At 76.2% G+C, this 57,671-nt stretch carries 46 protein-coding genes, 2 pseudogenes and 1 riboswitch (2 of these 49 only partly in view); of the genes and pseudogenes, 15 read left to right on the top strand and 33 right to left on the bottom strand.

Annotation, left to right across the window (positions count from 1 at the left end; genetic code table 11):
* Window positions 1-1,160 carry the 3' portion of a Si-specific NAD(P)(+) transhydrogenase gene (gene sthA / locus O7628_RS27280; protein ID WP_074476121.1) on the top strand. It extends 244 nt beyond the left edge of the window, so the window shows 1,160 of its 1,404 coding nt (coding positions 245-1,404); its start codon lies beyond the left edge, outside the window; it ends in the stop codon at window positions 1,158-1,160.
* Window positions 1,161-1,225: 65 nt separating this feature from the next.
* Here the strand turns inward: sthA and O7628_RS27275 are convergent, their stop codons facing one another.
* Entirely contained in the window at window positions 1,226-3,115 is a 1,890-nt protein-coding gene (locus tag O7628_RS27275; protein WP_278134909.1) for a copper resistance CopC family protein, read from the bottom strand.
* Between the two features lie 217 nt (window positions 3,116-3,332).
* Here O7628_RS27275 and O7628_RS27270 point away from each other — a divergent pair, with 217 nt between their 5' ends.
* From O7628_RS27270 to O7628_RS27255, 4 genes are all read left to right on the top strand, one after another.
* A complete protein-coding gene (locus tag O7628_RS27270) occupies window positions 3,333-3,944 on the top strand; it encodes a copper chaperone PCu(A)C (RefSeq protein ID WP_278134907.1) in 612 nt (203 codons plus the stop codon).
* Window positions 3,941-5,167, top strand: coding sequence for a Dyp-type peroxidase (locus tag O7628_RS27265; RefSeq protein WP_178064712.1), 1,227 nt, complete (start codon window positions 3,941-3,943; stop codon window positions 5,165-5,167). The genes O7628_RS27270 and O7628_RS27265 overlap by 4 nt, the downstream gene beginning before the upstream one ends.
* A 26-nt stretch (window positions 5,168-5,193) precedes the next feature.
* Window positions 5,194-5,781, top strand: coding sequence for a copper resistance CopC family protein (locus O7628_RS27260; protein ID WP_278134905.1), 588 nt, complete (start codon window positions 5,194-5,196; stop codon window positions 5,779-5,781).
* A 149-nt stretch (window positions 5,782-5,930) separates the two neighbouring features.
* Window positions 5,931-7,388, top strand: a complete 1,458-nt coding sequence (locus O7628_RS27255) for a PepSY domain-containing protein (RefSeq protein ID WP_278134903.1) — start codon at window positions 5,931-5,933, stop codon at window positions 7,386-7,388.
* Window positions 7,389-7,448: 60 nt separating this feature from the next.
* On the opposite strand, the gene O7628_RS27250 is transcribed toward O7628_RS27255, so the two are convergent.
* From O7628_RS27250 to O7628_RS27240, 3 genes are all read right to left on the bottom strand, one after another.
* Window positions 7,449-9,011 (bottom strand): aminotransferase class I/II-fold pyridoxal phosphate-dependent enzyme, encoded by a 1,563-nt coding sequence (locus O7628_RS27250; RefSeq protein WP_278134902.1) that lies wholly within the window; start codon window positions 9,009-9,011, stop codon window positions 7,449-7,451.
* A 23-nt stretch (window positions 9,012-9,034) separates the two neighbouring features.
* The gene (locus O7628_RS27245) at window positions 9,035-10,357 is read right to left on the bottom strand and encodes an FAD-dependent monooxygenase (RefSeq protein WP_278134900.1); all 1,323 of its coding nucleotides are present in this window, start codon (window positions 10,355-10,357) and stop codon (window positions 9,035-9,037) included.
* Between the two features lie 319 nt (window positions 10,358-10,676).
* Window positions 10,677-12,383 carry a tetratricopeptide repeat protein gene (locus O7628_RS27240; RefSeq protein ID WP_278134898.1) on the bottom strand — a complete coding sequence of 569 codons (1,707 nt, stop codon included), beginning with the start codon at window positions 12,381-12,383 and terminating at the stop codon, window positions 10,677-10,679.
* Window positions 12,384-12,718: 335 nt separating this feature from the next.
* Here O7628_RS27240 and O7628_RS27235 point away from each other — a divergent pair, with 335 nt between their 5' ends.
* A complete protein-coding gene (locus O7628_RS27235; protein ID WP_278134896.1) occupies window positions 12,719-13,294 on the top strand; it encodes a DUF4334 domain-containing protein in 576 nt (191 codons plus the stop codon).
* Window positions 13,295-13,338: 44 nt separating this feature from the next.
* On the opposite strand, the pseudogene O7628_RS27230 reads toward O7628_RS27235, so the two are convergent.
* The 14 genes and pseudogenes from O7628_RS27230 to cobN form a co-directional block, all read right to left on the bottom strand.
* Window positions 13,339-14,285 (bottom strand): annotated as a pseudogene (locus O7628_RS27230) (sirohydrochlorin chelatase); the annotation flags it as partial.
* Entirely contained in the window at window positions 14,282-14,875 is a 594-nt protein-coding gene (locus tag O7628_RS27225; protein ID WP_074476128.1) for a precorrin-8X methylmutase, read from the bottom strand. The gene O7628_RS27225 and the pseudogene O7628_RS27230, both read right to left, overlap by 4 nt.
* Window positions 14,872-16,035 (bottom strand): HoxN/HupN/NixA family nickel/cobalt transporter, encoded by a 1,164-nt coding sequence (locus tag O7628_RS27220; RefSeq protein ID WP_278134893.1) that lies wholly within the window; start codon window positions 16,033-16,035, stop codon window positions 14,872-14,874. The genes O7628_RS27225 and O7628_RS27220 overlap by 4 nt, the downstream gene beginning before the upstream one ends.
* The gene (locus tag O7628_RS27215) at window positions 16,032-16,259 is read right to left on the bottom strand and encodes a 4Fe-4S dicluster domain-containing protein (protein ID WP_278136421.1); all 228 of its coding nucleotides are present in this window, start codon (window positions 16,257-16,259) and stop codon (window positions 16,032-16,034) included. The genes O7628_RS27220 and O7628_RS27215 overlap by 4 nt, the downstream gene beginning before the upstream one ends.
* A gap of 35 nt (window positions 16,260-16,294) precedes the next feature.
* On the bottom strand, window positions 16,295-17,995 hold the full coding sequence (gene cobJ, locus O7628_RS27210) for a precorrin-3B C(17)-methyltransferase (RefSeq protein WP_278134892.1): 1,701 nt from the start codon (window positions 17,993-17,995) through the stop codon (window positions 16,295-16,297).
* Entirely contained in the window at window positions 17,992-18,516 is a 525-nt protein-coding gene (gene cbiT / locus O7628_RS32735) for a precorrin-6Y C5,15-methyltransferase (decarboxylating) subunit CbiT (protein WP_347405247.1), read from the bottom strand. Before cbiT ends, cobJ begins: the two co-directional genes overlap by 4 nt.
* A 282-nt stretch (window positions 18,517-18,798) precedes the next feature.
* Window positions 18,799-19,392: pseudogene (gene cbiE, locus O7628_RS32730) on the bottom strand (precorrin-6y C5,15-methyltransferase (decarboxylating) subunit CbiE); the annotation flags it as partial.
* Between the two features lie 134 nt (window positions 19,393-19,526).
* Complete coding sequence (locus tag O7628_RS27200; protein WP_278134889.1) at window positions 19,527-20,678, bottom strand: cobalt-precorrin-5B (C(1))-methyltransferase; 1,152 nt, start codon at window positions 20,676-20,678, stop codon at window positions 19,527-19,529.
* Window positions 20,675-21,574: a precorrin-4 C(11)-methyltransferase gene (cobM, locus tag O7628_RS27195; protein WP_278134887.1), complete on the bottom strand. Its 900-nt coding sequence runs from the start codon at window positions 21,572-21,574 to the stop codon at window positions 20,675-20,677. Before cobM ends, O7628_RS27200 begins: the two co-directional genes overlap by 4 nt.
* The gene (locus O7628_RS27190) at window positions 21,571-22,407 is read right to left on the bottom strand and encodes a precorrin-2 C(20)-methyltransferase (RefSeq protein WP_347405221.1); all 837 of its coding nucleotides are present in this window, start codon (window positions 22,405-22,407) and stop codon (window positions 21,571-21,573) included. The genes cobM and O7628_RS27190 overlap by 4 nt, the downstream gene beginning before the upstream one ends.
* Window positions 22,408-22,484: 77 nt before the next feature.
* Window positions 22,485-23,894: a cobyrinate a,c-diamide synthase gene (locus tag O7628_RS27185; protein ID WP_278134885.1), complete on the bottom strand. Its 1,410-nt coding sequence runs from the start codon at window positions 23,892-23,894 to the stop codon at window positions 22,485-22,487.
* Entirely contained in the window at window positions 23,888-24,499 is a 612-nt protein-coding gene (gene cobO, locus O7628_RS27180) for a cob(I)yrinic acid a,c-diamide adenosyltransferase (RefSeq protein WP_091277672.1), read from the bottom strand. The genes O7628_RS27185 and cobO overlap by 7 nt, the downstream gene beginning before the upstream one ends.
* Window positions 24,499-26,772, bottom strand: a complete 2,274-nt coding sequence (locus O7628_RS27175; protein ID WP_278136419.1) for a VWA domain-containing protein — start codon at window positions 26,770-26,772, stop codon at window positions 24,499-24,501. The genes cobO and O7628_RS27175 overlap by 1 nt, the downstream gene beginning before the upstream one ends.
* Window positions 26,773-26,801: 29 nt before the next feature.
* Window positions 26,802-30,530, bottom strand: a complete 3,729-nt coding sequence (cobN, locus tag O7628_RS27170) for a cobaltochelatase subunit CobN (RefSeq protein WP_278134882.1) — start codon at window positions 30,528-30,530, stop codon at window positions 26,802-26,804.
* 288 nt (window positions 30,531-30,818) lie between these two features.
* Window positions 30,819-30,948: riboswitch (cobalamin riboswitch) on the bottom strand.
* A gap of 259 nt (window positions 30,949-31,207) precedes the next feature.
* On the opposite strand from cobN, the gene cpt reads away from it, so the two are divergent.
* Window positions 31,208-31,741, top strand: a complete 534-nt coding sequence (gene cpt, locus O7628_RS27165; protein ID WP_278134880.1) for a chloramphenicol phosphotransferase CPT — start codon at window positions 31,208-31,210, stop codon at window positions 31,739-31,741.
* Between the two features lie 34 nt (window positions 31,742-31,775).
* Here the strand turns inward: cpt and O7628_RS27160 are convergent, their stop codons facing one another.
* Window positions 31,776-32,111, bottom strand: a complete 336-nt coding sequence (locus tag O7628_RS27160; protein ID WP_278134877.1) for a hypothetical protein — start codon at window positions 32,109-32,111, stop codon at window positions 31,776-31,778.
* Between the two features lie 111 nt (window positions 32,112-32,222).
* On the opposite strand from O7628_RS27160, the gene O7628_RS27155 reads away from it, so the two are divergent.
* Window positions 32,223-32,981, top strand: a complete 759-nt coding sequence (locus O7628_RS27155) for a hypothetical protein (RefSeq protein ID WP_278134875.1) — start codon at window positions 32,223-32,225, stop codon at window positions 32,979-32,981.
* 387 nt (window positions 32,982-33,368) lie between these two features.
* Here the strand turns inward: O7628_RS27155 and O7628_RS27150 are convergent, their stop codons facing one another.
* From O7628_RS27150 to O7628_RS27130, 5 genes are all read right to left on the bottom strand, one after another.
* Window positions 33,369-34,619 carry an MFS transporter gene (locus tag O7628_RS27150; protein ID WP_278134874.1) on the bottom strand — a complete coding sequence of 417 codons (1,251 nt, stop codon included), beginning with the start codon at window positions 34,617-34,619 and terminating at the stop codon, window positions 33,369-33,371.
* Window positions 34,620-34,747: 128 nt separating this feature from the next.
* Window positions 34,748-35,896, bottom strand: a complete 1,149-nt coding sequence (locus O7628_RS27145; RefSeq protein WP_278134871.1) for an FUSC family protein — start codon at window positions 35,894-35,896, stop codon at window positions 34,748-34,750.
* Between the two features lie 148 nt (window positions 35,897-36,044).
* Entirely contained in the window at window positions 36,045-36,842 is a 798-nt protein-coding gene (locus O7628_RS27140; RefSeq protein ID WP_278136418.1) for a sugar phosphate isomerase/epimerase family protein, read from the bottom strand.
* An 89-nt stretch (window positions 36,843-36,931) separates the two neighbouring features.
* Window positions 36,932-38,083 (bottom strand): dihydrodipicolinate synthase family protein, encoded by a 1,152-nt coding sequence (locus O7628_RS27135; protein WP_278134870.1) that lies wholly within the window; start codon window positions 38,081-38,083, stop codon window positions 36,932-36,934.
* On the bottom strand, window positions 38,080-39,231 hold the full coding sequence (locus O7628_RS27130) for a Gfo/Idh/MocA family oxidoreductase (RefSeq protein WP_278134868.1): 1,152 nt from the start codon (window positions 39,229-39,231) through the stop codon (window positions 38,080-38,082). The genes O7628_RS27135 and O7628_RS27130 overlap by 4 nt, the downstream gene beginning before the upstream one ends.
* A gap of 191 nt (window positions 39,232-39,422) precedes the next feature.
* Here O7628_RS27130 and O7628_RS27125 point away from each other — a divergent pair, with 191 nt between their 5' ends.
* On the top strand, window positions 39,423-40,439 hold the full coding sequence (locus tag O7628_RS27125; RefSeq protein WP_278134867.1) for a LacI family DNA-binding transcriptional regulator: 1,017 nt from the start codon (window positions 39,423-39,425) through the stop codon (window positions 40,437-40,439).
* A 60-nt stretch (window positions 40,440-40,499) separates the two neighbouring features.
* On the opposite strand, the gene O7628_RS27120 is transcribed toward O7628_RS27125, so the two are convergent.
* The 8 genes from O7628_RS27120 to O7628_RS27085 form a co-directional block, all read right to left on the bottom strand.
* A complete protein-coding gene (locus tag O7628_RS27120; RefSeq protein WP_278134866.1) occupies window positions 40,500-41,114 on the bottom strand; it encodes a bifunctional 4-hydroxy-2-oxoglutarate aldolase/2-dehydro-3-deoxy-phosphogluconate aldolase in 615 nt (204 codons plus the stop codon).
* Window positions 41,111-42,304 (bottom strand): sugar kinase, encoded by a 1,194-nt coding sequence (locus O7628_RS27115; RefSeq protein WP_278134863.1) that lies wholly within the window; start codon window positions 42,302-42,304, stop codon window positions 41,111-41,113. The genes O7628_RS27120 and O7628_RS27115 overlap by 4 nt, the downstream gene beginning before the upstream one ends.
* Complete coding sequence (locus tag O7628_RS27110; RefSeq protein WP_278134861.1) at window positions 42,301-43,206, bottom strand: PmoA family protein; 906 nt, start codon at window positions 43,204-43,206, stop codon at window positions 42,301-42,303. Before O7628_RS27110 ends, O7628_RS27115 begins: the two co-directional genes overlap by 4 nt.
* Window positions 43,203-43,820 carry a hypothetical protein gene (locus tag O7628_RS27105; protein WP_278134859.1) on the bottom strand — a complete coding sequence of 206 codons (618 nt, stop codon included), beginning with the start codon at window positions 43,818-43,820 and terminating at the stop codon, window positions 43,203-43,205. Before O7628_RS27105 ends, O7628_RS27110 begins: the two co-directional genes overlap by 4 nt.
* Window positions 43,817-44,578 carry a carbohydrate ABC transporter permease gene (locus O7628_RS27100; protein WP_246384678.1) on the bottom strand — a complete coding sequence of 254 codons (762 nt, stop codon included), beginning with the start codon at window positions 44,576-44,578 and terminating at the stop codon, window positions 43,817-43,819. Before O7628_RS27100 ends, O7628_RS27105 begins: the two co-directional genes overlap by 4 nt.
* 122 nt (window positions 44,579-44,700) lie before the next feature.
* Entirely contained in the window at window positions 44,701-45,678 is a 978-nt protein-coding gene (locus O7628_RS27095; RefSeq protein WP_278134857.1) for a sugar ABC transporter permease, read from the bottom strand.
* 32 nt (window positions 45,679-45,710) lie between these two features.
* Window positions 45,711-47,045, bottom strand: a complete 1,335-nt coding sequence (locus O7628_RS27090; protein ID WP_278134855.1) for an extracellular solute-binding protein — start codon at window positions 47,043-47,045, stop codon at window positions 45,711-45,713.
* Between the two features lie 19 nt (window positions 47,046-47,064).
* Window positions 47,065-48,189 (bottom strand): LacI family DNA-binding transcriptional regulator, encoded by a 1,125-nt coding sequence (locus tag O7628_RS27085; RefSeq protein WP_178064685.1) that lies wholly within the window; start codon window positions 48,187-48,189, stop codon window positions 47,065-47,067.
* 237 nt (window positions 48,190-48,426) lie between these two features.
* Here O7628_RS27085 and O7628_RS27080 point away from each other — a divergent pair, with 237 nt between their 5' ends.
* From O7628_RS27080 to O7628_RS27055, 6 genes are all read left to right on the top strand, one after another.
* Complete coding sequence (locus O7628_RS27080; protein WP_278134853.1) at window positions 48,427-49,755, top strand: Gfo/Idh/MocA family oxidoreductase; 1,329 nt, start codon at window positions 48,427-48,429, stop codon at window positions 49,753-49,755.
* Between the two features lie 116 nt (window positions 49,756-49,871).
* On the top strand, window positions 49,872-51,302 hold the full coding sequence (gene uxaC / locus O7628_RS27075) for a glucuronate isomerase (RefSeq protein WP_278134851.1): 1,431 nt from the start codon (window positions 49,872-49,874) through the stop codon (window positions 51,300-51,302).
* Window positions 51,299-52,603, top strand: coding sequence for an enolase C-terminal domain-like protein (locus O7628_RS27070; RefSeq protein ID WP_278134849.1), 1,305 nt, complete (start codon window positions 51,299-51,301; stop codon window positions 52,601-52,603). The genes uxaC and O7628_RS27070 overlap by 4 nt, the downstream gene beginning before the upstream one ends.
* On the top strand, window positions 52,594-54,084 hold the full coding sequence (locus O7628_RS27065) for a mannitol dehydrogenase family protein (RefSeq protein ID WP_278134848.1): 1,491 nt from the start codon (window positions 52,594-52,596) through the stop codon (window positions 54,082-54,084). The genes O7628_RS27070 and O7628_RS27065 overlap by 10 nt, the downstream gene beginning before the upstream one ends.
* A 13-nt stretch (window positions 54,085-54,097) precedes the next feature.
* Window positions 54,098-55,318 (top strand): Gfo/Idh/MocA family oxidoreductase, encoded by a 1,221-nt coding sequence (locus O7628_RS27060; protein WP_278134847.1) that lies wholly within the window; start codon window positions 54,098-54,100, stop codon window positions 55,316-55,318.
* A gap of 228 nt (window positions 55,319-55,546) precedes the next feature.
* A complete protein-coding gene (locus O7628_RS27055) occupies window positions 55,547-56,899 on the top strand; it encodes a pectate lyase (RefSeq protein ID WP_278134844.1) in 1,353 nt (450 codons plus the stop codon).
* A 165-nt stretch (window positions 56,900-57,064) separates the two neighbouring features.
* On the opposite strand, the gene O7628_RS27050 is transcribed toward O7628_RS27055, so the two are convergent.
* A protein-coding gene (locus O7628_RS27050) for a DedA family protein (RefSeq protein WP_278134842.1) crosses the window boundary here: on the bottom strand, window positions 57,065-57,671 show its 3' portion. Its footprint extends 23 nt past the window's final position; 607 of the gene's 630 nt are visible here — the last part of the coding sequence; its start codon lies off the right edge, out of view; it ends in the stop codon at window positions 57,065-57,067.

Here is a 57,671-nt window from a genome sequence, read left to right as displayed (position 1 = left end):
GCGACCTGGCCGCTCGCACCCAGCACGTGATCAGCCGGCAGACCGACGTCATCCGCAACCAGCTGGCCCGCAACCGGGTGACGCTGATCACCGGCACCGGGCGGTTCGCCGACGCGCACACGATCTGGGTCGACGGCGAGTCGGGGCAGGAGTCGCGGGTCACCTTCGACAAGGCGATCATCGCCGCCGGCACCCGGCCGGCCCGTCCGGACAGCGTCGAGTTCGACGAGCGGACGATCGTGGACTCCGACGGGGTCATCAACCTGGAGTCCATCCCCCGCAGCATGGTCGTGGTCGGCGCGGGCGTGATCGGCATGGAGTACGCCTCCATGTTCGCCGCGCTCGGCACGAAGGTGACCGTGGTGGAGCGGCGCGACCGGATGCTCGACTTCTGCGACGAGGAGGTCGTCGAGTCGCTCAAGTACCATCTGCGCGACCTGTCGGTCACGTTCCGCTTCGGTGAGGAGGTGGCGGCGGTGGAGAAGCACGAGAGCGCGGCGCTGTGCGTCCTCAAGAGCGGGAAGAAGATCGTCGCGGACACCGTCATGTACTCGGCTGGCCGTCAGGGCCAGACCGACAGCCTGGCGCTGGAGGCTGCCGGGTTGCAGGCCGACCGGCGCGGCCGGATCACGGTCGACGCGGACTACCGCACGGCGGTGGAGAACATCTACGCCGTGGGCGACGTGATCGGGTTCCCGGCGCTGGCGTCCACCTCCATGGAGCAGGGCCGCATCGCCGCCCAGCACGCCTGCGGGGAGCCCGTCCGCGCACTCAACGAGTTGCAGCCGATCGGCATCTACACCATCCCGGAGATCAGCTTCGTCGGGAAGACCGAGGAGCAGCTGACGGAGAGCTCCACGCCGTTCGAGGTGGGCATCGCGCGCTACCGCGAGCTGGCCCGCGGGCAGATCGTCGGCGACTCGTACGGCATGCTGAAGCTGCTGGTGTCACCGGCCGACGGCCGGCTGCTCGGCGTGCACGTGTTCGGCACCGGTGCCACCGAGATCGTGCACATCGGGCAGACCGTCATGGGCTGCGGCGGCACGGTCGACTACCTCATCGACGCGGTGTTCAACTACCCGACCCTCGCCGAGGCGTACAAGGTGGCGGCGCTGGACGCGTCCAACAAGATCCGCAACATCGTCCGGATCGAGGGTTAGCCCGACCCCGACCCCGACGCGTCGGGCCGGCCCGCACCGATCCCGGTGCGGGTCGGCCCCGGGTCTCAGCCCAGGTCGAGGGTGAACTCGGCGGTGTGGACCTTGCCGTCGACCTGGAAGTCGAAGAACGCCCGGTAGCGGCTGGGGCCCGGCGCGGTCAGCCAGAACCGGGGCGCCCCGTCGACCAGTTCCTGATCCGGGTGGACGTGCACGTATCCCAGGTCGCCCTCGCGGACGACCACCAGGTGCCCGTACGCGCCCAGGTAGCGTTCCAGCGTCGGCGCGGGGCCGCCCGCGCGACCCACCCGGAACGACAGCGGCACCGTCGCCCCGACCGTCGGGGCGCCCACCATCTCCACCTCGAACGGCCCGGTCGTCGCCCGCGGCGCGGCGGCCGGCAGGGGGGCCGGGGTGTGCGCGCCGGGGACCTGGTGGTCGACGCCGAGGACCAGCGGCCGTGCGGTGCCGTCGGCGGCGGTCGTGGCGAAGTCGGCGTAGACGCGGTAGCCCCCGGCCCGCTCGAGCGCCAGCGGCACGCTCCAGGTGCCGTCGGCGGCCATGGTGGGGTGCAGGTGCTGGTAGCCGCCCAGGTCCCGGCCCACCACGACCAGGTGCAGCGGCTTGTCGTGCACGACCGCGAAGCGCGTCTCCGGCTGCCCGTCGACGCCCACGATCCGGAACCGGTAGTTGGCGTTCACGCCGGCCGGCTGGGACCGCGTCACCGGCTTCAGCGTGTAGCCGCCGGCGCTGACCGTCGTCCCGGTCACCTGCGCCTGCGCCGGGTCGCCGTCGCCGGGATGCGTGTGCGCCCCGGCGCCCGGCGCGTGCTGGTGCCCGTCCCCGGCCGCGACGGGGCGGCCGGTGGCCGGCGATCCGCCCACGGCCGCCGTGGCGGCCCGCCCGTCGCCGGCGCCGACGCGGCCGAGCCCGAAGCCGGCCACCAGTGCGACCAGCAGTCCCCCGACGAGCAGGGCGAGGCCCCGGTCGCCGAGGCGGGGCCCGTTGGCCGGCGGGTCCTCGGACGCCTCGCCCGGGGCGACCGGGCCGCGTCGGGGGCCGCCGCCGCGGGCCGCCGGGCGTGGGGTCGGGCCGGCGGGCTTCCGGCGTCCCGCCGCCCGCGCGGCCGGGCGGCGGGGCGCCCGGCCGGCGGGGCGCGGGCGGGCCCACGGCCAGCGGGGCGTCGGGCCCGGGCCGCCGGCCCGCGCGGCGCGCCACCGCCAGGCGACGACGCCGGCCGCCGCCACGACCACCACGACCACCACGGCGACGACGCCGGGCCAACCGGACCCGCCGGTGTCCTCGGCCTCGACGGGGGCCGCTGCGACGGAGGCCGCGCCCGGGGCGGCGGGCGACGCGGCCGGCGTGGCCGGTCCGTTCGAGGACTGGGGCGCGCCGTGCCCGGACGTCGCGTGCTGCTCGGCGGCGGCGACGAGCGCCGGGTCCGGTCCCGTGGTCGGCGCACGCCAGCCCTGTGGGGCGGCCGTGACCCGACCGGTGTAGCGGAAGCTCATCGTGCCCCGCACCGGCTCGCCGTCGGAGGCCACCGACAGGTAGCTCACCGTGTACTGGCCCGCCGCCGGCAGGTGCGCCAGCTTCACCACCGCCGGGAAGCCGGTGGCGTACTCGCGCGGCTCGAACTTGCCGTCGACGAGCAGGTACTCGCGTACCGGCTTGTCCAGGGGAGCGGGCGACCCGTGCGTCCAGCCGTTGTCGACCCGGCCGCCGTTCGGCGCGGTGACCGCGAAGTACGCGTTGTCGGCGACCCGCTCGGTGAAGTAGAGCTGCACGGTCGCCAGTGGCTCGCCGACCGTGGCGCCGACCGCCGGCGTGGACATGGCCAGGGTGCCGTGCGCGGCGGCGGGCGGGGCGGCTCCGAGGACGGCGACCGCCGCGGCGAGGACGACGGCGAGCAGGCCCGAGACGAAGCGGCCGGGGACCGGAGGGGGACGACGCATCGGATCATCCTCGCCGCACCCGGACTTCCGTCAAGCCCATCCGAACTTTTTCCGCAGATGGCAAAAGTTTCTCTCACCCCGGGCACCGGTCCGCTGGGCGGTCGCCGGCGCGCCCGCCCGCCCGGATCCCCGAGTGGCGTGGGTCACGTTCGGCGGCGGAACTTTACCCCCCGTGACGCCGACCATCCACCTGGAATCGATCATCGAAGGGGAAACGATGCCCAATCTCCGCGCACCCCGCCGGTCCCGGCACACGAAAGTCCTGCTCACCACCCTTGTCGCGGCGGCAGCCGTAGCCGGCTGCGGCTCGCCGGACAGCACGTCCACGGCCGCGCCGGACCAGACGCCGTCACCGTCGGTGTCGGTGAGCGCCGCCGCCGGGGTGCTGACCGTGCGCGACCCGTGGGTGAAGGCCGCCGACCAGGGCATGACCGCGGCGTTCGGCACCCTGGTCAACGACGGCGACACGGACGTGACCATCACCGGCGCGGCCACCGACGTGTCCCCGATGGAGCTGCACGAGATGACCATGAAGGACGGCACGATGGTCATGCAGGCCAAGCAGGGCGGCATCGTGGTCAGGGCAAAGAGCAGCCACGCGCTGGAGCCCGGCGGCGAGCACCTGATGCTGATGAACCTCCGGCAGCCGGTGCGGCCCGGCGACGAACTCGCCGTCACGCTCACCTTCGCCGACGGCCGGACGCAGACGTTCACCGCCGTCGCCAAGCCGTTCACCGGCGCGCAGGAGAGCTACGCGCCCGGCCACGGCGCGACCCCGATGCCGGGCACGAGCGGCACGCCGCGGGCGGCCACGAGCCCCGCGTCATGACCGACGCCACCACCGGCCGCCCGGTGCGCAGGCGCGCCCTGCTCACCGGCGGGGCCCTCGCCGCCGGGGGCACGCTCGCCGGGGCCGCCGTCGCCCTCGCCCGCCCCGGCGACACCGACGTGCGCCCCGAGGGGACCGTCCCGGTGGCCGACATCGGCGGCGCGGTGGTGCCGTTCCACGGCGCGCGCCAGGCAGGGGTGGACACCGAGCCGCAGGCGCACGCGGCGTTCGTCGCGCTGACCCTCGCCCCGGCCACCGACCGGGCCGCCCTGGGCCGGCTGCTGCGGCTGCTCACCGACGACGCCGCCCGGCTCACCCGGGGCCGGCCGGCCCTCGCCGACACCGAACCCGAGCTCGGCCTGCTGCCCGCGCGGCTGACCGTCACGTTCGGCTTCGGGCCGGGCCTCTACCGGGCCGCCGGCCTCGACGACCGCCGGCCGGCGTCGGTGGCGGCGCTGCCGGCCTTCCGCGTCGACCGCCTCCAGCCCCGCTGGTCCGGCGGGGACCTGCTGCTGCAGATCTGCGCCGACGACCCGGTCACGGTGGCCCACGCCCAGCGGGTCCTGGTCAAGGACAGCCGGCCGTTCGCGACGGTGGCCTGGGTGCAGCAGGGGTTCCGCCGGGCGGCGGGCGCGGAACCGGGGCGTACCCAGCGCAACCTGTTCGGCCAGCTCGACGGCACCGCCAACCCCCGCCCCGGCGGGCCGCTGGAGACCGCCGTGTGGGTGCCCGACGGGCCGGCGTGGCTGCGGGACAGCAGCACCCTGGTCGTGCGGCGGATCAGCATGAACCTGGAGACCTGGGACCTGCTCGGCCGCGCCGACCGGGAACTGGCCGTCGGCCGCCGGCTCGACACCGGCGCGCCGCTCACCGGCACGGCCGAACACGACGAGCCCGACTTCGCCGCCGTCGACGCCGCCGGGCTCACCGTCATCCCCGACTTCTCCCACCTGACCCGCGCCCGGGTCACCGACGACCGGCTGCGCATCCTGCGCCGCCCGTACAACTACGACGGCGTGCCGGCCGCCGACGGCACCGCCGACAGCGGGCTGATCTTCGCCTCGTACCAGGCGGACGTCACGACACAGTTCCTGCCCATCCAGCGTCGCCTCGCCGAGCGGGACCTGCTCAACGAGTGGACCACCCCGATCGGCTCCGCCGTGTTCGCCGTGCCGCCCGGCTGCCCGGACGGCGGCTGGATCGGCCAGCAGCTGCTCGCCTGACCGGCGTCACCAGGAGAGGGACCAGCATGCGCAGAACCGTCCGCCACCCCCGCCGCGCGGCGGCCGCCGCCGCGCTGGCCGCCCTCGCGGTCCTGGCCGCGCCGGCCGCGCCGGCCGCCGCCCACAACAGCCTCGCCGCGGCCACCCCCGCCGCGGACACCCGGCTGGCCGAGCCGCCGTCCGAGATCACGGTGCGGTTCCTCCAGAAGCTGGACCCGGGCCTCACCACCGTCGTGCTCAGCGACGCCACCCGCCGGGTGGTGCCCACGGGCGCGCCCGTCGTCGCCGGCACGCGGGCGACCGTCGCCGTCGCCGGGACGCTGCCCGACGGCACCTACACGGTGGCCTACCGGGTCGTCTCCACCGACGGGCACCCCGTGCAGGGCTCCTACCGCTTCACCGTCGCCACCGCACCGGCCCCGGCGAGCGCCCCGCACACCGCGCCACCCACCGCCGCGCCGACCAGCGGGGCCGCCGGCGCGGCGGGACGCGCCGGCCCGGGCGGCGGGCCCGACCCGCTCATCGTGGCGGCCGCCGTCGCCCTGGCCGGCATCGCCCTGGCCGCCGTCGCGCTCGGCGGCGCGCGGGTGCTGCGCCGGCGGCGCGCCCGGTAGCCCACGGCGATCGCGCCACGGCCCGGGAACTTCCCCGGCCCCGCGCCCGACCACCTCACCGGTGGGCCCTGCGGCACCGACGGGACCCACCCCTGTCGTACGGGGGCAGTCCCACCGGGAACGATCCCGGCTATTCCGATCGGAAGCGTATGTCCATCACCGAACTGCACGGCGGGTCGACGCCGGAGCCGCTCACCCCGGCCGACGGGCCCGCGCCGGTGGCGCGCCGGACCCCGGCGTGGGCGGCCTTCCTGGTCCGCCTGCACTTCTACGCCGGTATCCTCGTGGCCCCGTTCCTGTTCGTCGCCGCCCTGACCGGCCTGGCCTACACCGTCACCCCGCAACTCGACCGGGTCGTCTACGGCGACCTGCTGACCGCCGCGCCGGGCGGCCCGCCGAAGTCCCTCGCCGAGCAGGTCGCCGCCGCCCGCGCCGCCCACCCCGAGGGGACCGTCGCCGCCGTGCTGCCGGGCACGGACGGGGCCACCACCCGGGTGGTGTTCGCCCAGCCCGACCTCGGCGACCGGGAGCACACCGTCTACGTCGACCCGCACACCGCCCGGGTCGAGGGGCAGCTCACCACCTGGTTCGACGCCACGCCCGTCACCACCTGGCTGGACGACCTGCACCGCAACCTGCACCTCGGCGACCTCGGCCGGCACTACTCCGAGATCGCCGCGAGCTGGCTGTGGCTGCTCGCCGTCGGCGGCGTCGTCCTGTGGTGGCGGCGGCGCGGCGCCGCCCGTACCCGCGTCCGGCACCTGCTCGTGCCCGACCTGTCCGCCCGCCGGGGGGTGCGGCGCACCCGCGCCTGGCACGCCACCACCGGGGTCTGGCTCGCCGTCGGCCTGCTCTTCCTCTCCGCGACCGGCCTGACCTGGTCGCGGTACGCCGGTGGGCACTTCGGCAGCGCGCTCGACGCGCTGCGCGCCGGCACCCCCGAGATCTCCACCAGCCTCACCGGCGCGCCGCCGCCCGCCGCCGGGGAGCACCAGCACGGCGGCGTCACCGCCGGGCCGGCGGACCCCGCGACGTTCGACCGGGTGCTGGCCGCCGCCACCGACGCCGGGTTGGCCGGCCCGATGCGGATCTCCCCCGCCGAGGAGCCGGGCGACGCGTGGACGGTCGCCCAGACCGACAACACCTGGCCCGTGGCCCGGGACCGGATCGCCGTCGACCCGGTCTCCGGCACGGTGACCGACCGCAGCGACTTCGCCGACTGGCCGCTGCTGGCCCAGCTCAGCGCCCTCGGCGTCCAGGCCCACATGGGCCTGCTGTTCGGCCCGGTCAACCAGGTCCTGCTCGCCGCGCTCGCCCTCGGCCTGCTCTGCGTCGTCGTCTGGGGTTACCGGATGTGGTGGCAGCGCCGCCCCACCCGCGCCGACCGGCGCGCCGCCGTCGGCGTCCCGCCCGCGCGGGGCGGGCTGCGCGGCCTGCCGTGGTGGGCGCTGCTGCCGGGCCTCGCGCTGACCGCGGCCGTCGGGTGGGCGCTGCCCTGGTTCGGCGGCCCCCTGCTCGCGTTCGTCGTCGTCGACGTCGTCCTCGGCGCGCTGGCCCGACGCCGCCGCCGGGCCGCTCCGGTCTCGCCCGCCCCCGCCGGCGGCTGACCGGCCCGTGCGGGGCGGCGGGCCGGTGTCGGCCCGCCGCCCACCGCCGCCCACCGGCGGCTACCGGGCGGCGCTGCCGAACGCGCTGGACAGGTACGCCCGCGAGTCGGCGATGGCCCCCTCGATGATGCGGGCCGCCTCCCGGGCCTCCTCGGGCCGGTGGCCGGCCTGCACCTGGAGCCGGAACCGCGACGAACCGGTCGGGGTGACCGGGAACTCCACCATGAACGCGAGCACCCCCCGGTCGAACAGCAGCCGGTTGGCCGTCCGGGCGAGCTTCTCGTTGCCGATCAGCAGCGGCACGATCGGCGACGGCTCCCCCATGCAGGTCAGCCCCCGGCCGGTCAGCTCGTCGCGCAGCGCGTGGATGGCGGTGAACAGCCGGGCGCGCAGCTCGTCGCCCTCGGGGGACCGGATGATGCGGGCGGCCTCCCGGACCACGGCGGTCTGCACCGGTGACAGCGCGTTGGAGAAGAAGTGGCTGCCGCTGAACATCTTCACGTACTGCTTCAGGGCCGGCGAGCGCGACGCCACGAAGCCGCCGTTGGAGCAGAACGTCTTCGAGAACGCCCCCATGACGATGTCGACCTCGCCGATCAGGCCCTGCATGCCCAGCACGCCCGTGCCGCCCGGCCCCATCGCGCCGAGGTCGTGCGCGACGTCGACCAGCAGGGTCGCGTCGTGCTCCCGGCAGACCCGTTGCAGGGTCACCAGGTCGGGCCAGTCGGCATCGACGGAGAAGAGGCCGTCGGTGACGACGAGGATGCCGTTGCGGGTGTCGTGCGACCGGATGTCGACCAGGTGCTGACGCACGGCCTCGACGTTGAGGTGCTCGTAGCGGACCACGTTGCGGGTCGCCGCCCGCGCGCCCTGCTGGAGGCAGGAGTGCGCGAGCCGGTCGATGACCACGTGGTCGGACTGGCGGACCAGGCCGACGATCGCGCCGAAGCCCGCGGACCAGCCGGTCGAGAAGAGCGTGACGTGCTCCAGCCCCGTCAGCTCGCCGAGGGCGGCCTCCAGCTCGTCGGAGATGCGGGTGTTGCCCAGCACCATCGGCGAGCCGGCGCTGTGCGGGCCGTAGTCGCGCATCGCGCGGACCGCCGCCTCGCGGATCGCCGGGTGGGTGTTGAACGACAGGTAGTCCTGCGAGTTGAAGTTGATGCCCCGGGTCCGTTTGCCCAGGTCGTTGGTGATCTCGGCGATGCTGTCCGGGGCCGCCTCCAGGACCCGGGAGTACTGCCAGGTCTCCGTGCGGCGGCGGGCCTGCACCCAGCCGTAGAAGTCCTCGGTGCGGGCGAGCAGGTCGCGGCCGGCGGGGCGGTAGAAGTCGTAGGCGTTCTTGTCCAGCGCGTACTCCTCGTCGGGGTCGACGGGGTTGCGCAGGTGCGCCGGCTCCCACATCTCGGTCAGGTCCGCCACGACCCGGGCCAGCTCGCCGTCGGCCCCGGAGGCGTCGAGGGCCGCCAGGTCGTCCCAGGGGATGTGGGTGGCCCAGTTGCGGGTCATCTCGGAGACCTCGGCCGCCTCGCGGGCCATGGTCGCCACGTCGCCGCGCCGGGCGGCGTCGAGGATGGCCTCGATCAGCTCGCCGTCGTCGCGCTGCTGAAGGTCGGTGCTGGTCACGGTGTCGGCTCCCTGGTGCGGCATCAGGCGAAGAGGTTCTGCTGGTACATGCGCGACGTGGCGGCGAAGTCCTCGAAGACCGGGTACCCGGCGGAGGACTCCTTGGCGGCGTCGTTGAGCAGGAAGAGGTTGGACGCCTGGAAGAACTCCGAGACCGGCGCGATGTCGGCGTGCGTGGCGATGAACCGGTCGGTCTCCTCCTGGTTGCCGCGCAACGCGACGAACAGCTGCAGCTCGTCGTGCCGGTACGGCCGCATCTCGCTCAGCGTGCACACGTAGTCGTAGTAGGCGGCGGAGTTCTGGCTGCGGCGGCGGCCCTCGTACGCGGCCATCGCCTCGTCGAGCGACGACTCGCCGGCCAGCCACCGGTGCAGGGCGGCGCTGGCCAGCTCCGCGTCGCGGAACGCGTGGGTCATGCCGATGGCGGTGCACTGGTCCTTGGCCGACTCGGCGTCGCCGACGAGCACCCAGCCGGGCCCGTGCAGCTGCCGGAGGAAGCCCGACTGGTCCAGCGTGCCGTAGATGCGCTCCTCCCGGGTGCCCCAGGTGCGGACCAGCTCGCCCAGCTCGGGGCTGACGAAGTCCAGCGCCCGCTGGACGTTGCCGGGCACGTCGGCGCGGAACTCCCGGGACCACTCGCTGGGCCCCCAGACGAGGACCATGTTCTGCCCGAAGTTGGTCGGCACCACCGCGCAGCCGAGCCGGCCGCGCCGGTGGATCTGCCCCCGGCCGGGGTCGAAGCCGGACCAGTAGCTCCAGTAGGCGAACGTGCAGCGGGGCCGCTCGTCGAAGCGGGGCAGGCCGAGGGTGCGCGCGACGAACGAGTTGCGGCCGTCGGCGCCGACGACGATGCGGGCCCGCTCCTCGAACTCCCCGCCGTCGCTGGCGCGCCCCCGCACGCCGACGACCCGGCCGTCGGAGATGATCAGCTCCCGGACGGTGCTGTGCGTGCGGACCTCGGCGCCGGCCTTGGCCGCCGCCTCCACGAGGATCTGGTCCAGCACCCGGCGGCGCACCGAGGCGTAGCTCTGCACGACGCCCGAGTCGTCGCCGTGCAGGTCCCGGAAGTGCTCACGCAGCAGCGACACGGGCACCGAGCCGCTCAGCGGGATGCCGTCGTTGACGATGTCGACGACCGTGTGCGTGGGGGTCACGGCGGTGACCTGGTCCAGCAGGCCCCACCGGTTGAGGTAGGACATCCCGTGCGGCCACAGGAAGTGCGTCGAGATGACGTCGCTGGGGAAGGACGAGCGGTCCACCACCAGCACCCGGTGGCCCTGCCGGGCGAGTAGCAGGGCGGTGGCGGCGCCCGCGCAGCGCCCACCGACGACTATCGCGTCGTACATGATTCGTAGTCCTTCGAACGAGGTCCGGCTGCCCCGCCGGCCGGGCCTTCGGCGCGTCGGCGGACCGGCCCGGGGCACGGACCGCCCCGCGCTGCCACCGGCGAACGGGAGTGAACCGTCAAAGTACACAGTGGACCGCCCCTGGTCCGGCCCGTCGGGCAGGGGTGTGTCCGTGGCCGGACCGCCGTGACCGCGCTGGTCACCGCGGCACCGGGACGCGGTGCCGCCCACCCCCGGCGGTTGCTGTCCGAAAGCCGACAGTCACCGGGCCGACCTGACGTCGGCGCGGCGCGGCGTCGACGCCCCCTCGACCGGATCCTCAGCCGGCCCCGGCGCGCCGGCAGCGGGCCAGCTCCGCCCGCAGGTCGCGGCGCAACGCGCGGTCCAGGCCGGGCTGGGCGAGCGCGTGGGCGAAGTCGCGGGCGGCCTCGTCCCAGCGGCCGAGCCGCAGCAGCGCCGTGCCCCGGTTGTAGCGGGGCACCGGCGCCGACGCGGCCAGCGCCACCGCCCGGTCCAGGTCCGCCACCGCGGCGGCGACGTCGCCGCGGTCGAACCGGACCGCGGCCCGGTTGGTCCAGGCCTCGACCAGCCCCGGGTCGCCGGCCAGGGCCCGGGTGAACAGCTCGTCGGCCTCGGCGGACCCGCCGCGCTCGGAGCGGACCAGCCCGAGGGTGCACAGCAGCGCGGGCTCCTGCGGGGCCAGGGCCAGCCCCGCCCGCGCGCCCGCCTCGGCCGCGTCGTGCTCCCCGCGCTCCAGGTGCAGGTTGACCAGGGCGATGCGGGCGTCGAGGTGCCCCGGGTCGATGGCGAGCACCCGGTCGAGGTCGGCGCGCGCCCGCCCGGCGCGGCCCCGCTGCTGCTGGAGCACGGCCCGGTTGTAGTACGCCTCGGGCAGGTGCGGCCCGAGGCGGATCGCCGCGTCGTAGTCCCGGATCGCGGCCCGGGCGCGGCCCGCCGCCCGGTGCAGCGCGGCCCGGTCGACGTAGTACTCGCAGTTGTCGGGGTCGTGGGCGATCACCGTGTCGAGCTCGGCCAGGGCCCGGTCGGCGTCCCCCAGGGCCAGGTGCACCTGCGCCCGGTTGTGCCGCAGCCGGGCCAGGTCCTGCGGGCGTTCGCCGGGGGCGAGCACCGCCGCCAGGCGGGTCAGCCCGTCGTCGATCAGCCGCAGCGCGCGCGCGGGCTCGCCCGCCCGGCTGTCCAGCAGCGCCAGGCCCTGCTCGTAGAAGACGGTGGACAGCACCCGCTGGCGCGGGTCGGCCAGGCCGCCGGCCAGGCGCAGCGCCTCGTGCAGCCAGTGCCGCGCCCGCTCCGGGTCCTGGTCGGCCGCCGGCAGGTGCCGGGCGTACAGCATGGCGGTGGCGTACGCGGCCGACATGGTGATCTTCGGGTCGTCGGTGGCGGCCCGGGCCTCGTCGTAGAGGTCGAGCGCCTCGGCGGCGCGGTCGAGGGCCGCCAGGGCGGTGGCCAGGCCGGTGGTGAACGCCCACCAGTGCCGCAGGTCGCCCGTCGCGGTCACGGCGGCGCGCCCGCGCCGGGCGGTGCGGGCGGCGTGGTGGTAGAAGCCGCGGGCAAGCGACTCCCCCACGGCCGCGCGCAGCGCCGCAGGCGTCGGGTCCGCGGCGGCGCGCCGGGCGGCGCCGCCGTCGCGCAGGTCCAGCCGCAACGGGGCCTGCCCGACCCGGCGCGACAGGGCGTCCAGCAGCTCGCGGGTGGTCTCGTCGGCGGCGTCGACGTGATCGAAGCGCACCGTGACCGGGCCCCGGAGGGTGCCCGCCCAGGCGAGCACGAACTCCGTCGCGCCGTAGGCGAGGCAGGCCGTGCGGCGGGCGGGATGGAACCGGATCGGCTCCTCGTCGGCGGCGGCCCGGGCGGCAGGGTCGAGCCCGGGCGCGATGGCGCGCAGCTCGACGGCGTGCCGGGACGCCAGGCGGGGGCGGGCGGCCGCGATCCGGCCGAGGAAGTCGGCGACGCCGGCGTACGGCCCCTGGTCGCGGTGGCAGTCGTAGCCGCCCGGGTCGACGCTCACGACCGGGCCGGTCCCCGCAGGGGCGGGCGCCCGGGGGCGCCCGCCCCGCCGGGTCCTACCAGCACCACTCGATCCAGAGCCGACGGGCGCCGGACAGCAGGCGCAGGGTGCTCGTGCGACGCACGGTCATCTTCCTCATGTGAACCTCCATAGTGATCATTGTGGAACTGACCAGAGCGTAGGCCCGATCGGGGCGAATATGAAGGGCGTTCGTGATCATCGGTGCTCCGTCGGCGGCACGGGACGTCCGCAGCCGGGGCGATCCGGGCGTACCGTCGACGGCACCAGGTCGACCACCGAGAGCAGGTCGACCCCGCGACCGAGGAGATGCGACCATGTCGAGCGCGGCGGACCCCGCTCCCGCAGCCGCCCGGCCCGCCCCGGAGCACCCGGCCGCCCTGCCGGCGCCGGGAGACCTGGCGTCGGCCCTGGCCTGCTTCGACGGCCTCCCGCCGGTCGCCGTCGAGGAGATGCTCGGCGCCTGGCGGGGCAGCGGCTTCGCCACCGGTCACCCGCTCGACGGCCTGCTGGAGCGCTACGGGTGGCACGGCAAGCGGTTCGACGGCCCGGAGGACGTGCACCCGCTGGTCTTCGCCGCCGGCGGGCGGCTGGTCAGCGTCAACCCGGCGCTGGTGCCGACGGGGCTGCTGGTCCGCCCGCCCGGCGCGGTGCGCACCCCCCTGGCCGCGCGGGCGTTCGCGCTGGCCCGGCCGCTGCTGACCACGACCCGCCCGGCGGCGCGGCTGCGGATGACCGAGTACCGGGGGGTGGTGTCGGCGACGATGTGTTACGACCGCCTCCCCATCCACGACGTGTTCCGGCGGGTCGACGAGCGCACGCTGCTCGGCGTCATGGACCTGCGCGGCGCCGACCGGCCGTTCGTGTTCGTGCTGACCCGGTCCACGGCGTAGGCCGGCGGGGTGAGACGGGGACCCCTCTCTACCGAATGCGTTAACAAGGGGCCCTTCCTTACACGTGGGCGTGGCCGTGGTGATGGTGATGGTGGTGGCCGCCGACCGGGTCGTCGGGGTGGTCGTGCGGGGTCTGCGGCCGGCCCACCTTGTCGGCGAAGCCGGGCAGCGCCACCCGGTAGGCGCAGGTGTCGCAGTTCATCCGGATGTCCCCGCGCAACGCCTCGGCGTGCCGTTCGAGGACCAGGTCGGCGAGGGCGTCGCAGTCGCCGATCAGGTCGGCGACCCGCACGTCGAGGTCGGGGTGGGCGGCGGCGAACTCCGCCGACCGGGCCACGATCCGGTCCGGCAGCACCCCGGCGAACAGGAAGTACGGGGCCACGACGATCCGGCGCGCGCCGAGGCGGCGCAGCCGCTCCAGCACCGCCGGCACCGACGGCTCGGCCAGCGAGACGAAGCCCGGTTCGACGCCCGCGTAGCCGCGCCCCTCCCACAGCAGCCGGGCCACCTTGGCGACCTCGGCGTTGGCGTCGGGGTCGGTGGAGCCCCGGCCGATCAGCGCCACCCACGTGCCGGCCCGGTCGGCGCCGGCCAGTGCGGCGTCGATCCGGTCGGCGAGGACGTCGTGCAGCAGCGGGTGCGGGCCCAGCGGGCGGCCGTAGGCGTAGCGGAGGCCGGGGAAGCGTTCCTTCTCCCGGGCCAGCGCGGCCGGGATGTCGCCCTTGCCGTGCCCGGCGGCGGCGAGGACCAGCGGCAGCGCCACGAGCCGGCGGTGCCCCCGGCCGGCGAGCGCGCCGACCGCGTCGGTCAGCGGCGGGCGGGACAGCTCGATGAAGCCGCCCTCGACGTCGTCGACGGCGCGGCGGCGGCGGATCCGGTCGACCAGGGCCGCGAACTGGGCGACTCCGGCGGCGCTGCGGGTGCCGTGGCCGACGATCAGCAGCGGGGTGCGGTCCTGCCCCCGCGCGTCCGTTCCGGGTCGGTTCGTCATGTCTCCTCCAGGTACAGCAGGGCGTTGAGGGCGGCGGCGGCGACCGCCGAGCCGCCCTTCTCGCCGACGTTGGACACGGCGGGCAGGCCGCTGGCGCGCAGCGCCGCCTTGCTCTCGGCGGCGCCGACGAACCCGACCGGCAGGCCCACCACCAGCGCCGGCCGCACGCCGAGGTCGAGCAGCTCGAACAGGGCGGTGGGCGCGCAGCCGACCACCCACACCGCCCCGGGGCCCACCCGGTCGTACGCGACCCGCACCGCCGCCGCCGAGCGGGTGAGGCCCGCCGCGCGGGCCAGGGCGGCGGTGGCCGGCTCGGCGATCGGGCACACCGGCCCGGGGCCGGGGCGGGTGATCCCGGCGGCGACCATCGCCACGTCGGCGACCACCGGCGCGCCGCCGCGCAGGGCGGCCAGCCCGCCGGCCAGGGCCGCCTCGTCGCAGACCAGGTCGGCGACGTAGTCGAGGTCGGCGCTGGCGTGCACCACCCGCTCGGTGACGGCCCGGGTCAGCGGCGGCAGGCCGGTCAGGTCCACCCGGGAGCGCAGGATCGCGTACGACCGCCGCTCGATCGGGTGCACGACGCGGCTCACCGGTCCGCCGTCCCGGGCGCGGCGCGGTCGACCCGGCCGGGCTCCCCCGACGCGACGCGATCGACCCGGTCGGCGGGACCGTCGGCGGCGGGGGCGCCGTAGCGCTCGTCGTAGCGGCGCAGCTTCCACAGCGCGGCGGCGGCGACCCAGGCCAGCGCGAACAGCGCCACGACGGCGTAGCCGAGCTGCTCGAAGTGCTCGGCGAGCGCGGCGTACCCGGCCAGGGCGGACACCCCGAGGTGGTCGACGAGCAGCCCGGCGAGGTAGACGCTGGCCACGAGCGCGCCGACGAGCACGGTCATGCCGGTGGTGGCGAGGTTGTAGTAGAGCCGGCGGGCCGGCTGCCGGTACGCCCACGAGTACGCCCGGCTCATCAGCAGGCTGTCGGCGGTGTCCATGGCGGACATCCCGGCGGCGAACAGCAGCGGCAGGGTGAGCAGGGCCAGCACGGGCAGCCCGCCGGCGGCGGCGGTGCTCGCGGACAGGGCGAGCAGGGTCACCTCGCTGGCCGTCTCCAGGCCCAGGCCGAACAGGAACCCGACGGGTGCCATGTGCCAGGACGAACGCACCAGCGAACGCGCCCGCGACCCCAGCACCCGCTGCACGAGGCCCCGGTTGAGCAGGTGCAGGTCCAGCTCCCGCTCGTCGAGGCCGCCGTGGCGCAGCCGCCGCCACAGCCGGGCCAGCCCGGCCAGCACCACGGCGTTGAGCCCGGCGACGAGGCTCAGGAACAGGGTGGCGGTGACGATCGCGACGGTCGCGCCCACCTCGCGGGCCTGCGCCAGGCCGGGGCCGGCGAGGCTGGTCGAGGCGAGCCCGACGATCAGGGCGAGCAGCAGCACCACGGCGCTGTGGCCGACGGCGAAGAAGAAGCCGACCCCGACGGGACGCCGGCCGCGCAGCAGCATCAGGCGGGTGGTGTCGTCGATGGCGGCGATGTGGTCGGCGTCGAAGGCGTGCCGCACCCCGAGGGCGTACGCGAGGGTGCCGGCCCCGGCCAGCCCGCCGGCCGCCGCGGGCTGGCCGTTCCAGTAGAGGTAGAGGCTCCAGCCGGCGACGTGCAGCACGGCGACGGCGAGCACGATGCCGCCGAGGCGTACCCGCTCGGCGCGGCTCCACCGGCCCGCCGGGGGCGCGGCGCTGACCACGGTCGTACTCATCGGGTTCCTCCACAGGGGTCGGTGCCGGTGACGCGGATGGCGTCGACCGGGCAGATCTCCAGGCACTCCAGGCAGCCGGTGCACGCCTGCGCGCGCACCAGCAGCCCGCCGGGGGTGGGTCGGATCGCGTGGGTGGGGCAGGTCAGCAGGCACGCGCCGCACCCCTGGCAGCCGACGATGGTCACGGGGGCGCGCGCCGGCGGCCCGGCGGCGGGCGCGGGCAGGGGGCGGGGCGGGGGCGCGGCGGCGGGCGGGGCGGTCACGCGCGCCACCGGTAGCCGCGCGGGGTGACCATCCGGCCGGCGACGAGCCGGGTGCGGCTGCTGCCGACCACCACGACGCTGTACATGTCGACCACGGCCGGGTCGAGGGTGGCGAGGGTGGCCAGGTGCACCCGTTCGCCGGGCCGGCTGGCGTTGCGCACCACCCCCACCGGGGTGTCCGGCGGCCGGTGCGCGGCGAACGTCTTCAGGGCGGCGGCGAGCTGCCAGTCCCGGGCGCGGCTGCGCGGGTTGTACAGCAGCGCCACGAAGTCGCCCTCCGCGGCGGCGGCGACGCGCCGCTCGATGACCTCCCACGGGGTGTGCAGGTCGGACAGGCTCAGGTAGGCGTGGTCGTGGCCCAGCGGCGCGCCGAGCAGCGCCGACGCGGCGAGCGCGGCGGTCACCCCGGGGACGCCGACGACGTCGACGCGGTCGTCGGCGTGCTCCAGGGCGGGGCTGGCCATCGCGTACACCCCGGCGTCGCCGGAGCCGACCAGCGCCACGGCGTGCCCGGCGGTGGCCTCGGCGACGGCGGCACGGGCGCGTTCCTCCTCCGCGCCGAGGCCGCTGGCGAGGATCCGGGTGCCGGGGCGCAGCACGTCGCGCACCTGGTCGACGTACTGGTCGAGACCGACGACCACCGCGGCGCGGCGCAGCTCGGCGAGGGCACGGGGGGTGCGCAGGTCGGCCGCCCCGGGGCCGAGGCCGACGATCGCCAGCCGGCCGCGCGGGGCGTGCCGGGCCACCGCGACGGTGGCCATCGCCGAGGCGGTCTTCGGCGCGACGAGCGTCGCGTCGGCGCGCCGGCCGGGCTCGCCGAGCAGCGCGGCGGCCTCCGCGACGCTGGGCGTGCCGACGGCCGCGCGGACCACCTCGCTGGGGTGCGGCACGTCGACGGCCGCCAGGTCCGCCGCCGGATGCGTCACCAGGGGTACGCCGAGCGCGTCGGCGGTCGCCCGGATGCCCGCCTCGTCGGCCTTGATGTCGGCGCTGGCCAGGCAGCGGACGCTGGCCGGGCTGAGGCCGGCGGCGGCGAGGACCCGGTCGAGCAGGTCGCGCACCTGACCGGCGGGCACGCCCCGGCTGCCGCCCACGCCGACGACCAGCGACGGCGGCCGGAGCACGGCGGTGCGCCCGTCGAGCGGCACGACCCGGTCGGTGACGAGCAGCCGGGGCGAATCGGCGGGGGCGTCGGCGCGCACGTGCGGCGGCAGGGCCGGCAGCGGCCAGGCCGCGTCGGCGACGAGCCGCACCGGCTCGCCGTCGAGCAGGGCCCGGGTCACGGCGGCGACCGCTCCCTCGACGGGCCAGCCGAGCGTGTCCAGGCCGGGCAGGTCCGCCGCGTCGGTGGCGGTGGTGACCACCGGCCGGGCGTCGAGCAGCGCGCCGACGTCGGCGGCGAGGGCGTTCGCGCCCCCGGCGTGGCCGCCGAGCAGCGCCACCGCGTGCCGGGCGGCCTCGTCGACGACCACGACGGCCGGGTCGGTGCGCTTGTCGCCCAGCAGCGGGGCGAGGATCCGCACCACCGCCCCGGTGGCCAGGAACGCGACGACGGCGTCGTGCCCGGTGAACGCGGCGCGCAGCGCGTCGGCGGCGGTGTCGGCCTCGACGAGGCGGGCGTGCGGCCAGGCGGCGGCGAGGGTGCGGGCGTGGCGGCGGCCGGCGGCGGTGGCCGCGACGAGTCCGATGCGGGTCATCTGCGCTCCCCGGGGGACGGTGGGTGGTCGGCGGTGAGGACGAACACCGGGTTGGTGGCGGCGAGGCGCACCGACCCGCCGGGCAGGTCGGCGAGGCGGGCGGCGGAGAGCTGCACGCCCTCGACGCGGTAGCCGTGCCCGCGCAGCAGGTCGAGGGCGGGGGCGACCCGGTCCAGGGCGGCGAGGGCGGCCACCACGCGGGCGGGCCGGCGGGCGGCGACGGCGGCGAGCGCGGCCAGTCCGCCGCCGCCGACGAAGACGGCGTCCGGGTCGGGCAGCCCGGCCAGCGCCGCCGGGGCGGGACCGGCGACGACCCGCACCTCGACCCGGTGCGCGGCGGCGTTGCGCCGGACGAGGCCGGCGGCGTCCGGGTCGCGTTCGACGGCGATCACGGCCGCGCCGAGCAGGGCGCACTCGATGCCGACGGAGCCGCTGCCCGCGCCGACGTCCCAGACGAGGCGGCCGAGGCGGGGGCGCAGCCGGGCCACGACGAGGGCCCGCACCTCCGCCTTGGTGATCATCGAGTCACGGTGGGCGTAGGCGTCCTCGGGCAGCGCCCAGCCCCCGGCGGGCGCGGCGGCCGGCTGGTTGTCGGCGCGCGCCCCGGCCGACGCCCCGCCGACGCCCGGACCTGCGCCGACGCCCGGACCTGCGCCGAAGCCCGGACCGGCGGCGGGGCCGGGCTGGTCGGCCGGGTCGGCCGGTGGGTCGGCGGGGCCGGGCGGCACGGGCGGGTCGGCCGGATCTGCCGGTGCCGGGTCGGCGGGGCCGGGCGGCACGGGCGGGTCCGCCAGCGCCGGGTCGGCGAGGCTGAGCAGCACGTGCGGGTCGGCCCAGGCGGTGCCGGCCGCGGCCTGCGGGGTGGTCTCGACGATCCGCTCGGCCGGGGTGCCGAGGCGCTCGGCGACGACGAGGCGGCGCGGCCAGCCGACCAGGCCCGCGCCGATCTCGGCGGCCCCCGCCCCGGGGGCGGTGAGCACGGCGACCGCCGGCAGCGCCCGCGCGGCGTTGAGCGCGGGCCGCAGGTCGCGGCCGTGCGCGCTGACCACGGCCGCGCCGTCCCAGGGCAGGCCGGCGCGGGCGAACGCGGCGGCCACGCTGGACACGGCGGGCAGCACCCGCAGCGGCAGCCCGTCGGCGCGCAGTCGGCGCACGATGCCGAACAGCCCCGGGTCGCCGCTGGCCAGCACCACCGCCGGGATGCCGGCGGCGACGGCGGCGGCGAGCCGCTCCAGCGCGGGGGCGAGGGGGCCGAGGGTGACCGTGGCGCAGCCGGGGGGCAGCGCGACGGCGGCGAGGTGCCGGGCCGCGCCGACGGCCAGCCGCGCCCCGGCGAGGGCGTCGGCGGCGGCGGGGTGCGACGGCGCGCCGCCCGCGTCGACGCCGACAACGGTCACCGGGGTCCCGACGCGGACGACGGGCGCGGGGGGATCGACGCCGACGACGGGCGCGGGGGCGTCGGCGGCGCGGGGCACCCGCCCCGGCGGGACGTCGCCGGGGAGCAGGCGGCCCGCCGGGCCTGCGCCGGGGGTCACGCCGCCCACCGGCCCGCCGACGCGACGAGATGCTCCCCGGCGAAGTCGACCATCGCCACGTCGACGTCGACGGCGTGCCCGGCGAAGCGCAGCAGCACCTGGCGGACCCGGGCGCAGAGCAGATCCCCGGCGGGGCGCAGCAGCCCGGCGTCCGCCCACAGCTCGTACGCGTGCCGGCCGGTGTTCGCCGCCACCACCTCGGCCACCAGGGCCGGGTCCCCGCCGGCGTCGGCGGTGACCGCGCCGAGCAGCGACAGGTCCACCTTGGAGCGGGTGTAGTGGGTCATCAGCACCCCGGCGGCGAGCTTGGCCAGCTTGCCGGCCATCCCGACGAACGCCACCCGGGTCAGGCCGTCGCCGACGGCGGCGGTGACGGCCGCGCCGGTGAAGTCGCCGACCTCGACGAAGCACACCTCGGGCAGGTCGGGCAGCAGGGCGCGGGCGGCCCGTTCGGTGCGCCCGCCGGTGCACAGCACCACCGTCCGCTCCCCCTGGGCGGCCATCACGTGCACGGCCTGCACCACGCTGGCCCGCCAGGACGCCGTCGAGAAGGGCCGGACGATCCCGGTGGTGCCGAGGATGGAGATGCCGCCGAGGATGCCGAGCCGCCGGTTGGTGGTCTTGCGGGCCATCACCTCCCCGCCGGGGACGCTGATGACCACCCGTACCCCGACCTCGGCGAGGTCGACCACCTCGGCGACGGCCTGGCCGATCATGCGGCGCGGGGTCTCGTTGATGGCCGGGCCGCCGACGGCGAGCCCGAGGCCCGGCTTGGTGACCGTGCCGACGCCCGGCCCGCCGGCCAGGTCGAGGCCGGGGGCGTCGCGCCAGCCGACGGTGGCGGTGAGGTGCGCGCCGTGGGTGACGTCCGGGTCGTCCCCGGCGTCCTTGACGACCACGGCCTCCGCGCCCGCGCCGGGCGGGTCGGCGAGGTCGCAGCGGGCCACGGGGAAGGCCACCCGGCGGCCGGCGGGCAGGTCGATCTCCACCTGCCGCTGCGGCACGCCGGTGACCAGCGCGGTCACCGCCGCCTTCGCCGCCGCGGTGGCGCACGCGCCGGTCGTCCAGCCGGTGCGCAGCGCGGTGGGCCGGACCTTCGCGGTACGCGGCAGATCCGGCTCGCGCAGCTCCGGTTCGGGGTACGTCATCCGGCCCGTCCCGGCGCGGCCGGTGTCCCGGGCTCGGCGTCCCCGCCCGCGCCGGTGCCGTCGTCGCGGCGGCGACGCAGCTGCGCGCGGGCGGCCGGCTCGGCCCGGCGGAAGGTGTGGAAGTGCCCGGGGTGATAGAGGTGCGAGCGGGTGCCGGCGGCGGCCAGCGCCGGCCCGACCAGGAACAGGGTGTGTTTCCACAGCCGGTGCCGCTTGACGGTGGCCTCCAGGGTGCCGACGGTGCAGCGCGCCACCAGCTCGTCCGGCCACGTCGCCCGGTACGCCACCACGGCCGGGGTGTCCGCCGGGTAGCCGCCGGCCAGCAGCTCGGCCTGCACCTGCCCGGAACGGGCGGCGGAGAGGAACAGCGCCATGGTGGTGCCGTGCCGGGCGAAGTCACGGACCCGCTCGCCGGGCGGCATCGGCGTCTTGCCGCCTTCGAGGCGGGTGAGGATCACCGACTGGGCCACCTCGGGAACGGTCAACTCCCGGCCGACGAGCGCGGCGACGGCGGTGAACGCGGACACGCCGGGCACCACCTCGACGGCCAGCCCGAGGGCCCGGCACAGGTCGAGCTGCTCCTGCACCGCCCCCCACAGCGCCGGGTCGCCGGAGTGGATCCGCGCCACGGTCAGCCCCCGGGCGGCGGCCCGCTCGTAGACCGGCAGCACCCCCTCCATCGCCAGTTGCGAGGAGTCGACGATCTCGGCGTCGGCGCGGGCGTGGTCGAGCACGTCGGCGTGCACCAGGCTCGCCGCCCAGACCACCACGTCGGCCGCGCCGATCACCCGGGCGGCGCGCAGGGTGAGCAGGTCGGCCGCGCCCGGCCCGGCCCCGACGAACCACACCTTCCCCGTGGTCGCCGGCGCGCCGGCGGTGTCTCCTGCGGTGCTCACAGCTTGCCTCCCCGGGTGTCCCGGCGGGCCGGGACGAGCAGCGTCGACAGGTACGGCAGGTCGCCGTCGTCGGGGTCCGCCGGGCCGATCCGCTCCCCGGGCAGGCCGAGTCCCCGGCCCAGCACCGCCTCGCCGAGGCGGCCCTGCCGGCGCAGCTCGGCCACCAGCTCGGGATGCCGCCGCCAGCCCTTGTACGCGACGACCGTCCCCGGCCCCGCTAGGGCGGCGGCGAACAGCTCCGGCCCGGCGGTGGCGGGCAGCAGGGTCAGCGGCTCGCGCCCCTCGCAGAGCACGGTGCCGCTGCGGGCGGCGAGGTCCTGCATGGCGGTGATCCCGGGCACCGTGGCGACCCGCACCGCCGGGCGCAGCGCGCGCACGCCCTGGGCCAGGTAACCGAAGGTCGAGTAGACGTTCGGGTCGCCGATGGTGGCGAACGCGACCCGCCCCGCCCCGGCGTCGAACGCGTCGGCCACGGCACGGGCGGCCGCGTCCCAGGCGGCCCGGCGGCGGGCGGTGACGCCGCCCCGGTCGTCGAGGGCGAACGGCAGCCGTCGCACCCGGCCACCGTCCACGTACGACCGGACGGTCGCCTCGGCCCGCCCGCCGCCGTCCACCGTCCCCGGGCCGGTCCCGGTCCCGTCGGGACCGGCCGGGGCGTCGGGGCCGGCTGGCGCGTCGGGGCCGGCTGGCACGTCGGGACCGGCCGGGGCGTCGGGGCCGGCTGGTGCGTCGGGGTGCTCCGCCATCACCGGGACGAACACCACGTCGGCCTCGCGCAGCACCCGCACGGCCTTCACGGTCAGCAGCTCCGGGTCGCCCGGCCCGACCCCCACGCCGGTCAGCGTGGGCCCGTCGGGGCGCGCCGCCGGGGCGGGCCACGACGCAGGGACGGGCCGTGGCCCCGGGGCGGTCACCGGCACGCCTGCACGAGGCGACGGGCGGCGTGCGGCTGGCCGGCCCAGTGGACGTGCAGGTAGGAGGCGTGCACCCGGCCGTCGACGAAGCCGTGCGCCGCGCCGTCGAAACGCCACGCCGGGGTGTCGCCGTGGCCGGGGTCGGTGACGGTGCGGTGGAACTCGTGGCCGCGTACCCGCTCGCCGGCCCGGGTCACCGGGGAGTCGGCGGCGGCCACCGCCTCCCGGTAGCCGAGGGTGAGCCGGCCGGTCATCCGGGCGGTCAGGTCCAGCCGCCCGCACATCGGCGCGCCGTCGAGGGAGCGGCCCAGGTAGAGCAGGCCGGCGCACTCGGCGACGACGGGCCCGTCGAAGGCGGCCAGCTCGGCGCGCAGCGCGGCGTTGCCGGCGAGCGCGTCGGCGTGCGCCTCCGGGAAGCCGCCGCCGATCACCACCGCCCGGGTGCCGGCCGGCAGGCCGGGGTCGCGCAGCGGGTCGAACGGGGCCACGGTCGCCCCGGCCGCCGCGAGGAGTTCGGCGGTCTCGGCGTACGAGAAGGTGAACGCCGCCCCGGCGGCGACCGCGACCGTCGGGCCGCCGGTGCGCGCCGGGCCGTCGACGGCGGTGACACCGGCTGCGCCGCCGACGGCGGTGGTGCTGGCCTGACCGCCGACGGCGGCGACCGGGTCCCAGGCGGGGGCGGTCAGCGGCGGGGCGCTGCGGGCCAGGTCGAGCACCGCGTCGAGGTCGACGGTGGCGGCGACCAGGTCGGCGAGGGCGGCCACGACCGCGAGGGACTCCGGGGCCCGCTCGGCGACCGGCACCAGACCGAGGTGCCGCGAGGGGGCGGCGACCTCCACGGACCGGCTGACCGCCCCGAGCACCGGCACGCCCACCTCGGCGAGGGCGTCGCGCAGCAGCGTCTCGTGCCGGGGCGAGCCGACCCGGTTGAGGATCACCCCGCCCACGCGCACCCGCTCGTCGAAGGCGCGCATGCCGAGCACCAGGGCGGCGGCGGAGCGGCCCTGGGCGGTGGTGTCGAGCACCAGCAGCACGGGGGCGTCGACGAGGGTGGCGACGTGGGCCGTGGAGGCGTACCCCCGGCGGCCGACCGCGCCGTCGTGCAGGCCCATCACCCCCTCGATCACGGCGACGTCGGCGGGCGTCGGGACGCTCGCGCCGTGGCGCAGCAGCGGTGCGACGCGCTCCGGCCCGACCAGCCACGGGTCCAGGTTGCGGCCCGGCCGGCCGGCGGCGAGGCCGTGGTAGCCAGGGTCGATGTAGTCGGGGCCCACCTTGTGCGGGCTGACGGTCAGCCCGCGGCGGCGCAGCGCGCCGAGCAGGCCGGTGGCCACGGTCGTCTTGCCGTGCCCGCTGGCCGGGGCGGCGACCACCACCCGGGGCAGCGCCCATCCGGTGCTCACCACTCGATGCCCTTCTGGCCCTTCTGGCCGGCGTCCATCGGGTGCTTGACCTTGGTCAGCTCGGCGACCAGGTCGGCTGCGGCGACCAGGCGCGGGTCGGCGTCGCGGCCGGTGATCACGACGTGCTGGAAGCCGGGCCGGTCGGCCAGCGTCGCCACGACCTCGTCGACGTCGACCCAGCCCCACTTCATCGGGTACGTGAACTCGTCGAGCACGTACAGGCCGTAGCGCTGGGCGGCCAGGTCGCGCTGGATCTGCCGCCAGCCCTCCAGGGCGTCGGCGGCGTGGTCGGCCTCGCCGCCGCGCTGGATCCACGACCAGCCCTCGCCCATCTTGTGCCAGGCGACCGGCGCGCCCTGGCCGGTGCGCTCGTGCGCCTCGCCGAGGGCGCGGAAGGCGTTCTCCTCGCCGACCCGCCACTTGGCGCTCTTGACGAACTGGAACACCCCGATCGGCAGCCCGGCGGTCCAGGCGCGCAGGGCCAGCCCGAACGCGGCGGTCGACTTGCCCTTCATCTGCCCGGTGTGGACGATCAGCAGCGGCCGGTGCCGCCGCTGCCGCGTGGTCAGCCCGTCGGCGGGCACCCGTTCCGGCCTGCCCTGCGGCATCAGCGCACACTCCTGTCCTGCCGGCTCGTCCCGCCGGCTCTCCGCGATCTTGCAGTTACGGCCCCCGCTTGCACCGCCTTCGTCCCTTTCGTCCGGGCCGCAAGTGCAAGATCGTTGTGCGTGAGGGCCGTGAGGGGGTGGTGCCGGGCGTTGAGGTGGGTGGCCAGGCGGCGGGCCAGGTGCAGGCGGACCGGGCCGGACTCGCAGTCGACGACCACGCACGGGGCGCCGGTGGCGGCGAGCAGCGCCGCCGCGCGGTCGGCCCGCTCCAGCGGGCGGGGCCCGGCGGTGGCCCGGCCGTCGGTGAGCACCAGCACCAGGGGACGCCGCCTCGGGTCGCGCAGCCGCTCCACCCGCAGCAGCTCGGCGGCGGCGGCGAGGCCCTCCGCGAGCGGGGTGCGCCCGCCGGTGGGCAGGTCGGCGAGGCGGGCGGACGCGGCCAGCACCGACGACGTCGCCGGCAGCAGGGTCTGCGCCCCCGCCCCCCGGAACGCCACCACGGCCACCTTGTCCCGGCGCTGGTAGGCGTCGGTGAGCAGGGCCAGCACGGCGCCCTTCACGGTCGACATCCGCTCCCGCGCGCCCATCGAGCCGCTGGCGTCGACGACGAACAGCACGAGGTTGCCCTCGCGCCCCTCGCGGACCGCTTCCCGCAGGTCGGCCGGGCGCAGCCGCAGCGGCCCGCCGACCCTGCCCCGGGCCGCCCGACGCCCGGCGGCGGCGCGGATCGTCGCCGGCAGGTGCAGCGGGCCGGGCCGGCCGGCGCGCGGGGTCCGCGCCCCGGTGGTGCGGCCCCGGCCGGTGCGGGCCCGCGACCGCCGGCCGGGCACCCCGTCGCCGACGCCGGGCGCGGTGAGCAGCCGGGCCGTCAACCCCGTCCGGGGTACGGCCACCCGCTGCCGCCCGCCGCCGTCCCCGGGTCGGTCGACCGGCTGGTCGGCGGGCGGGTTTCCGCACTGGGCTGTGGGCTGGTCCCCGGGCTGTCCGGGAGCCCTGGTGTCGGCGGTCGACCCGGCTGTGCCGTCGCCGGAGCCGTCGCCGTCGTGCCAGCCGCTCGCCGAGCCGCCAGCCGCCGTCCCGTTCCCGGGGCCGTCGCCTCCCGCCGGGCCACCGCCGTCCCGGCCACTCCCGTCGGGACCGCCACCGCCCCCGGGACCGCCGCCGCCATCCGGGCCGCCCCCGGGACCACCACCGTCCGGGCCGTCGCCGTCGCCGTCGGGGGCGGGCGGGTCGTCGTCGGGGTGGTCGTCGGCGGCCCGCCGCAGCGCCTCGTCGAGACGGTCCTCGTCCAGCCCCGGGACGTCGAACGGGTCACGGCGGCGGCGGTGCGGCAGGGCGAGCCGGGCGGCGACCCGCACGTCCTCGGCGGTCACCACCGTCCGGTCCTGCCAGGCGGCGTGCGCCATCGCGGCGCGGGCGGTGACGATGTCGGCGCGCATCCCGTCCACGTCGAACGCGGCGCACACCTCGGCGATCTGGCGCAGCGCGGCGTCGGGCAGCCGCACCCGGCCGAGCCGGTCCCGGGCGGCGGCGACCCGCCGGGCCACCTGGGCGTCGGCGTCGGCCCAGCGGGCGGCGAACCCGGCCGGGTCGGCGTCGGCGGCCAGCCGGCGGCGCACCACCTCCACCCGCACGGCCGGATCGCGGCTGGCGGCCACCTCCACGGTCAGCCCGAACCGGTCCAGCAGCTGCGGGCGCAGCTCCCCCTCCTCCGGGTTCATCGTGCCCACCAGCAGGAACCGGGACGCGTGGCTGACCGACACGCCCTCCCGCTCGACGTGGTTGCGGCCCATCGCGGCAGCGTCGAGGAGCAGGTCGACGAGGTGGTCGTGCAGCAGGTTGACCTCGTCGACGTAGAGCACGCCCCGGTGGGCGGCGGCGAGCAGGCCGGGCTCGAAGGCGCGTACCCCCTCGGCGAGGGCCCGCTCCAGGTCCAGCGAGCCGACCACCCGGTCCTCGGCGGCGCCGACGGGCAGCTCGACCAGGCGGGCCGGGCGGCGCTCGACGGGCGCGCCGGCGCGGCCCGGACCCGCCGCGCCGCCCGGGTGCGGGCCGTCGGGCGGGCCCGGGTGCGGGCCGTCGGGGCAGGACGGGTCCGGCGTCGCCGGGTCGCAGGCGAACCGGCAGCCGGCGACCTGGTCGACGGGCGGCAGCAGGGCGGCCAGGGCCCGCACGGCGGTGGACTTCGCGGTGCCCTTCTCGCCCCGCACGAGGACCCCGCCGATGGCCGGGCAGACGGCGTTGAGCAGCAACGCGAGGCGCATGTCGGCCATGCCGAGCACGGCGGAGAAGGGAAACGCGCTCACTGCCGGTCCTCCAGGTCGCCCTCGCTGGCCAGGTACGTCTCGCGGAGCCGGTCGAGGGTGGCCGGCTGCGGGGCGGCCCACATCCCCCGCTCGGCGGCCTCCAGCAGCCGCTCGGTGATGCCGCGCAGCGCCCACGGGTTGGACTGCTCCAGGAACGCCCGGGTGGTGTCGTCGAAGACGTACTCGGCGGCGAGGCGCTCGTACATCCAGTCGTCGACGACGCCGGCGGTGGCGTCGTAGCCGAACAGGTAGTCCACGGTGGCGGCCAGCTCGAACGCGCCCTTGTAGCCGTGCCGGCGCATCGCGGCGATCCACTTCGGGTTCACCACGCGGGCCCGGAACACCCGCCGGGTCTCCTCGCCGAGGGTGCGGGTGCGCACGTCGTGCGGCATCGCCGAGTCCCCCACGTACGCGGCGGGGGCGACGCCGGTGAGGTGGCGCACCATCGCCACCATCCCGCCGTGGTACTGGAAGTAGTCGTCGGAGTCGACGATGTCGTGCTCGCGGGTGTCCTGGTTCTTCACCGCCACGGCGATGCGGGCGAAGGACCGTTCCATGTCGGCGCGGGCCTCCCGCCCGTCCAGGCCGGGGCCGTACGCGTAGCCGCCCCAGACGGCGTACACCTCGGCGAGGTCGGCGTCGCTGCGCCAGTTGCGGGCGTCGATCAGCGGCAGCAGCCCCGCCCCGTACGCCCCCGGTTTGGAGCCGAAGACGCGGGCGGTGGCCCGGCGCTCGTCGCCGTGCTCGGCGAGGTCGGCGGCGGCGTGCGCGGCGACGTAGTTGTCCCGCGCCGGCTCGTCGAGGGCGGCGACCCGGCGCACCGCGTCGTCGATCAGCGCGACGACGTGCGGGAACGCGTCGCGGAAGAACCCCGAGATGCGGACGGTGACGTCGACGCGGGGCCGGCCCAGCTCGGCGAGCGGCACCACCTCGACGCCGGTGACCCGACGGGACCGGTCGTCCCAGGTGGGACGGCAGCCGAGCAGGGCGAGCACCTCGGCGACGTCGTCGCCCTGGGTGCGCATGGCGCTGGTGCCCCAGACGGTGAGCCCCACCGAGCGGGGGTAGGCGCCGGTGTCGGCGAGGTGCCGGGCCAGCAGCGAGTCCGCGAGGGCCACGCCGACGTCCCAGGCGTTGCGGCTGGGGATCGCCTTCGGGTCGACGGAGTAGAAGTTGCGGCCGGTGGGCAGCACGTTGACCAGGCCCCGGGTGGGCGAGCCGGACGGGCCGGGCGGCACGAACCGGCCGTCGAGCGCGCCGAGCACCCGGCCGACCTCGTCGGTGGTGCGCGCCAGCCGCGGCACCACCTCGCGGGCGGCGAAGCGCAGCACGTCGGCGGCGTCGGGGATCGCCCGGCCGGTGACCTCCGCGACGACGGCGTCGACCCGGTCGGCGCTGGCGTCGGCGTCGATGCCGGTGCCGGTGCTGGCGCTGGTGTTCGCGTCGGCGTCGGCGGCCCAGCCGAGGGTCTCCATGGCGACGACGAGCCGCCGGGCCAGCCCCTCGATCAGGTCGACGGCGTCGGCGGCGGTGCCGGCGGGGCCGTCGGCCACGTCGGTCAGCTCCTTCGGCACGGCGATGCGCCGTCCCGGCTCGGCGAGCAGGGCGGCCTCGTCGAGGCCGTACGCGGCGGCGAGCGCCTGGCGCAGGCCGGGCAGGGCGCGCACCCCGCCCCACACCTGGGGGGCGCGCAGCACGGCGAGGACCAGGTTGACCCGCGCCTCGCCGGTGGGCGCGCCGCCGAGGACGTGCAGGCCGTCGCGGATCTGCACGTCCTTGACCTCGCACAGGTACCCGTCGAGGTGCAGCACGAAGTCGTCGAAGTCGTCGGCGGCGGGCATGTCGGCGGTGTGCAGGTCGTGGTGCAGCTCGGCGGCGCGCACCAGGTCCCAGATCTGCGCCCGCACCGTCGGCACCTTCGCCGGGTCGAGGGCCTGCACGGTGGCGTACTCGTCGAGGAGCTGTTCGAGCTTCGCCAGGTCGCCGTACGTCTCGGCGCGGGCCATCGGCGGCACGAGGTGGTCGACGACGACGGCGTGGGCGCGGCGCTTGGCCTGGGTGCCCTCGCCGGGGTCGTTGACGATGAACGGGTACACCAGCGGCAGGTCGCCGAGGACGGCGTCGGGGGCGCAGTCGGCGGCCAGGCCGAGGCCCTTGCCGGGCAGCCACTCCAGGGTGCCGTGCTTGCCGAGGTGCACCACGGCGTCCGCGCCGAACCCGCCGTCCGCCTCGGGCGCGGCCAGCCAGCGGTACGCGGCGAGGTAGTGGTGGCTGGGCGGCAGGTCGGGGTCGTGGTAGATGGCGATCGGATTCTCGCCGAAACCGCGCGGCGGCTGGATCGCCAGCAGCACGTTGCCCAGCCGCAGGCCGGCGAGCACGACGTGCCCGTCGTCGACGTACAGCTCGCCGGGCGGCTCGCCCCAGTGCTCGCGGATCCGCTCCCGCAGCGCGGCCGGGACCGCCTCGAACCAGCGCCGGTAGCTTGCCTGCGGCACCCGGGCGTCGGCGGCGGCGAGCTGCTCGGGGGTGAGCCACTCCACGTCGTGACCGCCGGCGGCGATCAGGGCGTGGATGAGCGCGTCCCCGTCGTCGGGCACCGGCCGGTCGCCGAGGTGGTAGCCGGCGGCGGCGAGCGCGGCGAGCAGCCGCACCGCCGAGGCGGGGGTGTCCAGGCCGACGGCGTTGCCGACCCGGGAGTGCTTCGTCGGGTAGGAGCTGAGCACGATCGCCAGCCGCTTCTCGGCGTGGGGCACGTGCCGCAGCCGGGCCTGGCGCGCGGCGATCCCGGCGACCCGGGCGGCCCGCTCGGGGTCGGGCTCGTAGACCGACAGCCCGTCGGCGTCGATCCGCTTGAACGAGAACGGCACGGTGACGATCCGGCCGTCGAACTCGGGGATGGCCACCTGCATGGCGGCGTCCAGCGGGGACAGCCCGGCGTCGCTGCCGGCCCACTGGTCGCGGGTGCTGGTGAGGCAGAGCGCCTGCACGATCGGCACGTCGAGGGCGGCGAGCGCGCCGACGTCCCAGGCGTCGTCGTCGCCCCCGCCGGAGGCGTCGGCGGCCACCGTCCCGCCCGCGGCCAGCACGGTGACGACGAGGGCGTCGCAGCGGGCGAACAGCTCCAGCGGACCGTCGCCGGGAGCCAGCCCGCGCAGCGAGCCGCAGAAGACCGGCAGGGGGTTCGCCCCGGCGGCGTCGACGGCGTCGGCGAGGGCGTCGACGAAGGCGGTGTTCCCGGCGAGGGCGTGCGCCCGGTAGAAGACGATCCCGACCGTCGGCCGCTCGGGCTTGACGGGCCGCTCGCCGTGGACGCCGTGCCCGGGGGTGGGCGCGGGCGGGGCGAAGCCCTCGCCGGTGAGCAGCACCGTGTCGGAGAGGAACCGGGCCAGCTCGGCGAGGTTGCCCGGCCCGCCCTCGATCAGGTACGCCAGGGCCCCGGTGGCCACCCCTGAGGCCACGGTGGACGCGGCCATCAGCTCCGCGTCGGGCACCGCCTCGCCGCCGAGGACGACCGTCGGCACCCCGGAGTCGAGCACGGCCGCGAGGCCGTCCGGCCACGCCTGCCGGCCCCCGAGCAGCCGTACGACGGCGAGGTCGACGCCGTCGAGCAGCGCCGGCACGGCGTCGGCGGCGACCCGGGCGGGGTTGGCCAGCCGATAGCCGACGCCGCTGGCCCGGGCGGCGAGCAGGTCGGTGTCGGCGGTGGACAGCAGCAGGATGCGCACGGAGGGCTCCGGAGAGTGACGCACGGGGCGGCGGGCAGGCCGCCTGCGGGCAGGCGTGGGCGCGGGTTCAGCGGGTACGGCGGGCCTGCGGCCGGCTCACCGGCGCGGGCCGGGGCGCCGGGGGCGCAGCGCGGCGCGGCACCCGGGGCGCGGGCTCAGGTGCGGCGACGGGGCGCGGGCAGGCTGCCGCGCGCCAGCAGGCGGCGACGGTGTACGTCGATGTGCGAGACGCCGTGCGTCATCGGGTCCTCCTCGGGTGTCCACGCCCTGGGGTCGCTCCGACGGCCGAAGTATCCTGGCTTCCGGATCGACGCTCTCCCCCGGCCTTCCAACCGCAGACGCACGGCCGTGACTCACGAGGGGGGATCGCTCCCCGGTGACAGTGGCGGGACCGCGCCGGAATCGCACCGGCTTCCTTCACTGCCGTCAGGCCGCGAATGCTGCCACACCCGACCGCCGCCGGTCAACGCCGGGCTCCCGGCCACCCCACCCCCCCAACTACATCGATGCCTGACAATTGCATCGGGAATCGGATGCGGCGAAAGCAAATGTCGTACGCCGATGGATGCGGTTCGTTCCGCGCGCATTTCCCCGCCGCCTGCCCGCGGGCTGGCTAGGCTGATTCCGATCATCGCCCGCCGGCGCGGGACGGGACTTGCCCGAAGGGAATCCGATCAGTGGCGACGCAGGTCATCGTGCTCAACGGCGGCTCCAGCTCGGGCAAGTCCGCGATCGTCCGGTGCCTCCAGCGCATCCTGCCGCACCCGTGGATCAGTTTCGGCGTGGACGACCTGATCGCCCGGCTGCCGCCGGCCCTGCTGGGCAGCCCCGCCGGGCTGAGCTTCGGCCCGCACGGCGAGGTCGACGTCGGCGGGGACTTCCTCGCCGTGCAGCACGCCTGGCTGGTCGGCATCGCCGCGATGGCGGACGCCGGGGCGCGGATCATCCTGGACGAGGTCTTCCTCGGTGGCGGCGCCTCCCAGGAGCGGCTCGGCGGCTACCTGGCCGACGTCGAGGTGCTGTGGGCCGGCGTGCGGTGTCCCCCGGCGGTCGCGGCGGCGCGGGAGATCGCCCGGGGCGACCGGGTGATCGGGATGGCGGCGACGCAGGCCGAGACCGTGCACGAGGGGGTCCGCTACGACGTCGAGGTCGACACCGCCCGCACCGAGTCGCTCGACTGTGCCCGCGCCATCGCCGCGCACGTGCGCTGAGCGACTCGGTGCGGCGGGCCGGCGGCGCCCGGGGTCAGCGCGCCCGGCGCTCCGGGTGCGCCCGGTTCCAGGCCCGCATCCGCTCCGGGTACCCGGTCCGCGCGGCCTCGTACAACGGAACGGCGTGCCGCTGGGCGATCTTCGCGGCGGCCCGCGGCGACCCGGTCCGCCGCCGGATCCACTCCCCGTCGTGGGCTATCGCCATCACGGTGGTGTCGGTCGCGGTGGTCTCCGGCTCCAGGTAGAACTCCACGCCCCGGCGGCTGCGGACGAACGCCTCCAGGGCGGCCAGGTCGTCCGGCGTCGCCTCGCGGTCGAGCTTCGTCGGGATCCCGTCGGCGACAGGTCGGCGGCGGCTGAACCAGCCCATGCCCGGCTCCTCTCCTCGGCGTGCCCTCCAGTGGAGCATCCCCGCCTGGCAGCCTGCTGGACGCGGGATGTGAGGAAGCTGACCCGGCTCGCCTCCCCGTACACTCGCCCGGTGGCGGCGTGGCGGGCGGTGGCGGCCCGGGACAACGCCGACTGGTGCGACGTGGTCGGCCGGGCCCACGGCCTCGCGGGGGCGCGCGACGCGGACGCCTGGTCGGTGCCCCGCCGTTCCCCGCAGTGGTATCCGGACGCGGTGACCCTGCGCCCCGGCGTGGACGCCGCCCGGCTGCTGGCCCGGATCGACGCCGGCCCCGGCGCGTCGGTGAAGGACAGCTTCGCCGACCTGGACCTCGCCCCGCACGGCTTCCGGGTGCTCTTCGCAGCCGAGTGGATCCACCGCCCGCCCGCCACACCGCCCAGCGCGCCGCTCGTGGTGCCGCTCGTCGTGCCGCCCGGGGCCGGCCCGACGGCACTGAGCCCGGTCACGTCGGCGCGAGGGCTGGCCGACTGGTCCGCCGCGCACGGCAGCGAGGTCCTGCGCCGGCCGGCGCTGCTGGCCGACCCGCGGGTCACGATCCTCGCCCGGCACGCGGCCGACGGCGCGGTCACCGCAGGCGCCGTGCTGACCGACGGAGGCCCGGCGGTCGGGGTCTCCAACGTCTTCGCCGCCGACGGCGATCTCGCCCGGGTGTGGCGGGGCGTCGTGGCCGCCTGCCCGGACCGGCCGCTGGTCGGCTACGAGTCCGGGGGCGGCCTGCCGCCGGCCGAGGAGGCGGGTTTCCGGCGGATCGGGCCGCTGCGCGTCTGGCTGCGCCCGGACCCCCACCCCGACCCGGACCGCCAACGCACCCCGAAGCCCACCACCCCCTGACCACTCTGCGCAACCGCCGCACGGGGCGTTCGCGCCCGTGCGCCCGCCTGACCGTCGGTCACCACCAGTTCGCCCCTCCCACTCACACTCGGCCCTTTGCTCTGCACCCACCGACGCAGCATCTCGGTCGAGCTGGTCGAATAGCCAGTCGCGAATGAATGACCACGCACCGACGCGGTCACGCTGCGCAAGCACTGCGTATGTGGGTGCAGAGCAAAGCGCCCCGACGGGTGGGTGCCTTCCGGCCCCGACGACGGCCGCCTAAGTCACCTTGCGTAATGAGGGGCGGCTGAGGAGCGAGCTGCTCCGACGGCTGAGCCCGTGACCGGCGGCGGGCGGTGGCCGGGACGTCGTCCCGGCGGTCGGGGCTAGGCCGGGCGGTCGGGGCTAGGCCGGGCGGCTGCGCGTGCCGGCCGGCGGCCGGAGCACCGGGACCAGGGCGAGGGCGGGCACCAGGAGCAGCGGCACCAACAGCAGCGCCCGCAGCGTGCCCACCTGGTCGCCGAGCAGGCCGAGCAGCGGCGGGCCGCCGAGGAAGGCCGTGTAGCCGATCACGCCGACGACGCTGACCCGGGCCGGCGCCCGGTCCTCCTCGTCGGCGGCGGCGCTGAGCCCCACCGGGAAACCGAGCGACGCGCCCAGCCCCCACAGCGCCACGCCGAGGATCGCCACCGGCCCGTCGCCGGCCAGCACCGCGAGGCCGGCGCCCGCCGCGGCGAGCAGGATGGTGCCCAACAGCACGGGCACCCGGCCCCAGCGGTCGATCGCCACCGTTCCGGCGGTGCGCCCGATGGTCATGCCGACCACGAACACCCCGAACACGGCGGCGCCGGCCGCCTCGCTGAGCCCGTACCCGTCGACGAACGCCACGGCCAGCCAGTCGTTGGCGCTGCCCTCGGTGAACGCCATCACCAGCACCAGCAGGCCGATGAGCAGCGTGCGCGGCTCCCGCCAGGCGGCGAGCAGCGACGCGCGCCGGGCCGCGGCGGCGGCCCGCTCCCCGCCGGCCGACGCGGTGCCGGCGGCGAGGAACGTCCGGACCCCGAGCAGCGTGCCGACCATCACCAGCGCCGCGAGGACGCTCAGGTGCGCGGCGATCGGCACCCCGACCCGCGCGGCTCCAGCCCCGATCCCCGCCCCGGCCACCGAGCCGAGGCTCCAGGCCGCGTGGAACCGGGGCAGGATGGTACGCCCCAGCCGCCGCTCGACCGTCGTACCCTCGATGTTCATCGCCACGTCGCAGGTGCCGGCGCCGTAGCCGAAGGCGAACAGGCCGACGGCCGCCCCGGGCAGGAAGCCGGCGACCCCGGCGGACGTGCCGGCGACGGCCAACCCGCCCGAGACCAGCGCGGTGCCGAGCAGCACCGCGCGGGCCGTGCCGAGGCGCTGGGCCACCAGCCCGGCCGTCGGCATGGCCAGCAGCGACCCCACCGACATCGACAGCAGCAGCAGGCCGAGCCCTCCGGCGCTGAGGTCCAGCGCCTCCCGGGCGGCCGGCACCCGGGCGAACCAGGTGGCGATCGCGAGCCCGTTCAGGGCGAACACGGCCGCCACGCCGTTGCGGGCGGGCAGGACCGGGCGTTGCGCGCCGACCCGACCGCCATCCGGCTCGGCAGGCGGTGCGTCGGTGCTGCTCACGACGAGTTCCTCTCGGCTCTGCGGGCGTCGACCGCCCATTGGACACCCTGGCGCGACAGCACCGATCTTGGCCCCGCCCCTTACCGTAATCCGGACCGGCCCGCTCCTGGCAGACGCCGGGGCCGGCGTCACACGGCCGGCAGGCCGAGCGCCTCGTCGACCCGGCCGAGCACGGCGGCGTCGTCGTCCACGCCGACCCCGCGCAGCAGGTCGATCGCGGTGGCCCGCACCTGCCCCACGATCATCGCCAGCGGCAGGGGCTGGCCGGCGGCGAAGAGCCGCCCGGCGACCCGGACGGCGTCCAACGCGGCGGCCTCGGCGCGGCCGGCGTGCGCGTCGGCGACGGCGTCGCGGCCGTCGAGGTCGGCCGCGAACGCCTCCCCGGCCGCCTGCACGGCGTCGGCCAGGCAGCGGACCGCCCCGCCGAGATCGGCCGGGACGGGGGTGGCCAGCCGGGTGAGGGTCACCCCGGCCCGGGCCAGCACCCGCACGTTGCGCACGGCGTAGTCGATCTGCCCGATGGACGCGTCGACGGTGCGCAGCCGGCCCAGGTGCCGACGGCGGCGTACGTGCAGGGTCAGCGCCTCCCCGGCGGCGAGCACCGCGTCGCGCAGCCGCTCCACGGCCGCGTCCATGCCCCGCGCCCGGTCCAGGGCGGCCAGGGCGGCCTGCTCGTCGCGGCCGTCGAGGGCGTCGGCGACCTCGCGCAGCAGCCCGGCGAGGCCCTCGAAGGTCTGCCGGAACTCGACGACCAGCGGGGCGAGCGGGCGGCGGGCGTCGACGAGCTGGCTGGCCACGAGGGCCACCGCCCCGCCGATCAGGGCGTCGACGAACCGGAACGGGATCAGCGACTCGGTCGGCGGGGCGACCACCACCAGGTAGAGGGCGGAGACGGCGGCCTGCACCACGGAGACGCCGGTCGCGCCGACCGCCACGGCGAGCACGATGGTGAGCAGAATCACCGTGAAGACCGTCCAGCTGCTGTGCGGGCCGAGGGCCTGCACCACGACGTCGGCGACGAGCACCCCGGCGGCGACGCCGAGCACCACCTCCACCGCCCGGCGCATCCGCTGGCCCCGGGCCTGCCCGAGGACGATGAGCGCGGCGGCCGGGGCGAAGAACGGCTGCGGGTGCCCGACCAGCCGGGTGGCCAGCACCCAGGCCACCGTGGCCGCGACCGTCCCCTCCACCACCGGCAGCCAGCCCTGCCGGACCCGGCCTGCGGCCTCCCGGAACCAGCTCCACCGCACCATGGCCGCCTCCCCTGCCCGTCGCACCACCGCCCATGGTGCTCCGGCCCTGCCGCGCCCCGGAACCCGGGCCGGCACCTCACGCGATCTTGCACATCGGGCCCCGACGAATGGTGCGAAAGCCCCACCGGAGGGGCCGCAAGTGCAAGATCGCGTGGGGGTGGGGTCGGTGGGGTCAGGCCACGTGGGTGAGGTGGGCCGTGATCGCGGCGGCAAGGATCTCCGGGCCGGGGCGGGCCCAGAGGTCGGCGTCGAAGACCTCCACCTCGATCGCCCCCCGGTAGCCGGCCGCGTCGACGGCGGCACGGAACCGGCGCAGGTCGACGCAGCCCTCGCCGGGCAGCGCCCGGCCCAGCAGCACGCCCGCCGGCAGCGGGGTGACCCAGTCCGCGACCTGGAACGCGGCGATCCGGTCGCCCGCGCGGGCGATCTGCCGGAACACCGTGTCGTCCCACCACAGGTGGTACGTGTCGACCACCACCCCGACCGCGCCCGGGTCGAACCGCTCGGCGATGTCGAGGGCCTGGCCGAGGGTGGAGATCACGCACCGGTCGGCGCAGAACATCGGGTGCAGCGGCTCGATGGCCAGCCGCACCCCGGCCGCCCCGGCGTGCGGCACGAGCTCGCCGATCGCCTCGGCGACCCGTTCGCGGGCGGCGTCGACGTCGCGGCTGCCGGCCGGCAGGCCCCCGGAGACCAGCACCAGCTCGCGGGTGCCGAGGGCGGCCGCCTCCTCGATCGCCCGCAGGTTCTCGTCGCGCCAGCCGTCGGCGGTGAAGAACCCGCCCCGGCACAGCGAGGTGACGGCCAGCCCCGCCTCGCGGACCAGCCGCGCGGCCCGCTCGACGCCGTATTCCCGCACCGGCTCCCGCCAGAGCCCGACGCCCGGCACACCGGCCGCCACGCAGCCGGCGACCAGCTCCTCCAGGCCCCAGCCGGTGGCGGTGGCCTGGTTGAACGAGAACCGGGCCAGCCGGCCGCCGAGGCGGTCGCCCGCCGGGCCGCCGGCGGCGGTCGCTGCCGGCCCGCCCGGCGTGGCCAGCTCCGGGCCGTCCACGGCGGTCACTGGGCCACCCCGGCGACCGTGAAGTAGGCCCGGGCCCGCGCGGCAGCCAGCTCGGCGTCGGGCAGCAGCCCGGCCGCGTCGGCCAGGACGAGCAGCCGGGCCAGGTGGGCCGGCGACCGGCCCGCCTGCTGGCCGCCGACCATGGTGAAGTGGTCCTGGTGGCCGGTCAGCCAGGCCAGGAACACGATGCCGGTCTTGTAGTGCCAGGTCGGGGCCGCGAACAGGTGCCGGGCCAGCGGCACGGTGGGGGCGAAGACCTCGTCGTACGTCGCGAGGTCGCCGGCGTCGAGGGCGGCCAGCGCGGCGGCGGCGGCCGGCGCGATGGCGGCGAACACCCCGAGCAGCGCGTCGGAGTGGCCCACCGCGTCGCCCCGGATCAGCTCCGGATAGTGGAAGTCGTCGCCGGTGTAGAGGCGCACCCCGGCGGGCAGCCGGCGGCGCAGGGCGACCTCCCGGTCGGCGTCGAGCAGCGACACCTTGATCCCGTCGACCTTCTCGGCGTGATCCTTGATCAGGTCCAGCACAGCGTCGGCGGCGAGGTCCAGGTCGGCCGAGCCCCAGTAGCCGGCCAGCGCCGGGTCGAACATGTCGCCGAGCCAGTGCAGCACGACCGGCTGGTCGGAGGCGGTCAGCAGGTGGGCGTACACCTGCTGGTAGTCCTCGGGGCCGCGGGCGGCGGCGGCGAGGTGCCGGCTGCACATCAGCACCGGCCGGGCCCCCGCGGAGAGCACCTCGGCGAGCTGCTCGGCGTAGGCGTCGCGGATCTGCGCGATGCTGGCCGGGCCGACGGGGAGCTGGTCGGTGGCGACCCCGGCGACGATCCGGCCGCCGGCCGCGCGGGCCTCGGCCGCGCTGCGCCGGATCAGCTCGCGGGTCGCCGGGTAGTCCAGGCCCATGCCGCGCTGCGCGGTGTCCATGGCCTCGGCGACCCCGAGCCCGTACGACCACAGGTGCCGCCGGAAGGCGAGGGTGCGGTCCCAGTCGACGGCGGCCGGCGCGCCGGGGACGTTCTCGGCGCGCGGGTCGGCCACCACGTGCGCGGCGGCGTACGCGATCCGGGTGGTCGCCGGGGCGGCCGGGCGGGGGAAGCCGCCGCTGCCGGTGAGCCGGTGCCGGGTGCCGTCGGGCAGGACGACCCCGCCGCTCATCGGTCCAGCTCCGGGATCTCGATGCGGCGGTGCTCGCGGGCGGAGCGCAGGCCCAGCTCGGCGAGCTGCACGCCGCGCGCGCCGGCCATGAAGTCCCACGGGAACGGCTCGCCGGCCACCACGTGCCGCAGGAACGCCTCCCACTGCACCTTGAAGCCGTTGTCGAACTCGTCGTTGTCCGGCACCTCGCTCCACTGTGACCGGAAGCTCTCGCCGGAGGGCAGGTCCGGGTTCCACACCGGCTTCGGGGTGACCGAGCGGTGCTGCACGCGGCAGTTGCGCAGCCCGGCGACGGCGCTGCCCTCGGTGCCGTCGACCTGGAACTCGACCAGCTCGTCGCGGTGCACCCGGACGGCCCACGAGGAGTTGAGCTGGGCGATGATCCCGCCTTCGAGCTCGAAGATGCCGTACGCGGCGTCGTCGGCGGTGGCCGGGTAGGCGCGCCCGGCCTCGTCGACGCGGCGCGGGATGTGGGTGGCGTTGACGCAGGTGACCGCGCGCACCGGGGCGAACAGCTCCGCCAGCACGTAGTGCCAGTGCGGGAACATGTCCATCACGATGCCGCCGCCGTCGGAGGCGCGGTAGTTCCAGGACGGGCGCTGCGCGGGCTGCCAGTCGCCCTCGAACACCCAGTAGCCGAACTCGCCGCGCACGGACAGGATGCGGCCGAAGAAGCCGCCGTCGACGAGGCGCTTGAGCTTGCGCAGGCCGGGCAGGAACAGCTTGTCCTGCACCACGCCGGTGCGGATGCCGGCGGCGTCGGCGGCGCGGGCCAGCTCGACGGCGGCGGCGCTGTCCTCGGCGAGGGGCTTCTCGGTGTAGATGTGCTTGCCGGCGTCGATGGCCTGGCGGACGGCCTTCTCCCGCTGCTGGGTGAGCTGGGCGTCGAAGTAGACGTCGACGTCGTCGCGGGCGAGGGCGGCGGTGAGGTCGGTCGTCCAGTCGGTGAGCCCGTGCCGCTCGGCGATGTCGCGCAGCCGGCTCTCGTTGCGCCCCACCAGGATCAGCTCGGGCCAGATGCGGGTGCCGTCGGCCAGCGGCACCCCGCCCTGCTCCCGGATGGCCAACAGCGAACGGACGAGGTGCTGGCGGTAGCCCATCCGGCCGGTGACGCCATTGATGATGATCCCTATCGGCCTACGGCTCATGATTCTCTTCCCTCTCTTCGGGCGGCCGGCACCCGCCCGGCGGGCACACGGGGCCAATCCGCCAGGCAAGCGCTTTCCTGGGAGCGTAGGGGCCACCGCCCCGCAGGGCAAGGGCTTTCGGATGCGACTGCGGTAACCTGTCCGCGACCGCGCGGGGTCCGGCCGCGCGGGCGGACCACGAGGGGCGGCGGATGGCGACGCTGGCCGATGTGGCGCGGCGGGCGGGCGTCTCCCCCGCCACGGCGTCACGGGTGATCAACGGCAGCAGCAAACCGGTCGCCGACGAGCTGCGCGAACGCGTGCTGCGCGCCGTCGCCGACCTGCGGTACGTGCCGAACGCGCACGCCCAGTTGCTGGCCCGGCCGCAACGCAGCGTGGTCGGCGTCGTCGTCCACGACGTCTCCGACCCCTACTTCGCCGAGGTGACCCGGGGACTGCAACGGGTCGCCACCGAACGGGGCCGGCTGCTGATCATCTGCAACAGCTACCGCGACCCCGTCCGCGAGCTGGACTACGTGGAGCTGCTGCGCGGCCAGCAGGTCGCCGCGATCGTGCTGGCCGGGTCCGGCTACCACGACGCCGCGTTCACCACGACGCTCAACGAGAAGCTCGCCGCGTACGAGGCGACGGGCGGGCGGGTCGCGGTGATCGGCCGGCACGACCACTTCGGCGACGCGGTGATGCCGGCCAACACGACCGGCGGCGAGCTGATCGGCCGGGAACTGCTGCGCCTCGGGCACCGGCGGGTCGGTGTCGTCGCCGGGCCCCGGGTGCTCACCACCATCACCGACCGGCTGACCGGGCTACGACGGACCCTCGCCGAGCAGGGCGTCGAGCTGCCCGACGAACGCATCCGGTACGCCGACTTCGACCGCGACGGCGGGGCCCGGGCCACGGCCGAGCTGCTGGACGCCAGCCCCGCGCCCACCGCGATCGTGGCGTTGAACGACTCGATGGCCGTCGGCGCGCTCGCCCTGCTGCGGGAGCGCGGCGTGCGGGTGCCCGAGGACGTCTCCGTCCTCGGCTTCGACGACATGCCGATCGCCGCCGACGTCACCCCCGCGCTGACCACGGTGCGGCTCCCCCTGGTCGAGATGGGGGTGCGGGCGATGACCCTCGCCCTCGACCCGGCCAGCGGCAGCCCCCGCGTCGAGACGCTGCCGGCGGAGCTGGTGCGCCGGGGCAGCACCGGCCCGGCCCCCGCCTGACCCGGCCCCCGGATCCCCGCCCCGCCCCGCACGCCCCGGCGGTCAGGCCGTGCCGGGCGGTCAGGCCGCCCGGTCGCCCCGGGCCAGCTCCGCGAGGCGGTCGATCTGGGCGGGATCGGACAGGGCCGACCCGACCGCCACCACCTTGACACCGGCCGCCAGGAAGTCGGCCGCGTTGCCGGCGTCGATGCCGCCGGTGGCGACGAAGCGCAGCTCGGGCAGCGGCCCGGCGACGGCCTTGAACCACTGCGGCCCGAGGCTCACCGCCGGGAACGCCTTGAGCCAGGTCAGCCCGTGGTCGCGGGCGCGTTGCGCCTCGGTCGGGGTGGCCACGCCGGGCAGGTGCGGGATCCCGTAGGTCAGGGCCACGTCGGCCACCGCGAGGTCGAGCCCGGGGGCGACGGTGAACGCCGCGCCGGCCGACGCGGACTGCCGGACCTGCGCCGGGGTGAAGACGGTGCCCGCCCCGACGATCCGGTCCCGTTCCCGCCCCGCCTCCACGGCCGCGCGCAGCGCGGTCACCGCCTCGGGGGTGCGTACCGGCACCTCCACGACGTCGATGCCGAGGTCCCAGGCCCGGTTGGCGAGCCGGACCGTCTCCTGCGGCGGCAGGTCACGCAGGATCACCATGACCCGCGCCCCGGCGAAGATCGGTGTGAAGTCGTGCGCCGTCACCGGCTGCCCCTTCCGTCTCCGGGGCCGGCCGCGCCGGTCCCCACGTGTGCGCTCCCGTCATCGGCGGCGGCCGTCCCGCCACCGCCGACCGGTCCGTCGGCGGCTGCGACGACCGCTCCGTCGGCCTGCCAGACCACCGCAGCGGCGACCGGGTCCGAAGCCGATCCGCCGACCGGTTCATCAGCCGGTCCGTCGGTCAGGCCGTGGAGCAGGCCGGCCGCGACCGGGTCGAGCGCCGCCCACCGGTCGGCGGTCAGGGCCACGACCCCGTCGAGGTCCCGCCGCCGCGGCGGGGGCGCGCAGTCCCCGGGCACCGCGAGGGCCCGGACCGCGACGACATGGCCGCAGCGCAGCGCGGCCGCCTGGTCCAGCCCGCGCAGCACCGCGGAGAGGTAGCCTGCGGCGAACGCGTCGCCCGCGCCGACCGGCTCGACCACCGGCGCGCGCAGCGCCGGCACGAACACCGCCGGTCCGGTGCGTGGCAGCGCCGTCGCGCCGACGGCCCCGTCCTTCACGACGACCGTCGCGGGGCGGGGCAGCAGCCGGCGTACCGCCTGCGGGTCGGCGGCGCCCCACAGCCGCTCGGCTTCGTCGAGCCCGACGAGGACGATGTCGGCCCGGTCGGCGAGGTCGCGCAGCACGTCGGCGGCCCGGTCGGCGGACCAGAGCCGGGGCCGGTGGTTGACGTCGAAGCTGACCAGCGCGTCGCCCAGCGGCCGGTCGTCGACCGCGTGCGCCACGAGGGCACGGCAGGACTCCGACAGCACCGGCGTGATGCCGGACAGGTGCAGCAGCCGCGCGCCGGCCAGGCGCGGGTCGTCCAGCGCGCCGGGGCCGAGCCGGGACGCCGCCGAGCCGGCCCGGTAGTAGTGCACGCCGGTGGCCTCCGGCCGGGGGTCCTTGAAGTAGACGCCGGTCGGCGCGTGCGGGTCGAGCGCCACCGAGCCGACGTCGACGCCCCCGCCCGCGACCTCGCGCAGCACCATCCGCCCGAACGGGTCGTCGCCGACCCGGCTGACCCAGGCCACCCGGTGACCGAGGCCGGCCAGGCCGATCGCCAGGTTGGACTCGGCGCCGCCGACGCCGAGCCGGAGCCGGTCGGCGCGGTCCAGGGGCGCGGCGTCCGCCGGCGACATGACCACCATGGTCTCGCCGACGGCGACCACCTCGGGGCCGGGCGCGCCGGTCACGCGCGTTCCGTCGGGGTGGCGGCGAGGACGGCGGCCGTGTCGCGGTCGAGGGCCCCGTCGGCCACGACGACGCCGTGCCGGCCGTGCCGGCTGCCGCCGGCGGGCACCACGGCCGGGGTCTCGAAGGCGAACGCCACGCAGACCCCCGGGTACATCGCCGTCCGGACGAACCACCGGTCGCCGGGCCCCAGGCCCGTGAAGACCAGGGTGTACGCGCCGCCGCCCGGCCCGGTGCCGGTCAGCGCGACCCACGGCTCGGCGCTGCCGTTGACGTGTTCCTCCCCGTCGGCGGAGGCGGTGAAGGCGTGCGGCGGCTCGGCGGCGACCGCCCGCCAGAAGAACCCGCCGTACCCGGCGCCGCCGGGGCGGCCGTTGGTGGCGGGGCTGCCGAGGGGGACGTCCCGGTCGGCGGGGGCGGTCAGGGCGTAGCGCAGGTCCAGCCGCCAGGCGTCGGGGCGGCCGGGCACCGGCGCGGCGGCCAGGCGGCGGCGCTCGGTGAGCAGCACCGCGCCGGCCGGGTCGCGCCACTGGAGCCGGTGGGCCAGCGCGTCGTCGCCGCGCTCCTCCCATCCGGTGTGGACGATCCGGCCGTGGTCGTCGCGCCAGGTGTAGCCGGCGTCGCGCACGTAGGTGCGCCCGCCCCACAGGTTGGTGCCGGCGACGTCCTGCACGGCCAGGGACGCGCCGAGGTGCCAGACGTGGTCGGCGGGCAGCTCGTCGGTGACCACCGTCCCGCCCAGCGTCCGCACCGGGTGCAGGTAGGGGCGGGGGCCGTGGGTGGCGTCGAGCTCGGGGGCGAGCACGTAGCGGGCCACCTCGACGCCGCCGACGCGCAGCCGGGGGTCGTCGGGGCTGCCGGGGCCCGCGTCGTCGGTGCGGGGGCGGGGGCGTTGGTCGGTCACGAGGGCTCCACGGCGGCGGCGGGGCGGCGGGCGACCGCGTGCAGGGCGGCCAGAGCGTACCCGGCGAGGATCGGGAGCGCGACCGGGATGACCAGCGCGGTCAGGACGCCGGCCACGCAGCACACGCCGCCGGCCGCCGCCCAGCCGCCCGGGCGGGCCAGGCAGGAGCGGGCGGCGGACCGGGCCGCGGCCCGCCAGCCCCGTCCGCCGGCCCGCCCGACCTCGACGACGACGAGGCCGGCGTAGCCGGCCAGGGCCGCGGTGACGACGCCGGTGACCAGCAGGGCGGGTGCCCCGCCGGGGACCCGGCCGGTGGCCAGCGCGGCCAGGTCCGCCCCGAGCAGGGCCGCGCCGGCCAGCGCGGCGAGGGTGACCGGCACGCCGGCCGGCAGCCCCCGCACGTACCGGCGCAGCGTGGTCCGCGCGTCGGGCCAGCCGCCGTCGGTGACCCGGTCGTGCACGGCGGCGCTGGCGGCGGCGAGCGCGGCGCCGGCGGTGACCACCGGCAGCGCGCCCACCACCAGCGCGAACCCGACCAGGGCCAGGTCGGCGGCGTCGCGCAGCACGTCCCGCCAGTCCCGGCGGGCCGGCGCGTCCTGCGGCACGGCGCTCATCCCTTGAGGCCGCTGGTGTTGATGCCCTCGACGAGCATCCGCTGGAAGGCCAGGAAGAACAGGAACACCGGCAGCAGGGACAGCACCGACATGGCGAACATCGGGCCGACCGCGCTCTGGCTGGTCGAGTCGATGAACAGGGTCAGCGCCACCGGCACCGTGTAGTCCTCCAGGCTGGACAGGAAGACCAGCTGCCGGAAGAAGTCGTTCCACGTCCAGATGAACGAGAAGATCGCGGTGGTGACCAGCGCGGGGCGGCTCAGCGGCAGGATGACGTGCCGGAAGATGCCGAACGCGCTGGCCCCGTCGATCTTCGCCGCCTCGTCCAGCTCGCGCGGGATGCCCCGCATGAACTGCACCATCAGGAAGACGAAGAACGCCTCGGTCGCCAGGAACTGCGGGATCAGCAGCGGCAGGTACGGCCACTCGCCGCCGACCAGCCCGAGGCTGCGGAACAGGATGTACTGCGGCACGATCAGCACGTGCCCCGGCAGGAGCAGGGTGCCGATCATGATCGCGAACCACATCCCGCGCAGCCGGAACCGCAGGCGGGCGAAGGCGTACGCGGCGAGCAGGCAGGAGACCGCGTTGCCGACGACGGTCAGCAGGCTGACCATCGCGCTGTTGAGGAAGAACCGGCCGAAGCTGAGGTCGAAGTTGGTCCACCCGTCGACGTAGTTGCCGGGGGTGAACTCCTTCGGCAGCAGGCCGATGTTGCTGACGATCTCCTGCTGGCTCTTGACCGAGGTGCCGATCATCCAGAACAGCGGGTAGAGCACGACCACCACGATCGCGATCAGGACGAGCAGGCGGACGGCCTGCCCTCGTCCGGCGCGCGGGCGGCGCGGCCCGGTCACCGGCGGTTCCGCGGTAGCCGTCGTCACCGGTCCTCCCCGTCGGAGTAGTGCACCCAGAACCGTCCGGTGCTGAAGAAGACCGCCGTGATGACGCCGATGGCGATCAGGAAGACCCAGGCCATCGCCGAGGCGTAGCCCATCTCCAGGTCGGTGAAGCCCTTGATGTAGAGGTTCAGCGTGTACATCAGCGTGGAGTCGACCGGGCCGCCGGTGCCGTTGCTGAGCACGAAGGCCGCGGTGAAGCCCTGGAAGCCGTTGATGGTCTCCAGCACCAGGTTGAAGAAGATGACCGGGGAGAGCATCGGCAGGGTGACGGCGCGGAACTGCCGCCACCTGCCGGCCCCGTCCACGGACGCGGCCTCGTACAGCTCGGTCGGCACCTGCTTGAGCCCGGCCAGGAAGATCACCATGGGGGCACCGAACTGCCAGATGGCGAGCACCATCAGCGTCTCCAGCGCCCAGTCCGGGTCGTTGACCCAGGGCTTGCCCTCGATGCCGAACAGGGCCAGCATCGAGTTGAACGCGCCGTCGCGGTTGAACATGTTCACCCAGACGATGGCCAGCGCGACGCTGCCGCCCAGCAGCGACGGCAGGTAGAACAGGCTGCGGAACAGCCCGACCCCGCGCCAGGCCCGGTTGAGCAGCAACGCCACGCCGAGCGCGGCGGCGAGCTTCAGCGGCACCGCGACCAGGGCGAAGGTCAGGGTCACCCGCACCGCGTGCCAGTACGAGGGGTCGCTGGTGAACATCCGCTCGTAGTTGGCGAGGCCCACCCACTCGACCTCGGAGAACGGGGTGAGGATGTCGTAGTTGGTGAAGCTGAGGTAGAGGGACAAGAGCATGGGAATCGCCGTGATGGCCATCAGTCCGACGAGCCAGGGCGAGAGGAAGACGTACCCCGCGAGACCTTCGCTTTGCCGGATCCGCCCGGCCGCGCCGTGGCGGGCGCGGGCGGATCCGGTGCCGCGTCGGGTCGGGTCGGGCACCGTGGTCAGGGCCACGAGCCGGCTCCTTTCCGAGCGTGTGCGGCGGTTCAGGCGATGGCGGACTTGCAGGCGTCCATGAACAGGGCCGCCGCGGCGGCCGGGGCGAGCCGGCCGTACTGCGCCTCCTCGGCCGCCTTGATGAGCTCGGCGCGGACCTTGCTGTGGCCCTTGATCGGCACCTGCGGCGACTGGCCGAACTTCTGGGCCAGCTCGGTCTCGACCGCGATGGACTGCTTCATCGCGGGGTCGGTGGTGTCGTCGCTGACGACGCGGCGCAGGTCCAGGTTGGACGGCAGCCCCCGGTCGGTGCCGAGGATCTTGACGGCCTCCGGGTCGTTGGCGAGGAAGTTGAGCACGTCGACGGCGACGTCCTTGTGCTTGCTGCCCTTGAACACCGACCAGTACATCGCGGCGCGGGCCCACTGGGCGCTCGGGTCACCCGGGTAGGCGACCACGCCCAGCTCGTCCTTGGTGTTCTTCTTCAGCTCCGGCATCTGGTTGACCCAGACCCAGGAGGTGCCGGCCTTGCCGGTGACCACGAGCTGCTTGGTGATGTCGGTGGCGTTGCCCTCGTGGATCACGTCCGGGGTCGGGGTCGCGCCCCGGTCGCGGGCGCCCTTCCACAGCTCGAACCACCTCGTGACGTCCTCGACGGTGAAGCCGAGCTCCGTGCCCTTGTACATGTCCTTGCCCTGCTGGCGCAGCCACACCCAGAACGCCTTGTAGTCGGCGCTGGGGTCCATGGTGCCGGGGACCTTGGCCTTCTTCGCCACCTGCTCGGCCCAGGCGATGTGCTCCTCCCAGGTCATGCCGGTCGTCGGCTCCGGGAGGCCGTTCTTGGTGAGCAGGGTCTTGTTGTAGACGAGGCCCTGGGTGTTCTCGCCGGCGGCCAGGCCGGCGAGCTTGCCGTCGACCACGCCGTACTGCCACAGGCTCTTGGGGAACTTCGACACGTCGAGCTTGCCGGAGTCGGAGTAGCTGGTCAGGTCGAGGGTGGTGTTGCGGGCCGCGTACTCGGCGAGGTAGTTGTCGTCGATCTGGAAGATGTCCGGCGGGTTGCCGCCGGCGGTGAGGGTGGCCAGCTTGTCGAAGTAGCCCTGGTTGGCCTGCCAGGTCTTCTCGAACGTGACGTTCGGGTTCTTCTTGGTGTAGAGGGCGAGGGCGTCCTCGGTCAGCTTGGCCCGGGCTTCGCCGCCCCACCAGAAGATGGAGAGCTTGATCTTGCCGTCGTCGCCGGCGGAGTCGTCGCCGCAGGCGGCGGCGCCGAGGACCAGCGGCGCGGCCACGGCGAGGGCGACAAGCCCGCGCAGCAGCCTACGGCGGGGGGTACGGTGGGAACGCCCGGCGGGTGCGCCGGCGGTGGGGGGTGTGGCGGGGTGCATGTGCGCTCACTCCTCGGCGTTAGGAGGCGACAGCGCCACCGGTGGCCGCCCTCGGGCGGCCCGGGTCCGCAGTGCGATGCGGATCCGGGCCGACACGGACGGCGTCGGGGCTACCGGTCCCAGGAGCGGGCCCGGTGGAGTCGCGGATGACCAACTCGGTCTGGAGCATTACCTGTGCGGTGGTGCGACGGGCGCCGACTGCCGTGCCCCTGCCGACGCCCCGGGGTCCCCGCGGCGCGTCGGTGTCCTGTTGCAGCAGCATGTCGACGGCCGTCCGGCCGGCGGCCGCGGTAGGCGTGGCCACCGTCGTCAACTTGGGCCGGGTGAGCCGGCTCAGGGCGATGTCGTCGATGCCGACGACGCTGACGTCCTGCGGCACCCGGACCCCGAGGGCGTCGAGGCCCTCGATCAGCCCGATCGCCATCAGGTCGTTGTAGGCGAGCACGGCGGTGACGCCGCTGCGCTGGACGTGTTCGGCCAGCGCGAGGCCGCCGTGCTCGGTGGGCGGGTTGGGGCCGAGGACGGTCAGCTCCGCGCCGCCGGCCCGGGCCGCGGCGGCGGCCGAGCGGCGGATCTCCCGGCTGGTCCACGAGCCGCGCGGCCCGCTGAGCAGGCCGATCGCGGTGTGCCCGAGGCCGACCAGGTGCTCGATGGCCGAGCGGGCGCCCTGGCCGACGTCCATCATCACGCAGGGCAGGCCGGTCACCTGGCGGTTTATCACCACCAGCGGGACCTCGCGGCTGAGCTGCTCGATGAGGCTGTTGCTCATCCGGGGGCTGCACAGCAGCACCCCGTCGACCTGCTTGGCCAGGGCGTGGACCAGTTCCTCCTCGGCCGTCGGGTCCTCGTTGGTGTCCGCGACGAAGATGTGGTAGTCGCGGTGCCGGGCCTGCCCCTCCGCCGCCTTGATCAGCGGCGGGAAGAACGGGTTGGCGATGTCGGCGATGATCAGGCCGATGTTGTGGGTGCGACCGGTGATCAGGGCCCGCGCGGCGCGGTTGGGCCGGTAGCCCAGGTCCTCCGCGCAGGCCAGCACCCGGACCCGGGTCTCCGGGTTGACCAGGTGCGGCGCGGAGAACGTGCGGGATACCGTCGAGATGTGCACGCCGGAGGCCCGTGCGACGTCCCTGATGGTGACTGGCACGGCGGCCCTTTCGTCCGGTGTGGCTGCGGTCACGTGGGTGCCGCCAATTAATGCAAACGGTTGCTCCAGTGTCAACGCTCGAAGGTTACGACCAGGTTTCGAACGGGCACGCATCATGCGTTCGTATGGTGCGAAAGTAGGACGAGGCACGCGGATTTTGTTTCCGTCGTTGACTCGCTGCGATCGATCGTGGTTTCTTCACTGCAAACCTTTGCAGCCAGCCAGGAGGCCCACGCGATGTCTTCCAGAACCGGCGGACGGACCCGGCACGCCGTGGTGGGCACCGGGGCCCGGGCCGAGATGTTCGTCCGGGCGCTGGTGCGCGACCACGCCGACACCGCCGAGCTGGTCGCGTTCGCCGACGTCAACCAGGCCCGGATGGACGCGCACAACCGGTGGCTCGGCGAGCTGGGCCACCCGCCGGTGCCGACGTACCGTGCCGACGAGTTCGCCGCGATGCTGGCCAAGGAGCGGGTCGACACGGTGCTGGTCACCACCGTGGACGCCACCCACGACGAGTACATCGTCGCGGCCCTGCACGCCGGCTGCGACGTGGTCTCGGAGAAGCCGATGACCGTCGACGCGCCGCGCTGCCGGCGCATCCTGGACGCGGTCGCCGAGACCGGCCGGCACGTCACCGTCGCGTTCAACTACCGCTACAACCCCCTGCACGAGCAGCTGCGCCGGCTGCTCGCCGACGGCGCGGTGGGCGAGATCGGGTCGGTGCACTTCGAGTGGCTGCTCGACGTGCGCCACGGCGCGGACTACTTCCGGCGCTGGCACCGCGACAAGGCCAACTCCGGCGGGCTGATGGTGCACAAGGCCAGCCACCACTTCGACCTGGTCAACTGGTGGCTCGACGCCACGCCGGTCGAGGTCTACGCCGCCGGCCGGCTGTTCTTCTACGGCGACGCCGGCCGCCGGCACGGCTACGCCCGCGACTACGAGCGCGCGCACGACGCCCCGGCCGCCGCCGCCGACCCGTTCGCGCTGCGGATGGCCGAGCACCCCCGGCTGCGGGAGCTGTACCTCGACGCCGAGGCCGAGGACGGCTACCACCGCGACCAGAACGTCTTCGCCCCCGGCGTCACCATCGAGGACGACATGGCCGTGCTGGCCCGCTACTCCACCGGCGCGACGATGACCTACCACCTCACCGCGTACGCCCCCTGGGAGGGCTACCGGGTGATGGTCAACGGCAGCCGGGGCCGCCTCGAACTGGAGGTCGTGGAGAGCGAGTTCGTCAGCCCGCAGGCCGCCGGCGCGCTCAAGGGCGCGGCGCTGCACGGCGCCGAGGCCGCCGCCGAGGGCGGCTCGGCCACGCTCACGCTGCGCCCCTACTGGCAGCCGCCGCGGCGCATCGAGGTCGAGGGCTACACCCGGCAGGGCCACGGCGGCGCGGACGCCCGGATGACCCGGGTGCTCTTCGGCGGCGCGACGGACCCGCTGCGCCGGGCGGCCACCGCCCGCGACGGGGCCCTCGCGCTGCTCACCGGCCTGGCCGCCAACCGGTCCTTCGAGACCGGCCAGGCCGTCCGGGTGGCCGACCTGCTCTCCCTGCCCTGACCGACCGCGCGCCGGGCGCGCCGCCGTCGCGGCCCGCCCCGGTGGGGCCGGCCGGCGCTGCCCGGCCCCGCCGGCCCGTCCCCGCACCATCGACCGCATCCGAGGAGCCATCCGACGTGCCGACCACCTCCCGACCCGACCTGCTCCTCCCCGCCGACCCGGGCCTGCGCGCCCTGGCCCGGCAGCTGTACGCGCTGGCGGCGGAGCAACCGATCATCTCCCCGCACGGGCACGTCGACCCGGCCCTGTTGGCCGAGGACCGGCCCTTCCCGGACCCGTCCCGGCTGATCATCGTGCCCGACCACTACCTGACCCGGATGCTGCTCAGCCAGGGCGTGCCCCCGGCCGAGCTGGGCGTCCCGACGGTGGACGGCAGCCCGGTGGAGACCGACGGCCGGAAGATCTGGCGGCGCTTCGTCGACGGCTGGCACCTGTTCCGGGGCACCCCGTCGCGGCTGTGGCTGGAGCAGACCCTCACCGAGGTCTTCGGGGTCGACACCCCGCTGTCCCCCGCCACCGCCGACGCCGTGTACGACCAGGTCGCGGCCCGCCTCGCCGAGCCCGCGTTCCGGCCCCGGGCCCTGTTCGACCGGTTCAACATCGAGGTGCTGGCCACCACCGAGTCGCCCCTGGACGACCTGGCCCAGCACGCGAAGCTCGCCGCCGACGGCTGGGGCGGCCCCGGCGGCAAGGTGGTCACCACGTTCCGCCCGGACAACGTGGTCGACATGGAGTTCGACAACTGGGCCGGCAACGTCGAGCGGCTCGGCGCGGTCGCCGGGGAGGACACCGGCACGTACGCCGGCTTCCTGGCCGCCCTGCGGCGACGCCGGGAGGCGTTCATCGCGGCCGGCGCGACCTGCTCCGACCACGGCCACCCGACCGCGCAGACCCTGGACCTCGACGCGCGGGAGGCCGCGGCGCTGTTCGAGCGGGGCCTGCGCGGCACGGCCGACGCCGCCGACGCGGAGGCGTTCCGGGCGCACATGCTGCTGGAGTTCGCCCGGATGTCGCTCGACGACGGCCTGGTGATGCAGCTGCACCCGGGCTCGGTGCGCAACCACAACCGCTGGCTGTACGCCCGGCACGGCCGCGACGTCGGCGGCGACATCCCGCAGGCCACCGAGTACCTGCACGCGCTCACCCCGCTGCTGGACGCCCACGGCAACGACCCCCGGCTGCGGGTGGTGGTCTACACCCTCGACGAGTACACGTTCACCCGGGAGCTGGCCCCCCTCGCCGGCGGCTACGCGGCCCTCTACCTCGGCGCGCCCTGGTGGTTCCTGGACTCCCCCGAGGTGCTGCGCCGGTTCCGGGAGGCGGTCACCGAGACCGCCGGCTTCTACAACACGGCCGGGTTCGTCGACGACACCCGGGCGTTCTGCTCCATCCCGGTGCGGCACGACGTGGCCCGCCGGGTCGACGCCGGCTTCCTCGCCCGGCTGGTCGCCGAGCACCGGCTGACCGAGGACGAGGCCGCCGAGACGATCGTCGACCTCGCCTACCGCCTGCCCAAGAGGGTCTACAAGATCGGGGAACAGCTGTGAGTGTCAGGATCACCTCCGTCGACGTGCACGACGTGCGCTTCCCGACCGCGGCGGCCGGCGACGGCTCGGACGCGATCAACAAGGGCGACTACTCGGCGACGTACGTCGAGCTGGGCACCGACGCCGGGGTGGTCGGCGCGGGCTTCACCTTCACCAACGGGCGGGGCAACGAGATCACCTGCGCCGCCGTGCGGGCCCTGGCCCACCACGTGCGGGGCCGTACGGTCGAGGAGATCGTCGCCGAGCCGGTGACGTTCTGGCGCTCGCTCAGCGCCGACGTGCAGCTGCGCTGGCTGGGCCCGGAGAAGGGCGTCATCCACATGGCGACCGGCGCGCTGGTCAACGCCGTGTGGGACCTGCGGGCCAAGCTCGCCGGCAGGCCGATGTGGCGGTTCCTCGCCGAGCTGCCCACCGAGGAGCTCGTGGCCAGCATCGACTTCCACCACATCACCGACGCCCTCACCCCCGACGAGGCGGCGGCCATCCTCGACAAGGGCCGCGACGGGATGGCCGACCGGGTCGCCCTGCTGGAGCGCGACGGCTTCCCGTCGTACACCACCTCGGTCGGGTGGCTGGGCTACCCCGACGAGAAGGTCCGGGCGCTGACCCGGGAGGCGTACGCGGCGGGGTGGCGGGCGATGAAGATGAAGGTGGGCGGCCCGCCGGCCGACGACCTGCGCCGGGCGCGGATCATCCGCGCCGAGATCGGCCCGGACGCGCTGCTGATGATGGACGCCAACCAGGTGTGGGACGTCGACGAGGCGATCACCAACATGACGGCGCTGGCGGAGGTCGACCCGTACTGGATCGAGGAGCCGACGCACGCCGACGACATCCTCGGCCACGCCCGGATCGCCCGCGCGGTGACCGAGCTGACCGGCGGCCGGTGCCGGGTCGCCACCGGCGAGGTGGCCGCCAACCGGGTGATCTTCAAGCAGCTGCTCCAGGCCGAGGCGATCGGCGTCATGCAGATCGACGCCTGCCGCGTCGGCGGGGTCAACGAGGTGCTCGCGGAGATCGTCATGGCGGCGAAGTTCGGCGTGCCGGTCTGCCCGCACGCCGGCGGCGTCGGCCTCTGCGAGTACGTGCAGCACCTGGCCGTCTTCGACTTCCTGCGCGTCGGCGCCAGCCTCGACGGCCGGATGGTCGAGTACGTCGACCACCTGCACGAGCACTTCGTCGACCCGGTCCGCACCCGGGACGGGCGCTACCTGCTGCCCACCGCGCCCGGCTACAGCGCCACCATGCGCCCCGGGTCGATCGCCGAGTTCCGCTTCCCGGACGGCCCGGCATGGCGGTGACCGTGGGCGCGTCCCGCCTCGGGCTGGCCGCGCTGCGCCGGCTGCCCGAGGCCAGCCGACCGCTGCTGCGCCCCGGCACCGTGCCGGCCGGCATCGTGCACCTGGGCCTCGGCGCGTTCCACCGCGCCCACCAGGCCGTCTACACGGAGGAGGCGGTCGGCGCGGCCGGCGGCGACTGGGGCATCGTCGGCGTCGCCCCGCGCAGCACCGACCTCGTCGAGACGCTCGCCGCGCAGGACAACCTGTTCAGCGTGACCACCCTGTCCGGCGAGGGCGACAGCACCCGGGTGATCGGGGCCCTGGCCGGGGTCCGGCACGCGGCGAGCGACCCGAACGCGGTGGTCGCGCTGCTGGCCGACCCGGCGATCCGGGTGGTCACCCTGACCGTCACGGAGAAGGCGTACCAGCTCGACCCGGTGACCGGGCGGCTGAGTCCCGACGCGGCGCTCGCCGCCGACCTGGCCGGCGACGCGCCGCCGACGACGGTGCCCGGCCTGCTGGTGCGCGGGCTGGCCGCCCGGGCGGCGGCCGACGCCGGGCCGGTCGCGCTGGTCAGCTGCGACAACCTGCCCGCCAACGGGGCCCGGCTGCGCGGGCTGGTCGAGCAGGCGCTGGCCCGCTCCGGCGCGTCCGACCGGGTGCTGTCCTGGGTGGCCGGGCAGGTCACGTTCCCCGGCACGATGGTGGACCGGATCGTGCCGGCCAGCACGGCCGAGACCCTCGCCGCGGCCCGCGACGCGCTGGGCTTCGCCGACCTGGCGGCCGTGGCCGCCGAGCCGTACCGCCAGTGGGTGATCGAGGACGACTTCCCGGGCGGCCGGCCGGCGTGGGAGGTGGCCGGCGCGGTGCTCACCGACGACGCCGGGCAGTGGGAGCGGGTGAAGCTGCGCGGCCTCAACGGGCTGCACTCGGCCACCGCCTACCTGGGCGCCCTCGCCGGGCGGGAGACCGTCGCCGACGCGCTGGGCGTGCCGGGGCTGACCGGGGTGCTGCGCCGGCTGGTCGCCGAGGAGGTGGCGGTCAGCTTCACCCCGCCGGACGGGGTGTCGATGGTGGCGTACGGCGACGAGGTGCTGGCGCGGTTCGCCAACCCGGCGATCCGCCACCGCACGCTCCAGATCGCCATGGACGGCTCGCAGAAGCTGCCCCAGCGGGTGCTGCACACCATCGTGGACCTGCGCGCGGCGGGCCGGTCGGCCCGCTGGTCGGCGCTGGTGGTCGCCGCGTGGATGCGGTTCGTGTGCGGGACCGCCGACGACGGCACGGCGCTGCCGCTGGCCGACCCGCTCGCCGAGCGGATCACCGGGGCGCTGGCCGCCTCCGGCGGCACCCCGGCCGGGGTGGTCGAGGCGCTGTTCGGGCTGCGGGAGGTCTTCCCCGCCGAGGTGGCCGGCGACGACGAGGTCCGCGCCGACGTCACGGACTGGCTGACCGCCCTGCACCGGCACGGGGTCGCGGCGACCCTGGCGGGGGCGGCATGAGGACGGTGCCGGCATGAGCGCCGGGGCGACCGGCGCGCCGCCCCGGGTGGCGGTCATCGGCGCGAACGGGCACGGCCGCTGGCACCGCCGGGTGATCGCGCCGCTGCACGAGGCCGGCCGGCTGCGCCTGGTCGCGCTGGTCGACGTACGCCCGATCGAGCCGGAGCCGGCGGCGGCGCTGCCGGCGGACGCGGCGGTCTTCACCGACCACGCGGAGATGCTGGCGGCGGCGAAGCCGGACGTGGTGGTGGTCTGCACCCCGCCGCACACCCACCTGCCGATCGCCCGGGACGTGCTGGCCGCCGGGGCGGACGTGCTGCTGGAGAAGCCGCCGGTGCTGTCGATGGCCGAGCACCGGCTGCTGGCCGCCGCCCTGGCCGAGACGGGCCGGGCCTGCCAGGTCGGTTTCCAGGCCCTCGGCTCGGCGGCGCTGGCCGAGCTGACGGCGGCGGTGGCGGCGGGGCGGCTCGGCACGGTCACCGGCATCGCCACGGTGGCCGCCTGGCAGCGCTCGGACGGCTACTACGCGCGGGCGCCCTGGGCGGGCCGGCGCACGCTGGACGGCCGCCCGGTGCTCGACGGGGCGCTGGCCAACCCGCTCGCCCACGCCGTCATGCAGTGCCTCGCCGTGGCGGAGGCCGTCACCGGCGCACCGGTGCGGCCGGCGACGATCGAGCTGGAGCGCTACCGGGTGCGCCCCATCGAGGTGGACGACACGGCGGCCCTGCGGGTCGTGCCGCGCGCCGGGCCGCCGATCGTGGCGGCGGTGACCCTGGCCGGCGAGGACTTCGTCGCCGGGGAGGTGCTCGTGACGGGCTCGGCGGGGCGGGCGGTGCTGGAGTATCCGACGGACCGGCTGCTGCTGCCCGGCGACGACGCGCCCCGGGAGGTGCCGGGGCGGCGCGGCCTGCTGGAGAACCTGCTGGCGCACCGGGCCGACCCGGCCGGGACGCCGCTGATCGCCCCGCTGGCCCGCACGGCACCGTTCACGGCCGTGCTGGAGGCGGTCCAGGCCGCGCCCGAGCCGACGCTGCTCGGCGGCGACCTGGTGACCGCGACCGGCCGGGGGCCGGACCGGGTGCTGACCGTGCGCGGCGTCAACGCGGCGCTGCGGGCGGCAGCCGGGTCGGGGGCGCTGCTGTCGGAGCTGGGTGTGCCGTGGGCGGTGCCGCCGGTGCGCACCGAACTGGCGCGGGAGGGGGCGGCCGAGGCGGGCCCGGTTCCGGGCCACTGAAAACACGCTGCAAACGACGGGCGACGGCCGGTCCCGCATATCGGGCGCAACCACCGCGTTCGGGGCCGCGAACGGCCGGGTGAATGCCGCTTGTCACAATTCGGTGCAACATAGCTGCATATAGAAAGCATTGACTCACTTGAGTGATTTTCCTTACGGTCAGTCGTACCGGCGTCCCGTGCCCGTCACGGGATCCGCCGCACCGACAGACCCCTTCGGAGAGTCCTCATGCGTCACCGCTTTCCCGGGGCGGCCCTGGTCGCCCTGTCCCTGCTGGTCACACCGGGCGCGGCGGCGGCCGCCCCCGCCGACGCCGCCGGCCCGGTGCCCCGGCCCGTCGAGCGCTTCGCCCGCCAGACGCTGCCGCCCGGCGACGGCTGGGCGGCCGACGGCGTGGGCACCACCGGCGGCTCGGCCGCCGCCGCCGACCAGGTCCACCTCGTGCGCACCCGCGCCGAGCTGGTCGACGCCCTCGGCGGCGACAACGCCACCAACCGCACCAACGCCACCCCCAAGCTGATCGTCGTCGACGGCGTGATCGACGGCTTCGAGGCCGCCGACGGCAGCCTGCTCGGCTGCGCCGACCTGGCCGACCCGGAGTACTCGCAGGCGGCCTACCTGGCCGCGTACGACCCGGCGGTCTGGGGCATGGTGCCGCCGACCGGGCCGCTGGAGGCCGCGCGGGTGCGCTCGGTGGCCAACCAGACGAAGCAGACCCAGATCAACGTCGGCCCGAACACCACCATCGTGGGGCTGCGCGGGGCGACGCTGACCGGGCTGACCCTGATGATCGACACCGCGAACAACGTGATCGTGCGGAACCTGACCTTCGACGACGCCCGGGACTGCTTCCCGGCCTGGTCGCCGACCGACGGCGCGACCGGCAACTGGAACTCCCAGTACGACCAGGTCTCGGTGCGCCGCAGCGAGCACGTCTGGGTGGACCACAACACGTTCACCGACGGCGACAACCCCGACAGCGCGCAGCCGGTGTACTTCGGCCGGCCCTACCAGGTGCACGACGGGTCGCTGGACGTCACCCACACCGCCAGCCTGGTCACCGCCTCGTACAACCGGTTCGTCGGCCGGGACAAGCTGATGCTGATCGGCTCGTCGAACACCGTCGGCCCGGACGTCGGCCGGCTCAAGGTGACCCTGCACCACAACATGTTCGACCGCGTGCTGCAGCGGCTGCCGCGCGTGCGGTTCGGCCAGGTCGACGTCTACAACAACTGGTACCGGCTCTCGGGCGAGGGCTTCGAGTACGCCGTCGGCGTCGGGGTGCAGTCCGCCGCGTACGTGGAGAACAACCACTTCACCCTGGGCGCGGGCATCGCCGCCGGGGACCTGCTCTACGACTGGGGCGGCACCGCCGTCACCACCCGGGGCAACTGGGTGCGCGCCGACGGCGACCGGGCCCGCCCGGTCGACCTGGTGGCCGCGTACAACGCGGCCCACGACCCCGACCTGGGCGGCGACGCCGGCTGGACGCCGACCCTGCGGCACGGCCAGGTGCTGCCCGCGCCGCTGGTCCCGCTCGTGGTCGGCGCGCTCGCCGGCGCGAACCGCCTGCCGCTGTGAAAGGAGGGGCCCCTTGTTAACGCATAAGGTAGAGAAGGGCCCCCTTCTCACCTGACTCGGCGTGCCGGGGCGGGGGCCCCCTCTCTCCCCCGTCCCGGCACGCCGACCCTGCGCCAGGGGCCGTCGCAGCGGGGCCAGCCCGCGGGTCGGCCCGCGCCCGCGGGGTCAGCCCCGGCGCGGCGGGGCGGTCCGGCGGGTCGCCCGGCGGTGCCGCCACAGCCGGACCGCCACCAGGACCACGAGCACGGCCAGCACCGCCTCCCCGCCCAGGCCGAGGCGGCGCTCCAGCAGCCGGTACGAGGCGCCCGCGAGGAACCCGAGCACCGCCACCGCGACCGACCAGAGCACCCCGCCGGCCACGTTGGCCACGGTGAACGTGGCCCGCGGCATCCCGCTGAGCCCGGCGATGCCCGGCACCAGGGCCCGCAGCGCCGCCGCCCAGCGGCCGATCAGCACGGCGACCGCGCCCCGGCGGCGCACCAGGTCGAGCGCGCGCCGCAGCTCGCCCGAGCGGACGAACTGACGGGGCGTGCGGGCCAGCAGCCGGCGGCCGTAGCGGCGGCCGACCAGGTAGCCGGCCTGGTCGCCCAGCACCGCCCCCGCCACGGCGGCCGCGATCACGGCCCACAGCGGCAGCCGCCCGGAGTGCGCCACCACCCCGCCCACCAGCACGGCGATCTCCCCCGGCACGAACAGCCCGAGGAACGTCGACGCCTCCAGCGCGGGAAGCAGGAAGACCAGGGCGAGCACCAGCGCGGGCGGCAACACCACC

It is taken from the genome of Micromonospora sp. WMMD956 (assembly GCF_029626125.1).
Taxonomy (GTDB): domain Bacteria; phylum Actinomycetota; class Actinomycetes; order Mycobacteriales; family Micromonosporaceae; genus Micromonospora; species Micromonospora carbonacea.
The sequence above is the reverse complement of the archived record's forward strand: the minus strand, read 5'-3'. Positions and strand labels throughout refer to the sequence as shown.

Bases quoted from the DNA above. Each gene is read 5' to 3' on its own strand.
- O7628_RS27065 (WP_278134848.1), top strand. From the start codon at position 52,594: ATGGCGGTGACCGTGGGCGCGTCCCGCCTCGGGCTGGCCGCGCTGCGC.
- O7628_RS27175 (WP_278136419.1), bottom strand. From the start codon at position 26,772: ATGGCCGACATGCGCCTCGCGTTGCTGCTCAACGCCGTCTGCCCGGCC.
- O7628_RS27200 (WP_278134889.1), bottom strand. From the start codon at position 20,678: ATGACGTACCCCGAACCGGAGCTGCGCGAGCCGGATCTGCCGCGTACC.
- O7628_RS27080 (WP_278134853.1), top strand. From the start codon at position 48,427: ATGTCTTCCAGAACCGGCGGACGGACCCGGCACGCCGTGGTGGGCACC.
- O7628_RS27125 (WP_278134867.1), top strand. From the start codon at position 39,423: ATGGCGACGCTGGCCGATGTGGCGCGGCGGGCGGGCGTCTCCCCCGCC.
- O7628_RS27135 (WP_278134870.1), bottom strand. From the start codon at position 38,083: ATGAGCGGCGGGGTCGTCCTGCCCGACGGCACCCGGCACCGGCTCACC.
- O7628_RS27160 (WP_278134877.1), bottom strand. From the start codon at position 32,111: ATGGGCTGGTTCAGCCGCCGCCGACCTGTCGCCGACGGGATCCCGACG.
- cobO (WP_091277672.1), bottom strand. From the start codon at position 24,499: ATGCCGCAGGGCAGGCCGGAACGGGTGCCCGCCGACGGGCTGACCACG.
- O7628_RS27270 (WP_278134907.1), top strand. From the start codon at position 3,333: ATGCCCAATCTCCGCGCACCCCGCCGGTCCCGGCACACGAAAGTCCTG.
- O7628_RS27275 (WP_278134909.1), bottom strand. From the start codon at position 3,115: ATGCGTCGTCCCCCTCCGGTCCCCGGCCGCTTCGTCTCGGGCCTGCTC.
- cobJ (WP_278134892.1), bottom strand. From the start codon at position 17,995: ATGACCCGCATCGGACTCGTCGCGGCCACCGCCGCCGGCCGCCGCCAC.
- O7628_RS27265 (WP_178064712.1), top strand. From the start codon at position 3,941: ATGACCGACGCCACCACCGGCCGCCCGGTGCGCAGGCGCGCCCTGCTC.
- O7628_RS27260 (WP_278134905.1), top strand. From the start codon at position 5,194: ATGCGCAGAACCGTCCGCCACCCCCGCCGCGCGGCGGCCGCCGCCGCG.
- O7628_RS27255 (WP_278134903.1), top strand. From the start codon at position 5,931: ATGTCCATCACCGAACTGCACGGCGGGTCGACGCCGGAGCCGCTCACC.
- cbiT (WP_347405247.1), bottom strand. From the start codon at position 18,516: ATGATCACCAAGGCGGAGGTGCGGGCCCTCGTCGTGGCCCGGCTGCGC.
- O7628_RS27235 (WP_278134896.1), top strand. From the start codon at position 12,719: ATGTCGAGCGCGGCGGACCCCGCTCCCGCAGCCGCCCGGCCCGCCCCG.
- O7628_RS27105 (WP_278134859.1), bottom strand. From the start codon at position 43,820: ATGAGCGCCGTGCCGCAGGACGCGCCGGCCCGCCGGGACTGGCGGGAC.
- O7628_RS27100 (WP_246384678.1), bottom strand. From the start codon at position 44,578: ATGATCGGCACCTCGGTCAAGAGCCAGCAGGAGATCGTCAGCAACATC.
- O7628_RS27245 (WP_278134900.1), bottom strand. From the start codon at position 10,357: ATGTACGACGCGATAGTCGTCGGTGGGCGCTGCGCGGGCGCCGCCACC.
- O7628_RS27130 (WP_278134868.1), bottom strand. From the start codon at position 39,231: ATGAGCCGTAGGCCGATAGGGATCATCATCAATGGCGTCACCGGCCGG.
- O7628_RS27055 (WP_278134844.1), top strand. From the start codon at position 55,547: ATGCGTCACCGCTTTCCCGGGGCGGCCCTGGTCGCCCTGTCCCTGCTG.
- O7628_RS27090 (WP_278134855.1), bottom strand. From the start codon at position 47,045: ATGCACCCCGCCACACCCCCCACCGCCGGCGCACCCGCCGGGCGTTCC.
- O7628_RS27060 (WP_278134847.1), top strand. From the start codon at position 54,098: ATGAGCGCCGGGGCGACCGGCGCGCCGCCCCGGGTGGCGGTCATCGGC.
- O7628_RS27220 (WP_278134893.1), bottom strand. From the start codon at position 16,035: ATGAGTACGACCGTGGTCAGCGCCGCGCCCCCGGCGGGCCGGTGGAGC.